The sequence below is a fragment of the Microbacterium foliorum genome, assembly GCF_003367705.1.
Lineage (GTDB): Bacteria > Actinomycetota > Actinomycetes > Actinomycetales > Microbacteriaceae > Microbacterium > Microbacterium foliorum.
In genome coordinates this window covers 2551775-2607618 of sequence record NZ_CP031425.1, presented here as the reverse complement: position 1 = coordinate 2607618, position 55844 = coordinate 2551775, and the positions used below count along the sequence as shown (strand labels likewise).

Below are 55844 nucleotides of genomic sequence, written 5' to 3'. Positions count from 1 at the left end.
GCGGCTGCCGCCGCGGGGGACTACTTGCCGACCTTGAGCATGTAGCCGAAGCCGCGCTTGGTCTGGATGACCGACTCCTCGGTGTGCGGGTCGATCTTGCGGCGGAGGTACGAGATGTAGCTCTCCACGATGCCCGCATCGCCGTTGAAGTCGTACTCCCAGACGTGGTCGAGGATCTGCGCCTTCGACAGCACGCGGTTCGGGTTCAGCATGAGGTAGCGGAGCAGTTTGAACTCCGTCGGGCTGAGCTCGATCGACTCCTTGCCGACATGCACGTCGTGCGTGTCCTGATCCATCGACAGCTCTCCGGCGCGGATGATCGACTCCTCGTCGGCCTGCATCGTGCGGCGGAGGATCGCCTGCGCGCGTGCGACGATCTCGTCGAGGCTGAACGGCTTGGTGACGTAGTCGTCTCCACCGGCGTTGAGACCCTCGATCTTGTCGTCCGTGCCGTCCTTGGCGGTGAGGAACAGGATGGGCGCGGTGAAGCCGGCGCCGCGCAGGCGCTTCGTCACGCTGAACCCGTTCATGTCGGGGAGCATGACGTCGAGGATGATCAGGTCGGGCTCCTCCTCCAGCACGGCGGAGATGGTGGCGGCGCCGTTGGCGACCGTCTTCACCTGGAACCCGGCGAAGCTGAGACCTGTGGAGAGCAGGTCGCGGATGTTGGGCTCGTCGTCGACGACCAGGATGCGCGCATCAGTCATGACCCCATTATGGTGACTTCCGCCATGCGGATGCTGACTATCCGTCGGAGCGGCGCTTTCGCCCACCGCGTACCCGGGTGCCCCGAGGGGCATCGCGGGGTCATGCGGCGATGGCGTCCGCATCCATGATCGTGTAGCTGTACCCCTGCTCGGCGAGGAACCGCTGCCGGTTCTGCGCGTAGTCCTGGTCGATCGTGTCGCGGGCCACGAGCGTGTAGAAGCTCGCGGTGTGCCCGGACTGCTTCGGGCGCAGCAGGCGGCCGAGTCGCTGCGCCTCCTCCTGCCGGGACCCGAAGGACCCCGACACCTGGATGGCGACGGATGCCTCGGGCAGATCGATCGAGAAGTTCGCGACCTTCGACACGACCAGCAGCGAGATCTCGCCCTCGCGGAAGGCGCGGTAGAGCTCCTCGCGCTCGTCGACGGGGGTGGCTCCGGTGATCTGCGGGGCGTCCAGCGCCTGGGAAAGGGAGTCGAGCTGGTCCAGATACTGGCCGATCACCAGGATCCGCTCCCCGTCGTGCTTCGCGATGAGCTCGCGCACGGCATCGATCTTCGCCGGCGCCGAGGCGGCGAGTCGGTAGCGCTCGTCGTCGGTCGCCGCCGCGTACTCGAGCCGGTCGTCCGGGGGCAGATCTACGCGCACCTCGTAGCAGGCGGCCGGCGAGATGAACCCCTGCGCCTCGATCTGCTTCCACGGAGCGTCGAAGCGCTTGGGCCCGATCAGGCTGAAGACGTCGCCCTCTCTGCCGTCCTCGCGCACGAGCGTGGCGGTCAGGCCGATGCGTCGACGCGCCTGAAGATCGGCGGTCAGCTTGAACACCGGTGCGGGGAGCAGGTGCACCTCGTCGTACACGATGAGTCCCCAGTCCAGTGCGTCCAGAAGCGCGAGATGCGCGTACTCGCCCTTCCTCTTCGCCGTGAGGATCTGGTAGGTGGCGATCGTCACCGGCTTGACCTCCTTGGCCTGGCCGGAGTACTCGCCGATCTCCTCGGGCGTGAGGCTGGTGCGCTTGAGCAGCTCGTCGCGCCACTGGCGCGCCGAGACCGTGTTGGTGACGAGGATGAGAGTGGTCGTCTTCGTGGCGGCCATCGCCCCCGCGCCGACGATCGTCTTCCCCGCGCCGCAGGGCAGCACCACGACGCCGGAGCCGTCCTTCGAGAACGCGTCGACCGCATCCTGCTGGTACGGACGGATCGCCCAGCCGTCTTCTGCGAGCTCGATCTCATGCGGGGTTCCGGGGGTGTATCCGGCGAGGTCCTCGGCGGGCCAGCCGATCTTGAGCAGCTCCTGCTTGATCTGGCCGCGTGCCCACGCGTCGACCACGAAGGTGTCGGGAGCGGGGTGCCCGATCAGCAGCGGCTGGATGCGCTTGTTGTTCGCGACCTGGGCGAGCACCGCGGGGTCGGAGGAGCGCAGGATGAGCACGCCCTCGTCGTCGCGCTCGATGACGAGTCGGCCGTACCGGCCCACGGTCTCTCGCAGGTCGACGGCCACGGACGGCGGCACCGGGAACCGCGACCAGCGGTCGAGAGTCGCGAGCATGTCTTCTGCGGTGTGGCCGGCGGCACGCGCGTTCCAGAGTCCGAGGCGGGTGATCCGGTACGTGTGGATGTGCTCGGGGGCGCGCTCGAGCTCGGCGAAGATCGCCAGCTCATGACGAGCGCTCTCGGCATCCGAGTGGGCGACTTCGAGCAGCACGGTGCGATCGCTCTGGACGATCAGGGGGCCATCAGACATAGCTGTCCAGTTTACTGCTCGATGATGGTGGCGGCGCGGATGCTGGAGACCGGAAGGGTGCGCTCGACGTCCGCTGCACGATCCCTCCCGCGCAGCCGGCCACCGCCCAGTCCCGTCGCCTCGAGCACGAGATCCCGCGTCGAGCCGTCCGGCATGCCGACGCTCACCCGCAGCACCGCGCGTGCGCGCACCGCCGCATCGAGTTCGCGGTCGAGCCAGGCCGCATCGGCATCGGCCCCCTCGTGCGACCGGAGGGCCTGAAGGAGCGGCCCGTAGTCGGCCGCCGTCGGGACCGGCGTCGACGGCGCCGGGTGGCGCTCGCCCATGATCGCCGTGCCCTCCTCATCGACGAGGGTCGCGGGGTAGCGGGCATCGGTCAGCGCCCAGTAGACGGTGTCGCGCCCGACCCGGGTGACGAGCGATGCGTCCTCGCGCGTCAGTGCGAGTGCCCGGAGACCCTGGTCGACCGACATGGCCTCGATCAGGTGCGGATCGCTGCTGTCGATGCGCGTCCTCCCGGTGTCGGGATCGAGCGATACCCGCACCAGGCCGTGTCTCTGCGCCGTCTGGGTCACGAGGTAGCGGAGCGGCTGCGGGATCCCTGTGAGCGAGAGCGACTCGAGGAACTCGAGGATCGACTGCTCCGTCTCACCGAGCACGAGAGCGTGGGCGATCGACTCCGGGGTGAACCGGTACGTCGAGGCCTGGGCCGCCGACTCCCTCGTGGCCACGGTGCGCAGCCGCACGTCCAGCGCGGGCGCGAGCGGGCCGGGGGAGATGGCGCTCAGATCGTTCTGGAGGAAGATGCGGTCGACCTCGGCGGGCAGCAACGCGGTGAGCGGGCCGGCGTCGACATCGCCCCCGTTCCGCAGCGTCGCGGCCCAGGCGGTCTCGCTGCCGTCGTCGGTGAGCAGACCGAGGAGGCGGGCGCGTTCGAGGAGCGCGCTGCTGCGTTCCGACCAGGCAGGGTCCCAGGGGTGCGCCAGCGGCCACGAGGCTGCGGGCGACCAGCCTCCGTGTTCGGTGCGCACGCCGCGAGGCAGCGAGTCGCGGAATCCGCCCACGAGGGTGCTCCAGCGTTCGCCGACCGAGGAGCGCAGCCATGTCTCGGCGTCTGCCGTGGTCCGCAGCTGTCGGTCGACCTGGACGACGAGCGATGCATCGGTCACGATCGCGATGAGGGCGTCCATCGACTCGGGCGCCATGCCCGCCTCAGCCAGCATCCGCTTCTCGCCGGCGCTGATGTTGCCCCCGGCGAGCAGAGCGAACGGCCTGTCACGAGCCAGCAGCAGGATGTCGGCGAGCGCCGACACCGTCGTGAACGCGCGCTCGGCGGCATGGGCGGTGGCGGCCTCGTCGGCGGCTCGGGGCTCGACCGCGTCGACGGCCTCCGGTACAGCACGCTCGGCCACGGCCGCCGCGACCGGAGGGAAGGGCGAACCGTCCTGCCGGAGCAGCGCCAGCGCGCGCAGCGTGTCGGCCGACGGCCCGCTCACTCGCGTGTCGTCGGATGTCGCTGCCGTGAGCAGAGCCGTGGCTTCCGCGTGCGTCAGCGCCGGAAGGATGCGGTTCACGGAGGCCGTGTCGAGGAGGGCCTCTGCGGCGTCGAAGTAGTCGTGCCATCCGGCATCGGGCCGCACGCGTCGCGCGGAGAAGAGGGTGGCGAGCTCCGCATCGCTCGCCGCGGACAGCCATTCGGCCAGCGGGCGTGCGTGCGTGCTCATGCCGGAGTCCTCAGCGCCGCGACGTCGCGCGGCCCTTGCGGACGAAGCTCATGATGAGCAGCGCGATGATCATCAGGAAGGCCGCGGGAAGGCCCCAGTAGGGGATCGCGGCCACGAACGGCCAGGCCCCCGCGCCGAAGTCCTGCTGCTGCATCCCGACGGCGGTGCCGATGATGATCGCGAAGAAGCAGATGATCGAGGCCGCCGCGAGTCCGAGCGCCGTGAACGCGAGAATGCGATCCACGGTGCGAACGGGAGGCTCGGGGTCGGGACTCTGGGTGCTCATCCCTCTGAGCCTAGTCGCTGTGCGACCGCGCGGTTCCGCGCCGTGACCTACGGATTCCGTGCCGGACGACCGGTAGGCTGGTGGTGGTCGCATCCGTGCGTCCGATCCCAGCTCCACACCGACTCAGCGAGGTTTCTCCCATGCCCACCGGCAAGGTCAGGTTCTACGACGAAGACAAGGGTTTCGGCTTCATCGCCGCCGATGACGGCCAGGACGTCTTCCTGCACGCCTCGGCCATGCCGGCCGGTGCCGCGGTCAAGGCGGGGACGCGTGTCGAGTTCGGCGTCGCCGACGGCAAGCGCGGACTGCAGGCGCTGTCCGTGCGGGTGCTGGAAGCGCCCCCGAGCCTCGCCAAGGCCAAGCGCAAGCCGGCCGACGACATGGCGATCATCGTCGAGGATCTCGTGAAGCTCCTCGACGGGATGGGCGGCGACCTGCGTCGCGGCCGTTACCCCTCGTCCACCCACGGCCGCAAGATCGCGGCCGTCCTGCGCAAGGTAGCCGATGACCTCGAAGCCTGAGCCCGACCGGCGTCTTCTCGGCGCCCACGATCTCGCCCTGTCCGCCTTGCACGAGATCACCCCTGCGTCGACCGTGGGTCCGGCCGCTGACTATCGGGCCGAAGACGATGGCTCGGTGTCGCTGCGCTTCGAGAACCGACTGCCCGGCTACCCGGGCTGGTACTGGACTGTCACGGTGGCCCGGGTGGAGGATGCCGAGCCGACGGTGCTCGAGCTCGAGCTGCTGCCGGGCGACGGCGCGCTGCTCGCTCCCGAGTGGGTGCCGTGGGCCGAGCGTCTCGCCGACTACCGTGCGCATCAGGTCGAGCTCGCGGCGCAGGCGGCCGCGGCCGAGGAGGGCGATGCCTCCGCCTCCGCCGACGACGACGCCTCCGACGACGAACTCGACGACGATGACGAACTCGAAGACGACGAGCTCGAAGACGACGAGCTCGACGACGATGACGACGAGGATGACGAGGACGACGACGACGACCTCGACGAGGACGATCTCGCGGCGGTGCCGCGCGAGCTGCATGCGGGTGATCTCGACGGGGTCGACATCGACGAACTCGACGACTCCGCCGCAGACGACGAATCCGACGACTCCGACGACGAGTCCGACGATGACGAGTCCGAAGATGATGATCTCGACACCGATGATCTCGAGTCCGACGAGGGCGCCTCAGACGACGAGGAGTGACCTCAGGGAATGAGAAAGGGCCGCGTGCGAACGCGGCCCTTTCTCATGTGCCGGAGTCAGGCTCATCTCCCCGGCGTCAGACTCGCCCTGGGGTCAGGCATCCTGCTGCGCGAGGACGTGGTCGAGCGAGCGGGTGAGCTGACGGACATCCTCGGGCTCGATCGAGACGAAGGTGGCGACCCGCAGCTGGTTGCGGCCGAGCTTGCGGTAGGGCTCGGTGTCGACGATCCCGTTGGCGCGCAGCGTCTTGGCGACGGCGGCGGCGTCGACGCTGTCGTCGAAGTCGATCGTCACGACGACGGGAGAGCGGTGCGCGGCCTCCGCCACGAACGGCGTCGCGACCGCGGACGATGCGGCCCAGTCGTAGAGGATGCCGGAGGACTCGGCCGTGCGGGCGCCGGCCCAGGCGAGTCCGCCGTTCGACAGGATCCAGCTCAGCTGGCTGTCGAGCAGGTGCAGGGTCGTCAGAGCGGGCGTGTTCAGCGTCTGGTTGAGGCGGGAGTTGTCGAGCGCGTTCTTCAGGCTGAGGAACTCGGGGATGTAGCGATCCGAGGCGGCGATGCGCTCGATGCGCTCGATCGCTGCGGGCGAGACCGCGGCGAACCACAGTCCGCCGTCGGAACCCAGGTTCTTCTGCGGGGCGAAGTAGTAGACATCCGCCTGCGTGAGGTCGAAGTCGATGCCCCCGGCGGCGCTGGTCGCGTCGATGACCGTCAGCGCTCCGTCGGCGACGACGCGGTCGATCGGGGCCGCGACGCCGGTCGAGGTCTCGTTGTGCGGCCACGCGTAGACGTCGACGCCGTCGACGATCTCTGCGGCCGTGCGCGAGCCCGGCTCGGCCTTGCGCACGTCAGGAGCCGCGAGCCACGGTGCGGCGGCGGCCGCCGCGAACTTTCCGCCGAACTCGCCGAACACCAGGTTCTGGCTGCGGTGCTCGATCAGGCCGAAGGCCGCGGCGTCCCAGAACGCCGTCGATCCGCCGTTTCCGACGATGATCTCGTAGCCGTCGGGAAGAGCGAAGAGCGCGGCGAGGTGCTCGCGGACGCTGCCGACGAGATTCTTCACGGGCGCCTGGCGGTGCGAGGTGCCGAGCAGCGTCGGCCCCGCGGCGAGCAGCGCCTCGAGCTGCTCGGTGCGCACCTTCGAGGGGCCGCATCCGAAGCGGCCGTCAGCGGGCAGGAGGTCTCGGGGAATCTCGATCGCCATGCGTCGATTCTAGGGTGTGCACGCGGCACCGCCTCGCCGCGTGACGCCCCGATGTCCCCCCGGGAATGTAGGCTTGCCTAAGAAGACCCGGAGGGCCACATGACGGACTTGATCGACACCACGGAGATGTACCTCCGCACCATCCTCGAACTCGAGGAGGAGAACATCGTGCCGCTGCGCGCACGCATCTCCGAGCGGCTCGGGCACTCGGGGCCGACCGTCTCGCAGACGGTGGGACGCATGGAGCGCGACGGGCTCGTCGTGGTCTCGGAGGATCGCAGGCTCGAGCTCACCGACGCCGGACGCCGCAAGGCGGTCGACGTCATGCGCAAGCACCGGCTGGCCGAGCGGCTGCTTTCCGATGTCATCGGGCTCGACTGGGCCTACGTGCACGAAGAGGCCTGCCGCTGGGAGCACGTCATGAGCGAACAGGTCGAGCGCCGGCTCGTCGAGCTTCTCGGGCACCCCACCGAATCGCCGTACGGCAACCCGATCCCCGGTCTCGACCAGCTGGGCGACACCCCCGCCCGCACATTCGACGAGGGCGTCATCGGACTCGTGCAGAAGCTGAACGCCGCAGGCGCGCCGATCGAGGGCACCGTGCGACGTCTCGCCGAGCCTGCACAGGTCGACCCCGAACTGCTCGAGCAGCTCCGCGACGCGGGTGTCATGCCCGGCGCCAAGGGCGACTATCGCTTCAACGAGGGCTACGTGCTCATCCAGATGGAGGGCAAGGACGACGGCCTCGAGCTCCCCGTCGAGCTCGCCTCGCACATCTTCCTCGTCGGCGAGCCGCTCTGATCCCTGTCCTTCCGGTGTCGGATCCGCAGCATTCCGCCGCCCCGGTGATTGCCAGCTTCACGGGGTGACAGGATCGTTATCTTCCGGTAACCTCGGACGAGTCGTCGAAGAAGCCCGCTGACGACACCCGAGAGGATCCGCCTTCCAGGCTCGTCGACCTCTCGGTCAGACCGCACAAAGTACCCGAGATACGTTCGTGCCACGAGAGCAGAGTGCCGACGAGCCAGCGCCCATGGGCGTGCAGGCGCAGGAGGATTTAGTTTTGGCCACAGACATCGAATCGCCCGCGAAGACAACCGAAGATCGAGCAGTCGCCCGCCGCACCGGCGGTCGGGTGGACGCACGCAAGGTCGTGAAGCCCCTGCGGTCGATCGCGATCTTCGGGGCAGTGGGTGCTCTCGTCGCCGCCGTGGCGCTCCCCGCGTACGCCGCCTCCAAGCCGATCGATGCCTCGGCGACGGTCCAGCAGATGGCCGCGGTCGATGCGCAGTCCCTGGTCGTCGCCTCGGATGCCACCGCGTCGTCGCTCGGACGGGGAACCTTCACGGCAACCACCCCTGACGAGATCGAGAAGAAGAAGGCGGAGGAGGCCGCAGCCGCACGGGCCGCAGCCGCCGCCTCGACCGCGTCGACGTCGGGCTCCGGAAACTACGACATCGGGAACTACTCCCTCGTGTCACCCGGCTCCGGCGAGGTGCGCTACCCGCTTCCGCAGGGGTCCTACAACGTGAGCCGCACCGTCGGCGGCGCCCACCAGGGCGCGGACATGCTGGCTCCTGCGGGCACCCCGATCTATGCGGCCGCCGCCGGAGTCGTGCGTGCCTCGGCCGAGAGCATCGGCGGCTACGGTGTGGCCGTCATGCTCGACAGCGTCGTGGGCGGCCAGCGCGTGCAGACCACCTACGGGCACATGACCTACGGCTCGCGCCAGGTGCAGGCCGGCGAGACCGTCGTCGCCGGGCAGCTGATCGGATTCGTCGGAAGCACCGGGCGATCCACCGCGAACCACCTGCACTTCGAGGTGTGGGTCAACGGCGGTCTCATGGAGCCCATCGCCTGGCTCGGCGCGAACGCCGGCTGACCCCGGTCGTCTCGCCCTTCCGCGCGTCGTCACGGACACGCCTCTGAGCGTTCACCCCGGGTTCGACCCCGGTGTCCGCGGGATGGGTTAGCCTGAACCCGTTGTCGCATAGGCGGGAGAGGCAGATGGAGCGAATACCGAGCATCCGAACCATGGATGCCCTCGGTCGTCACGTCCTCCTGCATCGTCCGCAGGGACGTCACGGTCTTACTGTGTGCGAAAGGCGCTGTCTGTAGACAGCGCCTTTTCTCATCCCTGCGAACGCTTCCGCCCTGCGCGGCTTCGTGTGAGTCGAGAGTGCCGGGAAGCCGTCCCGGCGGATCGAGAGGATGACGATGCGCACACTGGTACTGAACGCAGGATACGAACCGCTCGCGATCGTGTCGTTCAAGAGAGCCCTGGTCCTGGTCATGAACGACAAGGCCACCGTGATCGAACGCGTGGAGGGCGACCCGGTCTGGGGCAGCCACGGCGTCTACGATCGTCCGGCGGTCATCATCCTCTCCCGGTACGTGCGCATCCCGTCCAGCAGGCGCGTGCCCGTCACCCGCCGCGGTGTGCTCCGTCGGGACAACCACCGCTGCGGCTACTGCGGCAAAGCGGCGTCGACGATCGATCACGTGATGCCCCGGTCCCGTGGGGGCGCCGACTCCTGGGAGAACCTCGTCGCCTGCTGTCTCCGATGCAACAACATCAAGAGCGACCGCACCCCGCAGGAGATGCGGTGGGAGCTGCGCTTCGCTCCCCGGCCTCCCCACGGCTCCGCCTGGACCGTCCGCGGCACCGAGCGAGGCGACCCCCGATGGGAGCCGTATCTGGCTCTGGCCGCCTGAGCGCGGGCGGGGGTTCCTCTAGAATGGAATCCTCGCCCCCGTAGCTCAGCAGGATAGAGCAGCCCTCTCCTAAAGGGCAGGTCGCTGGTTCGAATCCAGTCGAGGGCACCCTTCTCGCTCACTGCTCGCGCGTCCGCTCAGGGATGCGGCTCTCATCACCGCGTCGACGTTCGCGTCCAGAACCGACGCAGCCCGCCCTGCGGTCCAGCGGGTGCCGTGGGCATCGTGATACTCGAGCAGCGTGAGAGCATCCGCCGTGCTTCCCGCTCCGAGGCTCGTCTGATGAAGCGAGAGGACCTCGAGGGTGATGCCTGAGTCGACGAGAGCGGACACGAGGCTCTCGACGGGCCCGGCGCCGACCCCTCGATGGGTGCGCTCTGCCGAGTCCGACCGCAGAGTGACGTGCACCGGGGAGCCATCCAGCCGATAGTTCGTCAGCGTCGGCACATCGCTCGCAGGTGCAGACAGGTAGGTGTGCGCGAACAGGGCCCACAGGTCCGTCGCCGTCAGCTCATCGCCGACACTGTCGGCATGCGCCTGAACCGTCTTCGCGAACTCGATCTGGAGTCGCCGTGGCAGCTCGATCCCGAACTCCTTCTCGAGCAGATAGGCGATACCGCCCTTCCCCGATTGCGAGTTGACCCGGATGACAGCGTCGTAGCTGCGACCGAGGTCGGCGGGGTCGATCGGCAGGTAGGGGACGAGCCACCGCTGTTCGCGAGCATCCGCGCCTGAGGCACCGGCGCGGGAGCGACGCTCGGCGAGTCCCTTCCGGATCGCATCCTGATGGGTGCCGCTGAACGCGGTGTGCACGAGGTCGCCGACGTAGGGATGCCGTGGATGCACCTCGATGCCGTTGCAGTGCTCGACGGTGCGTCGGATCTCGTCGATGTCCGAGAAGTCGATCATCGGATCCACTCCCTGCGCGTGAAGATTGAGAGCGAGGGTCGCGAGGTCGACGTTGCCGGTGCGCTCGCCGTTGCCGAAGACGCATCCTTCCACACGCTCCGCCCCCGCGAGCACCGCGAGCTCGGCACAGGCCACCCCGGTGCCGCGGTCGTTGTGAGGGTGGACGGAGAGGATCACCCCTTCTCTCCTGGCGAGGTTGCGGTGTATGTACTCGATCTGGTCCGCGTACACGTTCGGCGTCGCGACTTCGACGGTCGCGGGCAGGTTCAGGATCACCGGGCGCTCGGGTGTCGCATCCCAGAGCGTGGTCATGGCGTCGGACAGGTCGAGCACGTAGTCGGGTTCCGTGAGGTTGAAGACCTCGGGCGAGAACTGGAAGCGCACATCGGGGAGTCCGTCGGTGAGATCGAGCACATCCTGCCCCGCTCTCAGGATCAGGTCCTTCAGCTCGGTGCGGGTGCGACCGAGGACGGTGTCCCGCCAGGTGGGGGCGGTCGCGGTGTAGAGGTGGATGACGACCGGATTGCGGATGCCGCGCACGGACTCCACCGTGCGTTCGATCAGGTCGCGACGCGCAGCGGTGAAGACGACGATCGTCACGTCGTCCGGAGCGAGGTCCGATGAGGCGAGGAGCCTGACGAAGTCGTAGTCCGTCTGCGAGGCGGGGGGATAGCCGACCTCGATCTCCTTGTAGCCCATCGTGACGAGAAGCTCGAAGAAGCGTCGTTTGCGCACAGGATCCATGGGCTCGGCGAGTGCCTGGTTGCCGTCGCGGAGGTCGACCGGCACCCACAGCGGCGCGGCTGTCAGCTGCGCGGTGGGCCACTCGCGGTCGACCAGCGGCACGGCGACGCGGTCGAACACCGAGGCGTAACGATGCGACGGCATCTGGGACCGGCGTTGGCGGTTCCATGACGGTGATGAGTCCGGCACCGGGCCGGCGGGGGTGGAGAGGGTGGGGAACAGCATGGACATCGGGGACTCCTGGTGCGTGGGGTGTGATGACCGGCGGCGCCATGCACCCCACGACGGGGAGCCGGTCGGCTATGTCCCGTCGTGGCGCAGAAGGAGAAGGTCGAGCGTCATGCGCTCACCGTAGCAACTCCTCAGACAAGTTGACAAGTTAAGATGGACGGATGATCCGGATCGAACGCACGCCTCTTGCCGACCAGGCGTCGGACATCCTGATGACGCGCATACACTCGGGGGAGTGGCAGCTCGGGCAGAAGCTCCCGGGAGAGACCACGCTCGCCGCGCAGCTGGGCGTCGGACGTTCGACGATCCGCGAGGCCATCCGTCAGCTGGCAGGACGGGGGATGCTGTCGACGCGCCAGGGGTCGGGAGTGTTCGTCACCGCGCTCGAGGTGCCCGAGGACTGGGATGCCGTGCTCCGCCGCGCCGACATCGTCGCGGTCATCGAGGCGCGCACGGCGATCGAGGCGGAGGCTGCCGCGCTCGCGGCGTCGCGCCGCACCGCATCCGATCTCCGACTCATCCGTCGAGCGCTCGTCGGTCGCCGGGCCCACCCCGCGGGGGTCGAGGCGCATGTCGATGCCGACACCGCGTTCCATCGCAGCATCGTCGCGGCCGCCCACAACCCGATCCTGCTCGAGCTGTTCGACGGCTTCACCCCGCGTATGCGGCAGGCGATGATCGAGATGCTCCGGCTGCGGGCGGATGACGGTGGCCGGGCCGATGACGACCGCCACACCCTGCTCGCCGATGCCGTCGCAGCGCGAGACTCGGCACGCGCGGCCGCCGAGAGCCGCACCCATCTCGCCGACCTCGCGAAGACGCTCGGCTGACGGCCGTCATCGGATTCAGTCGCGACCGCTGCGCCACAGCTTCGACGGCCACCAGATCACTCGACCGAGGTCGTACGCCAGCGCCGGCACCAGCAGCGAGCGCACCACGAACGTGTCGAGCAGCACGCCGAACGCGACGATGAACGCGAGCTGCGCGAGGAACAGGATCGGGATCACCGACAGCGCCGCGAAGGTCGCGGCGAGCACGAGCCCCGCCGAGGTGATCACCCCGCCCGTGATCGAGAGCCCGCGCAGCACGCCCTCGCGTGTACCGTGGGCGAGCGACTCCTCCCGCACCCTGGTCATGAGGAAGATGTTGTAGTCGATTCCCAGGGCGACGAGGAACACGAAACCGTAGAGCGGAACGGCGGGATCCGCCCCGGGGAAGTCGAACAGGCCGTTGAAGACCAGCGCCGACACCCCCATCGCCGTGCCGAAGGAGAGCACCGTGGTGATGATGAGCAGCACCGGGGCGAGGACCGACCGCAGCAGAAGCATCAGGATGAACATGATCACCACGAGGATGACGGGGATGATCAGGTTGCGGTCGTGGATCGACGCGTCGTTCGTGTCCACCGCCGTCGCGGTGACTCCGCCCACCAGCGCATCCAGATCGTTCAGCGAAGTGCGCAGTTCCCGCACCGTCGCGGCGGCGGCGTCGGAGTCCGCGGCGTCGGTCAGGGTACCCTGCAGCAGCACGTCACCCGCGACGACCGTCGGCTCCGGCGCGGCCGTTCCGGGAGGTCCGACGGCCTGCAGGCCGTCGGAGGTGACGGAGGCCGAACCGCTCGGGGAGTCGGATGCCGTCACGGTCACGCCGTCGATGCCGTCGTCGGCCAGGAGCACGTCGGCGGCATCCTGAAGATCCTCCTCGGCGACGACGACGTACACCGGGCTGCCGGAGCCGCCGGGGAAGTGCTCGCCGAGAGCGACCTGTCCGTCTCGGGCCTCGGAAGTCCCCAGCACGAGGTCGGACTGCGGTACACCGCTCGCGTTGAGCTGCAGGACTCCGGCGGCACCGGCGACGAGCACGAGGGTGGTCGCGATCCAGATCAGGCGGGGGCGCCTGGTGATCATGTGCGCGAGTCGCGCCCACAGCCCGGTGGTGCGCATGCCGTGCTCTTCGGCGACGACCTCGGGCTCGAACTTCGGACGCCGAGGCCAGAACACCGCTCGGCCGAACAGCAGCAGCAGCGCCGGCAGCAGGGTGAGCGCGGCGAGCATCGCGAACACGATGCCGATCGCGGCCACCGGACCGAGGGTGCTGTTGGATTTGAGGTCGCTGAGCAGCAGGCACAGGAGTCCCGCGATCACCGTTCCGCCGGAGGCGGCGATCGGTTCCACCGAGCCCTTCCAGGCCGCCAGCACGGCGGCTCCCTTGTCGTGCATCACACGCAGCTCCTCGCGGAACCTGGCGACGAACAGCAGGGCGTAGTCCGTCGCTGCGCCGATCACGAGGATGAACAGGATGCCCTGGGTCTGCCCGCTGAGCAGCAGGACCTCGAACTTGGCCAGCCACCACACCACCAGGAGCGCCACACAGAGCGCGAAGAGGCTCGTGGAGAGCACGACGAGCGGCAGCAGGAACGAGCGGTAGACCAGCACGAGGATGATCAGCACGGCGAGCAGTGCCACGCCGAGCAGCAGCCCGTCGATGCCGGCGAACCCGGCGACGAGGTCGGCGCTGAAGCCGGCGGGTCCCGTGACGTACACGGTCACCCCGGCCGGTGCGGCCTCGCGGAGCTGAGCGCCGAGCGCGTCGACCGCGTCTGCGAGCTCCGCGTCGCCCTCGATGGGGATGAAGGCCTGCACGGCACGCCCATCGTCAGACGTGAGCGCAGGCGACACGTCCGCGCTCACGCCCTCGGTCGAGGGCGCGTCGGCGACGGCATCCGAGATCGTCTGCAGGTCGGACTCCGACAGCTCGCCGTCACCCACGAAGACGGCGATCGCGGGGATGGCGTCGCTGTCGGTGAACTCGCCCAGCAGTTTCTGCACCTGGGTCGCGTCGGCGGATTCGGGCAGATAGCTCGTCTGATCGTTGGAGGAGACCTCGTCGACCTTGCCGAACAGCGGCCCGCCGAGTCCCGCCCCCACCAACCAGACCAGGATCAGGGCGACGGGGAGGAGGACGCGAACCCAGGAATGCCGCCGCGAGCGCTCTCGGATCGGCGGGATCGGCGCATTCTCTGGGTTCGTCATCGGATTCCTCTCGAAGAGTGTGCGGCGGAGTCGCTGCGGGTGCGGGTGCGGGTGCGGGTGCGGGAGCGGAGTGTCGGGAGCGGCGGTGCTCAGGACACCCAGGCGAGGATGAGGATCATCGTCGCGAGGAACCCGGCGAAGTAGTTGAGGGTGATGAAGCGGCGCCAGGCGCGGTTCGTGCCGGGTGAGCTCTCATCGGTGACCGTCCACCACGGCGCGGCGTTCACGATGTAGGGCACGGCGAGAAGAGCGCCGAGCGGGCCGGGCCATGCGGTGAACAGCATCGCGATGCCGGCGAGCGTCCACAGGGCGAGCGACAGACGGACGGTCGCGCGGGCACCGATGACCGTGGCGATCGAGCCGATGCCGCCCTCGCGGTCGGGGCCGATGTCCTGCACGGCGCCGAACGCGTGCGCGGCCATCCCCCAGAGGAAGAAGGCGACCAGTACGAGCGCGACCGTCGACGTGATCATCGCGTCGGCCAGGGTCAGCCCCACGATCGCCGGGGTGACGAAGTGCAGGCTGGAGGTCGTGGAGTCGAGGAACGGCCGCTCCTTGAAGCGCAGCCCGCGGGCCGAGTAGGCGATGACGGCGAAGACGCTCACCGCCAGCCAGACCCAGGAGGCGGGGTTTCCGACGATCACCAGGTAGGCGAGGAAGGGGATGTTCGTGATCGCCGCCGACCACAGGGTGGCGCGGTGGATGCGCGGTGCGAGCAGAGCGCCCTCGATACCGCCCTTGCGCGGATTCGCCAGGTCGGAGGCGTAGTCGAACACGTCGTTGATGCCGTACATGGCGAGGTTGTACGGCACCAGGAAGTACAGCGTGCCGATGATCAGCGTCAGGTCGACCTCGCGTGTGCTCAGGAGGTAGGCCGCGGCGAAGGGGAAGGCGGTGTTGATCCAGCTGACGGGACGGGACGACAGGATGATCTGGGCGATGTCGCGTCGCAGGGAGCCGCGCGGGGGAGAGGTCACGAGCTCGCCTCCGCATCGCGACGGCTGCGCCGGGCTCGCAGCGCGGCCCACAGCGTCGGGAGCAGGATGGCGCCGGCGACGGGATACGCGAAGTCCTCCAGCGGCGCGAGACCGATGTGCACGCCGAGCAGATGCGCGGGCGAGTAGTGGAACAGCCCGGTCGCGATCATCAGCGTGTCGAACACCGCGGTGAGGATGACGAGGGCCGCGAGCGTCAGGGCGATCGCCCCGATATGCGCGCGCCGCCGGCCCGCGATCAGCGAGAGCACGATCGCCGCGACCACGGCGACGCCCACGAACCAGGCCGAGAGCTCGAGATAGGTCACGGGTGCACCTCCCTTCGCGCCCGGGCGCGGGCCGACAGCAGTCGCACCGCGCCCGTGTAGACGACCATGGTGCACACCACGAGGAAGAGCAGGAACACCGGCTCCTCGATCGGCAGTTCCGGTGCGAGCACGATGCCGGTCGCGACGACCGCGTCGCCGCGGAAGAAGATGCCCCCGGCGATGCCGGCGATGTCCCAGATCAGGAAGAAGGCGAGACCGAGGACGGTGACGAGCGACGCCGAGACGGCATCCCGCCAGAAGAAGAGCCGGAAGCGGCGATCGAGAAGCAGCATGCAGCCGAGGACGAGGAGCAGGACCGCGAGGTAGACGAACCCCATCACGACGCGCTCGCCGCCGGATCGGCCGCCGCGGGAACATCGAGGGGTCCGCTGGAGTGGTCTCCGCGAATGCGCTTGAGCACGATCTCGGCGCTGATCAGGCACATCGGCACGCCCACGCCGGGTGCTGTGGTGGCTCCGGCGTAGTACAGGCCGGCGACGCGGCGCGATGCGTTCTGCGCGCGGAACATCGCACTCTGCGACAGGATGTGCGCGGGGCCGAGCATCCCGCCGCGCCACGAGTTGTAGTCCTCGAGGAAGTCGGCGGGTCCCTTGGTCTCGCGCACGACGATGCGATCGCGCAGGTCGGGGATCCCGGCCCAGGCGGCGATCTGGTCGATCGCCGCATCCGCCGTGCGCTCGATCAGCGCGGAGCCCGCACCGTCGGATCCGCCGCCGCCCAGTGCGGTGTCGGCGGGGATCGGCACCAGCACGAAGAGGTTCTCGTGTCCCTCCGGGGCCACCGAGTCATCGGTCGCGCTGGGGCGGCATACGTAGATGGACGCAGGGGCGGGGATCGTCGGATCGTCGCCGAAGATCGCGTCGAAGTTGGCGTCCCAGTCGTCGGTGAAGAACAGCGAATGATGCGGGAGGTCGGGAAGCGAGCCGCGCACGCCGAGCATGACGAGCACCGCGCCAGGGCCGCTCGTGCGCCGTTGCCACCACGAGTCGGGGTAGGTCCGCAGATGGGCGGGCAGCAGCGCCGTCTCGGTGTGATGCAGGTCGGCGCCCGAGACCACGATGTCCGCCTCGACCGCGTGCGCGACGCCGTCGGAGTCGCGCCATTCGAGGCCCGTGGCCGTGGGGATCCCGGAACGGATGCCGGTCGTGATGGCTGTGACATCGGCATCTCGCACGATCCGGACCCCTGCGGATTCCGCGACGGCGGCGATCCGCTCGACGACCCGCCAGAAGCCGCCCTGCGGATAGCTCACGCCCTCGTCGAGGTCGAGCGCGCTCATCAGGTGGTACATCGCGGGCGCCGTGCGGGGGTCCGTGCCGAGGAACACCGCGGGATAGCCGAGCAGCTGCCGGATCACCGGATCGCGGAACCGACGAGCGGCGAACGACTGCAGGCGGGTGCCCAGCAGCGTGAAGAGACGCGGGAGCGCGCGGAGCATCTCGGGAGTCATCAGTCCGCGCAGCCGCGTGAACGGGTTGTAGAGGAAGTAGCGCTCGGCCATCACCCTGGCCTCGTGCGCGGAGTCGAGGTAGGCATCGAGCGCCTTCGCCGCACCCGGCTCGCGAGACTCGAACAGGCGTGACACCTCGTCGCGCCCCGCGGGAACGGTGACGGACGGAGAGGGGGAGCCCTCTGCCGAAGGCTCGCGGAAGACGCGGTAGCCGGGATCGAGCAGCGTGAGATCCAGCTGCGCCTCGGTGCTGGTGCCCATCATCGCGAAGAAGTGGTCGAACACCTCGGGCATCAGATACCACGAGGGGCCGGAGTCGAAACGGAAGCCGTCGCGCTCGATCGTGCCCGCACGACCGCCCACCCGACCGTTCTTCTCGTAGACGGTCACCTCGTGCCCGTCGCGGGCGAGCAGTCCCGCGACCGCCAGGCCGGCGACTCCCGCGCCGATGACGGCGACGCGGCTCATCGGTCCCGCTCCAGCGACGTCACGAGCACGGCGCGGGCCGTGAGCAGCGCCTTGATCGGATCGGGCACTCGGACCCGCTTCTCGTAGAGGACCGCGGACGGGGTCTTCGCGATCCTCGTCGTCAGGGCATCGAAGAGCGCGAGCGCGCTGCGGACCGCGGCACGCGCGTCCTTCGGCAGGAGCGGGATGGAGCGCCGCGCGTCGGTGAGCTGCATGCGGATGGTGCGCACCCACTCGTCGCGGTCGGCGTCGGTGACCCGTTCGGATCCGCCGAGGTACCCGCGCTGGAGCCTGTCGGTGTCGTCGGCGAGGTCTCGCAGGAAGTTCACGTTCTGGAAGGCGGCGCCGAGCTGGCGTGCCCCGTGGGTCAGGGTCTCGCGCTCATGGGCGGTGCGGCGCTCGCCGCGGAGGAACACCTGCAGGCACATGAGGCCCACGACCTCGGCCGAGCCGTAGACGTATCGGGCATGCGCGGCGGCGTCGTACGGGGTGAAGTCCGCCTCGGCGGCGATGTCGGCGCCCATCGAGTCGAAGAACGGCTGCGTGAGGTCCTCGCCGATCCCGCACTCCCGTGCTGTCCTGGCGAAGGCGTGCAGCACGAGGTCGGTGCTGTAGCCGGCCCGCATCGCACGGTGCGTCTCGGCGACGTACGACGCCAGCGCCTCGCTCTGCGCCGCGGCATCGAGTCCGGCCTGGGCGGCGACGCCGTCGACGACCTCGTCGGCGATGCGCACCATCGCGTAGATGTTGCGCACGTGCTGACGGTGCCGCTCTCCGAGCAGGCGTGTCGCGAGGCCGAACGACGTGGAGTACGTGCGGATCACCTCGGTCGATGCGGTGTCGGCGGCACGGCTGAATCGGCCGAGGCTCTCGTCGGGAGAGCCGTCGCGAGTCGGTGTCATACCTGTCGTCCTTCGAGGCGGGAGGCGGAGACGAGGATCGCCCGTGCCGCGTCCGAGGTGATCTGTCCGGCGCGCTCGGCCTCGCTGAGCAGCGCGTACACGCCGTCCAGCTGCTCGCCGATGAGTCCGACCACGAAGCGCTCCGCACCGCAGCCCCGCAGCAGGTCGCGCATGGCGGTGGCCTCATGCAGGGTCAGGTCGACCGCTCCGAATCGCGGTGAGATCTGCGGCCACGCATCGGTCGCCCTCGCGAAGGCGATGATCGCGGTCTCCTTGCCCTCGCGCAGATCCGAGAAGGCGTCCTTGCCGTGGGCCCGATGATCGCCGAACACGCACAGCAGATCGTCCTGCAGCTGGTAGGCGAGGCCCAGGCGGCGTCCGACATCCTCGAGCGTCTGTTCTGCCGCGACGGAGGAGCCTGCGAGCAGCGCGGCAGCCCGCAGAGGCAGCGAGAACGAGTAGGTGGCCGTCTTGTAGACGCTCATGGCCAGGACCGTGTCGACGTCCGAGGGGATGATGCCGTGGCTCAGGGCGACGTCGGTGTGCTCGCCGGCCACGGTCTCGAGGATGGTCTGCTCCACCAGATCCAGGAGGCGGGTGCGGGCATGCGAGGGGACATCGGCCCTGGCGAAGCCCAGGATGGCCGCCGACAGCAGCAGGTCTCCCATCAGGATCGCGCTCGATCGGGCCCAGTGCAGCGAGTCCTCCTCGGTCGCGCCGGGGATTCCCGCAGCGAGCGCCCCGATGAGGTTGGGCCGCTTGCGCCGGGTGAGGTCTCCGTCGATGACATCGTCATGAAGGAGGAAGGCGTAGTGCAGCAGCTCGATGTGCGCCGCGATGTCCACCGCCGCGAGGTCCGGCTCGTCGCCCGTGTCGGGGGTGAGTGCGCGGTGGATGTCGAGGAGGAGCCGCGGACGCACGAGCTTGCCGCCCAGGGCGTGATCGGCGGTCGCGCGCCACAGGTCGGCGAATTCACTGCCGTACGCCTCCGCATTGTCGCAGTGGAAGGCGAACCGCTGGCGCAGCACCTCTTCGAGGCGGGTGCTCATGTCTTCCCGTGTCGCCACCGACGGCATGATCAGACGACTCCGAGCTCGCGAAGGCGGGGGAGCTGTTCGGTGAGCCAGGGGCTGAAGGCGAAGGGCGCTCCGCTGACCGACCGGGCGAAAACGGCGGGGTCGACCCACGCCCATTCCGCGACCTCGTCGGGATCGGGGGAGAGGGGGCCGTCGGCGATCGCGACGTGCACGGGGCAGATCTCGTTCTCGACGATGCCGCTCGCGTCCACAGCCCGGTAGCGGTAGTCCGGCAGAGCCAGCGAGATATCGGTGATCCGGAGTCCGAGCTCGTCGAGTGCTCGCCGCTGGACGGCATCCGTCATGTCCTCGTCGGGGCGCGGGTGTCCGCAGAAGCTGTTGGTCCAGACGCCGGGCCAGGTGCGCTTCGCCAGTGCTCGGCGGGTGACGAGCAGGCGTCCCTCGCGGTCGAGCACGTAGCACGAGAAGGCCAGATGCAGGGGGGTGTCGGTGGTGTGCACGGCGTCTTTCGCGAGTGCTCCGATCGCGACTCCGTCAGGGGAAAGGAGGGTGACCTCATCCATCGGGGGAACCTCCTCGATTTCGCTAGCTTAGCTAATAATCAACATAACATGAATCCAATCGTGTGTAGCATGATGTCATGCGCAACGGACCCGACGCCAGTCCCCGCGGGGGCGGCGCGTCGGATGCGCTCGTGTCACGCGAAGAGGAGCCCGTCGAGAGGTTGTCGCACGCGGCGCTCTACGACGTGGATTCGAGTGATCCCCGCAGCACCCTCGTCGATCGCTCGGGCGTCGACCCCGAAGATCTGCGTCAGATCGCGCAGGTCATGGGCGCCCTGGGCGAACTCAGAGATGCGGAGCAGAAGCTGTCTCTCGCGTCGCGGCGCTATATGCGTCTCAACGACACGGACATGAGGGCTCTGCACTACCTGATCGTGTCGGAGAACCGGGGTGCGACCGCGACGCCCGGTGCGATCGCGACGCACCTGGGAATCTCGACCGCCTCGACCACGAAGCTGCTGGATCGGCTGGAGAAGGGCGGACACATCCGCCGGGCCCCGCATCCGACCGACCGACGCGCGCTGGCGATCTCGATCACGCCGGAGACCCGCCAGGCGGCCATGGAGACCGTGGGGAAGCAGCAGGCCAAGCGGTTCTACTCGGCCGCCAGGCTGACGCCGGAGGAGCGGGACGTGGTCATCCGCTTCCTCTCGGACATGGCGCAGGAGATCGCGATCCGGGATGAGCCGTGGGCCCAGGCCGGAGTCGCGACCTCCGAGTGAGTCAGTGCGCGGCGTTGTACGCCTCGACGACGGGATTGGGGATGCGTCCCCGCTCCGACAGCGTGTAGCCGTTGTCATTCGCCCAGGCCCTGATCGCAGCGACCTCAGGATTGCGTCCCTGACGCTTTCTCGGTGCAGCGGAACGCGTCGCGCTCGAGGACCCGGCCCTGCGCCCTGCCGAGATATAGGGCTCCAGCGCCGCACGCAATTCCTCGGCGTGCGCGGTATTGAGGTCGATCTCGTACGAGGTGCCATTCAGCGAGAAATGCACGGTCTCGCCTTCGCCCACCTCCAGGACCGCCCCATCGATGTCATCGACCAACTGGTGCACAATTCTTCTAGCCATGTGATGACATTACCGCGGTGTCAGCAATCGACGCGCATTATTCGTGACCCGGGTCGATCAATTTCAGTCCGACGATGCATCCGACCAATCCCAGCAGAAGCAGGATGCGGGGCCAGGAGATATCGCTGTCCCCGGTCGCCATCGCCCACACGACCGTGAGGGTGGCGCCGATTCCCACCCACACGGCGTAGGCGGTGCCGGTGGATATCTCGCGCATCGCGAAGGCGAGACCGACCATCGAGAGAAGCAGTCCGCCGACGAAGATGACGCTCGGCCAGAGTTTGGTGAGTCCTTCGGACTTACCGAGAGCGGTCGCCCATACGGCCTCGAGGACTCCGGAGACGATCAGCACGATCCACGACATGAGTGGTCCTTTCGGACCAGTCTTTGCGCTCACCGGGTACTGGTCTGCCTCGTCCGGGGTCGGTGATCGCCGACCGTCGTCCAGGCTAGCCGCGCGCGCTGGGCAGGGGCTGTGCACCCGGCGCCTGCGTCATCGGGAGCCTCGGTCAGGGGAGCAGGCCCGCCCGACGCGCCTTCGTGACCGCGGCGTGCCGGGTCGAGGCGTCCAGCTTCGACATCGCCGTGCCGAGGTAGGCCTTCACGGTGCCCTCGCGCAGTCCCAACTGAGAGGCGATCTCGCCGTTGGTCGCACCGAGGGCCGCGCAGGCGAGGACATCCGTCTCCCGGCGGGAGAGGTGCACGATCGGGATGGGGCCGGTCGTCGCTGTCGCGGCATCACCCGAGAGGGTCACCAGCCGGCGCTCCACCTGGGCGATGCGCGCACGCAGATCCACGTCGTCGACCGACGCGGCGATGCTGCGGAGCTCTGCGAAGCTCTCCCGCAGCTCTTCGCGCTGGCGCGCCGGCACCGAGCCCGATGTCGGGCCCGCGGCTCGCAGGCGTCGCTCCACCTCGTCTCGGATGCGCAGTTCCTCCGCGACCGAATGGGCGACCTGCATCGCGGGGGCCGTGGTCACGCCCCCCACCGGCGTCCGGTCCCACGACCCGGCGTAGAGCACTCCGCGCGGACGACCGTCGACGATGATCGGCAGCGCGAGCAGGGTGCGCAGCCCCTCGCCGAGCACGAAGACGTCGTAGTCGTGCGTGATCTGCTGAGACGAGCCGTAGTCGTTCGTCATGCGCGGACGCAGCTCCATCATCGCGCGCCCGCCCAGGCCGCGCTCGGGCTTGACGCGCAGACCGTCGAGGCTGCGCGTGCGGTTGCCGACGATGCTCGTGACGCTGACGACCCCGTCGTCGATCAGGCCGCCGAACGTCACGGGAAACCGGGTGCGCTGGGCGAGTTCGCGCACTGCACGGGCGACGAGGTCGGTCTCCGACTCGCTCGTGGTCGATGTGCTCACGACTACCTACTTTCGGGGGTGACGGCGCTGTTCCCCGTTTCGTAGCGTCGACCCTATCATTCGCCCGGCAGGCGAGGGCGAGCCGTAGACCATGTGGCAAGGAGGCCCCATGACCGACCATCCGACGGCGGATTCCGCAGGTGCGATCGATTACATCGCGATCGAAGAATCCCCCCGATTCCGTGAATTGAAGAAGACCCAGCGGTCGTTCATCTTCCCGCTCGCGGCATTCTTCCTGATCTGGTATTTCGTCTATGTCCTGCTCGCCGCATTCGCGATCGACTTCATGTCGCAGCGGGTGTGGGGCGATATCACCGTCGGCCTGCTGATGGGGCTCGGCCAGTTCGTCACCACATTCGCGATCACGATGGGCTATGTGGCATTCGCGAACAGAAAACTCGATCCGATAGCGACGGAGATCCGCGAAGGGCTCGAGAAGGCGCAGGGCGACGCATGAACGCGGTGCATGCGGCGACCGCCGCCCCGACCGTCGAGAGCAACCCGATCCTGAACATCTCGATCTTCGCGGCCTTCGTGGCGGTGACGCTGTTCATCGTCATCCGCGCGAGCCGCAACAACAAGACGGCGGCCGACTACTACGCAGCAGGACGCTCGTTCACCGGCCCCCAGAACGGTTTCGCCATCGCCGGCGACTACCTGTCGGCGGCATCGTTCCTCGGCATCTGCGGGGCGATCGCGATCAACGGGTACGACGGATTCCTGTATTCCATCGGCTTCCTGGTCGCCTGGCTCGTCGCGCTGCTGCTGGTGGCCGAGCTGATGCGGAACACCGGCAAGTTCACGATGGCCGACGTGCTGTCGTTCCGGCTCAAGCAGAAGCCGGTGCGCATGGCGGCCGCGATCACGACGCTCGCGGTGTGCTTCTTCTATCTGCTGGCGCAGATGGCAGGGGCCGGGGGGCTGGTCTCGCTGCTGCTCGGCATCGACGGTCGGGTGGGGCAGTCGATCGTGATCGCCGTGGTCGGCGTGCTGATGATCGTGTACGTGCTCATCGGCGGAATGAAGGGCACGACCTGGGTGCAGATCGTCAAGGCGTTCCTGCTCATCGGCGGTGCCATCGCCATGACCATCTGGGTGCTGGCCATCAACGGGTTCAACCTCAACACGCTTCTCGAAGCCGCCGTGGCCAACTCCGACAAGGGCGAGGCGATCCTCGGACCGGGGCTCCAGTACGGCGCGAACCCCTGGGACTTCCTGTCTCTGGGTATGGCGCTGGTGCTGGGAACCGCGGGTCTGCCGCACGTGCTGATGCGGTTCTACACGGTGCCCACCGCGAAGGAGGCGCGGCGATCGGTGGTCTGGGCCATCTGGCTGATCGGCGGGTTCTACCTGCTGACGCTGGTGCTCGGCTACGGCGCCGGCGCCCTGGTCGGCGCCGATGTGATCGCGGCCGCTCCGGGCGGGCCGAACTCCGCGGCCCCGCTGCTCGCGCTCTACCTCGGCGGCCCTGTGCTCCTCGGGTTCATCTCGGCGGTCGCGTTCGCCACGATCCTCGCGGTGGTCGCCGGGCTCACGATCACGGCCGCCGCGTCCTTCGCGCACGACATCTACGCGAACGTGATCCAGAAGGGCAAGAAGGACGCGGCGGGCGCCCCGGTCACGGCTGATCCGAATGCCGAGGTGCGGGTGGCCCGTCGGACGGTCGTCGTGATCGGCATCCTCGCCATCGTCGGCGGGATCGGCGCGCAGGGACAGAACATCGCGTTCCTCGTGGCGCTGGCGTTCGCGGTGGCGGCCTCGGCCAACCTTCCCACGATCCTGTACTCGCTCTTCTGGCGTCGTTTCAACACCCGCGGTGCGGTGTGGAGCATGTACGGCGGACTGGCGGCCGCGATCATCCTGATCGTGCTGTCCCCGGTCTTCTCCGGCTCGCCCACGTCGATGATCCCGGGTATCGACATCGTGCTGTGGCCCATGAACAACCCGGGCATCGTGTCGATCCCGCTCGGGTTCTTCCTCGGCTGGCTCGGCACGATCACGAGCCGCACGAAGGAATCGCCGCAGCTCGCCGCCGAGATGGAGGTGCGCTCGCTCACCGGGTTCGGTGCGGAGAAGGCGGTCGATCACTGACCGCTGCGAGCCCGCCGTCGCGCGGGTGAGCGGAACGTGGACCCCGACGGCCTACACGTCGGGGTCCACGTCGTCGTCACCGCGCCGTCTCGAGATCCAGCAGGAAGCGCTTGCGCTCGGGATGGGTGCCGTAGTGCCCCGGCGAGCCGTCGGAGCGGACGACCCTGTGCACGGGGACGATGATCGAGAACGGGGTGTTGCGGCAGGCGGTGCCCACCGCCCGTGCCGCCCCGGGGTGACCCGCGAGCGCCGCCACCTCGCCGTAGCTCATCGTCTCGCCCCACTCGATCGTCGTGATGGTCTGCAGTGCCGCCCGCGCGAAGCCGTCGGCCAGCCGCCAGTCCCAGGTGAGCAGCTCGTCGAAGCGCACGGCGACTCCGTCGAAGTAGTCGTCGAGCAGGGCGGAGAGCTCGTCGGCGGCACCCGGCGCCGGTTCCGGCACGGCGCCCAGGCGATGCGAGACGTTCTCGAGAAGCCAGGGCACGGAGGGGTCTTCGGATTCCGAGAGGTCGAACCGGACGATGCCGTCGTCGGAGAACACCGCGAGCGCATCCCCGAAGGGGGTGGGGGCGAAGTCGTAGCGGAAGGTCATGCGTCCATACTGACGCCCCGGCCCTCGCGCCCGCGGCCGGATCACGGGAGCCGGGGATCCGCTGTCGTGCATGCGGCCCGGTGCAGGAGGAGTCCGGGGCCGCGCCGGTGCGTGACCACGGCGGAAATACGGTGAAACCCGCCAGGGATACAGCCTCACGAGCGTGTCGCGCTTAGGGTGTGAGGTGTGTGGCGACGTGAAGGCAAGGCTGTGGATGACGCAGCGATCGATGCCTCGGTGACCCTGGGCGCGCCCCTCGGCTCGGCATCCGTCTCGGGGATCGCGCACGCGGCGGAAGCCGCACGGACGCGACTGCGTGCAGAGGCCGCCGATCTGGGCGGCTCCTCACCTCTGGTGAACTTCCGCGACACGGTCGAGTCGAGCATCGACATCTCCAAGGCGCACCCGGGCAGCCTGCCGCAGTTCATCACGGGACGATCGACGCTGCTCTCCAATCTGTTCCGCGACGAGGTCGGTCTGCGCACGGCCAGGCTCGCAGCCGAGCGGATCACCGCCAAGAACACCGAGCTGCGCACGGTCCGCGGGATCGAAGCGGTGCACCTCGCGGTCGGAGTCGCGGGCTGGCGCATCGGGGGCGCGGATTTCGCCGCTCCCGTCCTTCTGCGTCCCCTGGCGATCCGCCGCCACCACTCCGACTTCGAGCTCAAGCTGCAGGGGGCGTTTGAGGTCAACCCCGAGCTCGTCCGCATCGCGCGGGAGCACTTCGGCATCACGATCGATGCCGCCGCCCTCGCGTCGCTCGCCTACGACGGCGGGATCTTCAAACCGCAGCCGGTGATCGACAGCCTCCGAGCCACGACCCGCTCCATCGACACCTTCACCGTGCTGCCCCGACTCGTCGTCTCGACCTTCGCCGATGTCGGCGGCGCGATGTCACGCGACGGGGGCAGCCTCGACCACATCGTGCTCAACGCGCTCGCCGGCCATGTCGGCGACCGAGAGCAGGTCTCGGCTCGCAGGCCGGAGCCGCACCACACGGGACCGGATGACCGCGCGCCGGCATCCGACAACCTGCTGCTCGACGCGGATGCCGAGCAGGAGGCCGTCCTCGCCAGGATCGCCGCCGGTCACTCGCTGACCGTCGCCACGCTTCCCGGCACCGGCGGAACCCAGACCGTGATCAACGCGCTCGGTGAGCTCGTGCGAGGCGGCAAGCGCGTGCTCGTGGTCTCCGCACGGCGATCGACCCTCGACGGCGTGCGTCATCGCCTCGCCGGCATCGGCCTCGACAGTCTCGCGGTGTCGCCGGCGAGCGTCCGCCGAGACCTCGTGCGGGCGATCGGCCGAAACGAGAAGGCCACGGCGCCGAAGGTGAGCGACGTCGACGACGCGCTCGTGCGGCTGCGAACGGTCCTGCGCGACTATCGTCATGCACTGACCGCGCCCGTGGCGGGCACCGGTTCGTCGGTGCTCGACGCCACGCGGCACCTGACCAAGCTCGCCTCTCTTCCGACACCGCCCTCGACGACCGCGCGCCTGAGCACCGAGACGCTGCGCACACTGGCCGACGATCGCTCTGCGGCGGCATCCGCCCTGGCGCAGGCCGCACGTCTCGGAGAGTTCCGCTTCGGCCCCGACGACTCCCCGTGGTACGGCGTGACCTTCTCCAGCACGGAGGCCGCGCGATCGGCTCATCAGCTCGCCGGTCGCCTGCACGCCGACAGCGTGCCGGCGCTGCTGGAGCGCGGATACGCGCTCATCTCGCAGACCCACATGCGCCCCTTCTCGACGATCGACGAGCTGGGGGAGTACCTGCGACTGCTGCAGGGGATCCGCGACTCCCTCGATCGGTTCAGCCCGACCGTGTTCGAGCGGCCGCTGGGCGAGCTCATCCAGGCCCACGGCTCCCGGCGTGATGCCCCCAACATGTCCGGGGCGAACCGCCGCAGGCTCCGTCGCCTCGCCAAGGAGTACGTGCGTCCAGGGGTGCACGTGACCGAGATGCACGAGTCCCTGCTGCGCATCCAGGCGCAGCGCACCCAGTGGCAGCGCTGTGTCGAGGCGGGCGTCGCTCCGGAGGTCCCGCTCGGACTCGCCGATGTGCACTCCGCATGGCAGCGGGTCACGGCCGAGCTCGCCGAGCTCGACGTGGCTCTCGGACGCCGCGAGCCGCTGGCGACCCTGCCGGTCGCGCGTCTGGTGCGCACCCTCGCAGGTCTCGCTGCGAAGTCCGACGTGTTCGACAACCTCGTCGAGCGGGCGCAGCTGCGCGACCGTCTCGCCGACCTCGGGCTCGAGCCGCTGCTGGCCGAGCTCTCGGTGCGACATGTCGCCGAGGCGCGGGTGGGTGACGAGCTCGAGTTCGCGTGGTGGCAGACCCTGCTCGAGCGGGCGCTGCAGGACGACCGCGCGCTCCTCGGCGCCAACACGGCCGTCGTCGACAGACTCGAGCGCGACTTCCGTCTCGTCGACGAGGCGCACGCCGCCATGGCGGGTCCGCTGCTGGCCTGGCAGCTGGCGAACCAGTGGAAGATCGCCATCGTCGACGAGCCTCAGGAATCGCAGAATCTGCGTCGGGCCCTGAAGCAGCCCGCGACGACGACAGCCGAGATCGTGAGCTCCGCGCCGACCCTGGTCGACGTGCTCGCGCCGGTCTGGATCTCTTCCCCCTACCTGGTTCCGCAGATCCCGGACTCCGTCGATTTCGACGCCGTGCTGCTCGTCGACGCCGCCGCGATCAACCTCGCCGAGGCCGCACCGGCGATCCGCAGGGCTCGCCAGGTGGTCGCGTTCGGCGACCCGGTCACCCAGCTCCCGACCCCGTTCCACGTCGCGGTCGATCCGGGCGACGAGTGGGAGCACGAGGTTCCCTTCGACTCGGTGTCGGCTTTCGAGCGGCTGTCGGAGCTGCTGCCCGTCATGACCCTGACCCGCAGCTATCGCGCGGGTGGGGAAGACCTCGCCGAGCTCATCAACGACGCGTTCTACGGCGGAGAGATCGTCTCGCTGCCCTGGGCCGGGTCGTACCTCGGTCGCGGCAGCCTGACCGTGGACTACGTGGAGGGCGGCACGGGAGCACCCGACCCGATCTCCGGCGCGGTCGAGAGCCCCGAGGCCGAGGTGGCCCGCGTGGTCACCCTGGTCGTCGAGCATGCCGTGCACCGTCCGGATGAATCGCTCATGGTCGTCACGGCCAGCCGTCGGCACGCCGAGCGTGTGCGTGCGGCGGTCACGTCGGCGTTCGCCGGTCGCTCCGACGTCGCGGACTTCGTCGGTCGCGACACCGCCGAGCCGTTCTCCGTGCTCACTCTCGAGGAGTCGGTCGCCGAGAGCCGCGATCGGGTGATCTTCTCGCTCGGCTTCGGGCTCACCAAGCACGGCCGCGTGCTCAGCGACTTCGGCGACCTCTCCACTCCCGACGGCGAACGACTGCTCACCGTGGGTATGACGCGGGCCCGACGCTCCATGGTCATCGTCTCGTCGATCCGCCCGTCGGCATTCGACGACGGCCGACTCGAACACGGCGCCGCCACACTGATGTCGATCCTCGGCGGTCTCGCCGCGCGAGGCAGGGACGCCCGTCTCGAAGATCTCGCAGACCCGCTCACATTGGCGCTCGCGAGGGAGCTGCGCCGCCTGGGCGCCGCGGTCGACGTGGACTATCGCGGCCTGCTGCCGCTCGTGGCCCAGTACGGCGGCAAGGCCGTGGTCATCGAGCCCGATCCGGAGTCCCGCGGCGAGTCGCTGCGCGAGACCCTGCGCCTGCGCCCGCATGTCCTGCGCCGCCTCGGCTGGCACTACGTGCGCGTGCACGCCTTCGACCTCTACAGCGACCCGGTGACCGCCGCCGCACGCATCGGCGAGGTGCTGGGCATCTCGGCATCCGCCGCCAGAGCCGAGAACGACACCCAGCCGATCGATCTCATCGATCCGCAGCATGACTGACGATCACGAACCCGCTGCCGCACGCCAGCAGGTCGTGCGGGTGCCGGGATCCCGCCGCGCGAGGCTCACCCCCGTCGACGGCACCGACACCGATCCTGAGGGTTCCGCGGTCGGGGCGACTCAGTCCCCGGCATTCGTCGCACGCCGCGTCCGCACCGATGCGCAGCCGGCGGGACCGAACGACGATCGCCTGATGCAGGACGTCCCTCCGCACTATTGACCGTGCACGGCCCGCTCTCCCGCCACGCACTCCGGTCGTGACGCACCTGTCCTGCGGGAGTACGACGAAGCGCACGGCCCTGACGGACCGTGCGCTTCGTCGATGCGGCGAGTCTCAGCCGCGCGGGTTGCGAGCGAGCAGGTCGCGGATCTCGACGAGCAGCTCGGCCTCGGTGGCCGCGGCCGGCTCCTCCTGCGGCTCTTCGGCCGGGGTGCCCTTGCGCGCCTCGACGTGCGCCTTGAACGTGTTCATCGGCAGCACGAAGACGAAGTACACCACGAGGGCGACCGAGAGGAAGCTGATGATCGCCGAGATCAGGTCGCCGATCGGGAAGGTGACCGTGTCGCCGTAGATGCTCGGCAGCTGCGGGCCGAACTGGCCCGTCGCGTCCGCCTTGAAGAAGAGGGAGACGAGCGGGGTGATGATGCTGTTGACCACGGCGGTGACGATCGCCGTGAATGCGGTGCCGATGACGACGGCGACGGCGAGGTCGATGACGTTGCCGCGCAGGATGAAGTCTTTGAAGCCCTTGAGCATGATGTGCCCCTCAGTGATGGATGTCAGGAAGTGGTGGAGGTCAGGACGTGGTGGATGTCGTCGCGGGCGCCGGAGCGGAGCTCGACGTCGACTCGGACTTCGATGATGCCGGGGCGGACGACGAAGCACCAGACCCGGCTCGCGAGTCGGTCCGGTAGAAGCCGGATCCGTTGAACGTCACGCCGATCGACCCGTACTGCTTGCGCAGCTCTCCGCCGCACTCGGGGCAGACGGTGAGCGCGTCGTCGGAGAAGCTCTGCACGGCGTCGAAGGCGTGGCCACAGGAGCGGCAGGCATAGGCATAGGTCGGCATGGCGATCCTCGAGGGTCAGTGTCGCGGATGCGACAGGAGAAGGGTCTGCGTGGGGGTGACGACACCGGTGACCGGCTGATCGTGCACCTCTCGGGGCAGGAGATCGAGTACCTCGGAATCATAGATGACCGCGTAGACGGGCGGGCACCTCTCCATGGAGCCGATGGTCTTGTCGAAGTATCCGCGGCCCCACCCCATGCGCATGCCGCCGCGGTCCACGGCGGCTGCGGGGATGATCATCAGGTCGACATCGTTCACAGCGATGGGTCCGAGGACTTCGCCCGTCGGCTCCGGCAGACCGAAGAGCCCCTCGACCACATCGTCGTCCTCGGTGGCGACGGCCCAGTCCAGCAGGCCGTCCGCGCGGGTGATGGGAAGGAGCACGCGGATGCCGCGACGGACGGCGCCGGTGACGAACTCCCTGGTCCCCGGCTCGGTCGTCGAGGACAGGAAGCAGGAGATCGATCGCGCACCGAGCGTCTCGACGAGATTGTCCAGACGCTGCGCGATCGCCGATGCTGCGGTCTCGCGCTGTGCGTCGCTCAACAGCTGGCGTCGTTCGCGGAGCTCGGCGCGCAGCGCGCGCTTCTGGTGCTCGACGTCGGTGGACATGCCTCCGAGTCTACGGCGGCATCCCCGCTAGGCTGTCAGGATGGGTACACAGAAGATGAAGGCTGTCATTCCCGCCGCCGGACTGGGGACACGATTCCTTCCCGCGACGAAGGCGATGCCGAAGGAGATGCTGCCGGTCGTCGACAAGCCGGCCATCCAGTACGTCGTCGAAGAGGCCGCGAGCGCCGGCATCGACGACATCCTCGTGATCATCGGACGCAACAAGAACGCCATCTCCAACCACTTCGACTCGGTCCCCGAGCTCGAGGTGAAGCTCATGGAGAAGGGCGACACGGGCCGCCTCGCCAGGGTCGTGCAGTCGAGCGATCTCGCCGACATCCACTTCGTCCGTCAGGGCGAGCCGAAGGGCCTCGGTCACGCAGTGCTGCGTGCGCGCACCCATGTCGGCGACAGCTCGTTCGCCGTGCTCCTCGGTGACGACCTCATCGATGAGCGCGATCCGCTGCTCACCGCGATGATCGCCGAGCACGAGCGCACCGGTGCCGCGGTGATCGCCCTCATGGAGGTCGACCCCGCCAACATCCACATGTACGGCGCCGCCGCCGTCGAGCCTCTCGAAGGATCGGACGCCGTGCGCGTCACCGGTCTCGTCGAGAAGCCCGCACAGGAGGACGCCCCCTCGAACCTCGCGATCATCGGCCGCTACGTGCTGCCGGCGTCGATCTTCGAGGTGCTCGAGCGCACGGAGCCGGGCAAGGGCGGCGAGATCCAGCTGACGGATGCTCTGCAGGAGCTCGCCACGCGCCCCGACGGTCCCGGCGTCGTCGGAGTGACCTTCCGCGGTCGACGCTACGACACGGGCGATCGGGTCGACTACATCAAGGCGATCGTGCAGCTCGCCTCGGACCGCGAGGACCTCGGCCCCGAGCTGCGGCCGTGGCTCAAGGAGTTCGCGGAACGCCTCTAGGCGTCATCGCGGCGTGGGGAGCGCTCGGATGGATCAGGCGACGGGGATGCGACATGGTCCCATCGAGCTGCGCCTCGTGCGCCCTCGCGATGCCAGGACGCTTCAGCACGAGCTGCTGAGCAACAGATCCTGGCTGCAGCCGTGGGAGGCGACGGTGCCGTACGGTGCCGTCTCGTTCGACATGAGGCTCAGCATCCGCCGGCTCCTGCAGCAGTACCGCGACGGGTCCGGCTATCCGTTCGTCATGGAGTACGACGGCGAGATCGCCGGCCAACTCAACGTGTGGGGAGTGGCACGGGGATCCCTGTGCTCGGCGACGATCGGCTACTGGGTCAGCGAGCGCTTCGCGGGCAAGGGCATCACGCCCACCGCCGTCGCTCTCGCGACCGATGCCTGCTTCACCGAGTTCGCGCTGCACCGCATGGAGATCTGCATCCGTCCGGAGAACGCCGCGAGTCTGCGCATCGTCCAGAAGCTCGGCTTCCGGTATGAGGGACTGCGCCGCAAGTACATCCACATCGATGGGGACTGGCGGGATCACTACGCCTTCTCGCTGACCCGCGAAGATGTGCCGCAGGGAGTGCTGGCGCGATGGCTGAGCGGGGAGGTCCCTCCGGGCGCCGCGACCATCCCTCCCGCCGACCGGCTCGCGATCTGATCGCAGCCCCGTAACTCGTCGCGACACACGCCCCGGATGAGGGGTGTGAGCAACGATGTTCCCGTACCGTTGTCGACATGGACGGGCCGGTGCTGAGCGGGGGAGTGATAGTGCTCGTCGCTGTGCTCCTGTGGATGCTCTACCTGCTGCCCTCCTGGCGTGGACGTTTCCAGTACGACGCGGCGGAGCGCAATGCGGTTCGACTGAACCAGGCGCTTCGGGTGCTCGCGGAGACGAGCGAGACGCCCACCGAAGTCCGCCTCGAGCTCAACGCCCGCACGGCGCTGGCGCAGCAGAAGCTCGCGAAGCGACTGCAGTCCGAGAGAGAGGCCGGCGAACTCGCCCTGCTCCGCGAAGAGCTGGCCGCCACGAAGGCGGATCCCGCTGTGCGACAGGCTCGTGCCCGTCGACGCGTGCGGATGACCGCCACCTCTGCTCTGCTGCTCGGGCTCGCCCTGGCCGGACTCGGTGTCTGGCAGCTGCTGACCGTGCAGGCATCGCTGCTGATCTGGGTCGGTGCGGTATTGGTGACCGTGGCCGGAATCGCCCTGCAGCGCATGTCGTCGGTCGCGGCGCGTGCGGCACGGCGTTCGGTGCGGGTCGAGGAGAAGCCGGTGGAGCGGGTGGCGCCGGCGCTGCACGATCAGGGTCCGGCGACCTGGACACCACGCCCGCTGCCCGAACCTCTGGTCTCGGTGGCGGGGTCTCGCGCACAGGTGGCACGTGCCGAGATGGATGCGCAGGAGGGGCGTCGCTCTGCGGCCCGACTCGCCGAACTTCGCGCCCGCGCAGAGGAGATGGCACCGCCCACCCCCGTGCAGATGCCGGCGGCGGCGTCGCCCTTCGCCCGGATGGGGTACGTCGACGACGCGGAGATCGAAGCGCACGTCCGCGACCTCCTCGCCAAGCGCGCAGCCGGATGATGCGCGACGCGATCGGCGCGGCGGGCGTGATAGCGTAGAACACGTAAGGGCCTATGGCGCAGTTGGTAGCGCGCCTCGTTCGCATCGAGGAGGTCAGGGGTTCGAATCCCCTTAGGTCCACCACAGTCAGCAGTCGGAACACGGGATGCATCCCGAGGATCCGGACGACGCACCACGAAGAAAGCCACCGGTTCCCCGGTGGCTTTCTTCGTATGCTGCGCGCGACATCGTCCCCCGGTACAGGTGGCGTCGCACGCATCCCAGGCCGGACTCGATGCGGTCGTCGCTTCAGCAGCGGGCGGGTGCGACTCCCCACTCTCCGCGGGAATCCGGGCGACACGCCCGGCGGGCGCCCATGATTTGCCGGAACCCGGGATCCCGCGTAACTTATTACTTGTTCGCCCCACAGGGAAGCGGAGAGGCCGAGAGCCTTACCCCCCTCAAGCGGAGAACCACCTCCACTCGATCAGCTCCTCGGAGAAGATCGCAGACATACTTCTGTCTGACCTGGAGCGTCCACCTCGGACAAGCGGTCGATTTGACAGCGAGTCCGAAACGGATAAACTAGTGAAGTTGCCTCGGCGGCCTTGAGCCCCGAGCTGCAGATCTGGTTCTGATCATCACGGCGAGTCGATTTGACAGCCGGAATGACACAGATAAGATAGAGAAGTTGCCCTTCGGGCCTGGTTGTGATGACTGGGTCGTGGGAGCATCCGATCCTTGAGAACTCAACAGCGTGCACTTGTCAAATGCCAAATTATCCTCGTCTAGCTTCGGCTGGGTGAGAATTCCTTTGGATCAAAGACCAACTCCTTTCGGGGGGTTGGCATTCGGATGAAGTCAGCAATGAATTTGTCTCTTTGGTCAGCATCAAACTCGCTGCGTCACCGTTTTCCCGGTGGGGTATGCATTTCTTTTTTTACGGAGAGTTTGATCCTGGCTCAGGATGAACGCTGGCGGCGTGCTTAACACATGCAAGTCGAACGGTGAACACGGAGCTTGCTCTGTGGGATCAGTGGCGAACGGGTGAGTAACACGTGAGCAACCTGCCCCTGACTCTGGGATAAGCGCTGGAAACGGCGTCTAATACTGGATACGAGTAGCGGCCGCATGGTCAGTTACTGGAAAGATTTATTGGTTGGGGATGGGCTCGCGGCCTATCAGCTTGTTGGTGAGGTAATGGCTCACCAAGGCGTCGACGGGTAGCCGGCCTGAGAGGGTGACCGGCCACACTGGGACTGAGACACGGCCCAGACTCCTACGGGAGGCAGCAGTGGGGAATATTGCACAATGGGCGGAAGCCTGATGCAGCAACGCCGCGTGAGGGATGACGGCCTTCGGGTTGTAAACCTCTTTTAGCAGGGAAGAAGCGAAAGTGACGGTACCTGCAGAAAAAGCACCGGCTAACTACGTGCCAGCAGCCGCGGTAATACGTAGGGTGCAAGCGTTATCCGGAATTATTGGGCGTAAAGAGCTCGTAGGCGGTTTGTCGCGTCTGCTGTGAAATCCGGAGGCTCAACCTCCGGCCTGCAGTGGGTACGGGCAGACTAGAGTGCGGTAGGGGAGATTGGAATTCCTGGTGTAGCGGTGGAATGCGCAGATATCAGGAGGAACACCGATGGCGAAGGCAGATCTCTGGGCCGTTACTGACGCTGAGGAGCGAAAGGGTGGGGAGCAAACAGGCTTAGATACCCTGGTAGTCCACCCCGTAAACGTTGGGAACTAGTTGTGGGGTCCATTCCACGGATTCCGTGACGCAGCTAACGCATTAAGTTCCCCGCCTGGGGAGTACGGCCGCAAGGCTAAAACTCAAAGGAATTGACGGGGACCCGCACAAGCGGCGGAGCATGCGGATTAATTCGATGCAACGCGAAGAACCTTACCAAGGCTTGACATATACGAGAACGGGCCAGAAATGGTCAACTCTTTGGACACTCGTAAACAGGTGGTGCATGGTTGTCGTCAGCTCGTGTCGTGAGATGTTGGGTTAAGTCCCGCAACGAGCGCAACCCTCGTTCTATGTTGCCAGCACGTAATGGTGGGAACTCATGGGATACTGCCGGGGTCAACTCGGAGGAAGGTGGGGATGACGTCAAATCATCATGCCCCTTATGTCTTGGGCTTCACGCATGCTACAATGGCCGGTACAAAGGGCTGCAATACCGCGAGGTGGAGCGAATCCCAAAAAGCCGGTCCCAGTTCGGATTGAGGTCTGCAACTCGACCTCATGAAGTCGGAGTCGCTAGTAATCGCAGATCAGCAACGCTGCGGTGAATACGTTCCCGGGTCTTGTACACACCGCCCGTCAAGTCATGAAAGTCGGTAACACCTGAAGCCGGTGGCCTAACCCTTGTGGAGGGAGCCGTCGAAGGTGGGATCGGTAATTAGGACTAAGTCGTAACAAGGTAGCCGTACCGGAAGGTGCGGCTGGATCACCTCCTTTCTAAGGAGCATCTGACTCTTCGGAGTCCAGAACCCAGATCAGAGCGTTCGTCTCTGCTGGGAGCTCATGGGTGGAACATTTGACATGACATCAGCGCAGCTGAGTCTCGTGAGTACGCTGGCCTTCGGGTCGGTTGGAAAGTGGGGTTCTGTGAGCGGGGTGTCTGCACGCTGTTGGGTCCTGAGGGACCGGATGCGATCTTCGGATCGTTTTTCGTACCTCTGGGCCTCTTCTGGTTTCCCCTGTGGGGGTTGCTGGTAGGGGTACCGCCCGTACTTTGAGAACTACACAGTGGACGCGAGCATCTTGCAGCCGGCTTCGGTCGGTTGCACAAGATGATCTTAAAGATCATTAGTCAATTTCATGTGGATCCTTCGGGGTTCACGTCGATTCTGATTCAAACTCATGTGATTTCAAGTCTTTAAGAGCAAACGGTGGATGCCTTGGCATCTGGAGCCGAAGAAGGACGTAGCAATCTGCGATAAGCCTCGGGGAACTGATAAGCAAGTTTTGATCCGAGGGTGTCCGAATGGGGAAACCCCGCTGGGCGGCGTGCCGACCTAGTGACTCCCGCCTGAATATATAGGGCGGGTAGAGGGAACGTGGGGAAGTGAAACATCTCAGTACCCACAGGAAGAGAAAGCAACCGCGATTCCGTTAGTAGTGGCGAGCGAAACCGGAACAGGCTAAACCTAGCGTGTGTGATAGCCGGCAGGCGTTGCACGTTGGGGGTTGTGGGACTTTTCAGTCATCTCTGCCGAGATGGCGGCGTTACACGATGGTATAGACGAACGGTCTTGAAAGGCCGGTCATAGAGGGTGCCAACCCCGTAGTCGAAATGCCAACCGTGGCGCGAAGAGTATCCCAAGTAGCACGGGGCCCGTGAAATCCCGTGTGAATCTGTCAGGACCACCTGATAAGCCTAAATACTCCCAGATGACCGATAGCGGACAAGTACCGTGAGGGAAAGGTGAAAAGTACCCCGGGAGGGGAGTGAAATAGTACCTGAAACCGTTTGCTTACAAACCGTTGGAGCAGCCTTAGTAGCTGTGACAGCGTGCCTTTTGAAGAATGAGCCTGCGAGTTAGCGATATGTGGCGAGGTTAACCCGTGTGGGGTAGCCGTAGCGAAAGCGAGTCTGAATAGGGCGATTCAGTCGCATGTCCTAGACCCGAAGCGAAGTGATCTATCCATGGCCAGGTTGAAGCGACGGTAAGACGTCGTGGAGGACCGAACCCACTTAGGTTGAAAACTGAGGGGATGAGCTGTGGATAGGGGTGAAAGGCCAATCAAACTTCGTGATAGCTGGTTCTCTCCGAAATGCATTTAGGTGCAGCGTTGCGTGTTTCTTGCCGGAGGTAGAGCTACTGGATGGCCGATGGGCCCTACAAGGTTACTGACGTCAGCCAAACTCCGAATGCCGGTAAGTGAGAGCGCAGCAGTGAGACTGTGGGGGATAAGCTTCATAGTCGAGAGGGAAACAACCCAGACCACCAACTAAGGTCCCAAAGCGCGTGCTAAGTGGGAAAGGATGTGGAGTTGCCTTGACAACCAGGAGGTTGGCTTAGAAGCAGCCACCCTTGAAAGAGTGCGTAATAGCTCACTGGTCAAGTGATTCCGCGCCGACAATGTAACGGGGCTCAAGCACGCCACCGAAGTTGTGGCATTGACATTATTGGTAGGCCTTCGTGGTCCAGCCGTGTTGATGGGTAGGAGAGCGTCGTGTGGCCAGCGAAGCGGCGGTGTAAACCAGCCGTGGAGGCTACACGAGTGAGAATGCAGGCATGAGTAGCGAAAGACGTGTGAGAAACACGTCCTCCGAAAGACCAAGGGTTCCAGGGTCAAGCTAATCTTCCCTGGGTAAGTCGGGACCTAAGGCGAGGCCGACAGGCGTAGTCGATGGACAACGGGTTGATATTCCCGTACCGGCGAAGAACCGCCCAAGCTAATCCAGTAGTGCTAAGTGTCTGAATCCCAGTGACTGATCCCTTCGGGGTGACGCTCTGGGCCTAGCGCACGACCCCATTCTGGTGCGGTTAGCGTATTAACAGGTGTGACGCAGGAAGGTAGTCCAAGCCAGGCGATGGTTGTCCTGGTGCAAGTGCGTAGGCCGAACGGTAGGCAAATCCGCCGTTCACGTAGGCTGAGACACGATGCGGATAAAAAGTGGATGATCCTATGCTGCCAAGAAAAGCATCGACGCGAGGTTCTAGCCGCCCGTACCCCAAACCGACTCAGGTGGTCAGGTAGAGAATACCAAGGAGATCGAGAGAATCGTGGTTAAGGAACTCGGCAAAATGCCCCCGTAACTTCGGGAGAAGGGGGGCCATCCGCGTATAGGGACTTGCTTCCAAAAGCGTGTGGTGGCCGCAGAGACTAGTGGGTAGCGACTGTTTACTAAAAACACAGGTCCGTGCCAAGTCGCAAGACGATGTATACGGACTGACGCCTGCCCGGTGCTGGAAGGTTAAGAGGACCGGTTAGCCGCAAGGCGAAGCTGAGAATTTAAGCCCCAGTAAACGGCGGTGGTAACTATAACCATCCTAAGGTAGCGAAATTCCTTGTCGGGTAAGTTCCGACCTGCACGAATGGCGTAACGACTTCCCAACTGTCTCAACCGCGAACTCGGCGAAATTGCATTACGAGTAAAGATGCTCGTTACGCGCAGCAGGACGGAAAGACCCCGTGACCTTTACTACAGCTTGGTATTGGTGTTCGGTGTGGCTTGTGTAGGATAGGTGGGAGACTGTGAAGCATGGACGCTAGTTCGTGTGGAGTCATTGTTGAAATACCACTCTGGTCACTCTGGATATCTAACTTCGAACCGTAATCCGGTTCAGGGACAGTGCCTGGTGGGTAGTTTAACTGGGGCGGTTGCCTCCCAAAAAGTAACGGAGGCGCCCAAAGGTTCCCTCAACCTGGTTGGCAATCAGGTGTCGAGTGTAAGTGCACAAGGGAGCTTGACTGTGAGACTGACAGGTCGAGCAGGGACGAAAGTCGGGACTAGTGATCCGGCAGTGGCTTGTGGAAGCGCTGTCGCTCAACGGATAAAAGGTACCTCGGGGATAACAGGCTGATCTTGCCCAAGAGTCCATATCGACGGCATGGTTTGGCACCTCGATGTCGGCTCGTCGCATCCTGGGGCTGGAGTAGGTCCCAAGGGTTGGGCTGTTCGCCCATTAAAGCGGTACGCGAGCTGGGTTTAGAACGTCGTGAGACAGTTCGGTCCCTATCCGCTGCGCGCGTAGGAAATTTGAGAGGATCTGACCCTAGTACGAGAGGACCGGGTTGGACGAACCTCTGGTGTGTCAGTTGTTCCGCCAGGAGCACCGCTGATTAGCTACGTTCGGGATGGATAACCGCTGAAAGCATCTAAGCGGGAAGCCGGCCTCAAGATGAGATTTCCATACCTTCGGGTGAGAGGCTCCCAGCCAGACTACTGGGTTGATAGGCCAGATGTGGAAGTGCAGCAATGCATGCAGCTGACTGGTACTAATAAGCCGATGACTTGATAACACACCGTTTGTTGGTGCTACGCGTCCACTGAGTGGTTCTCGATGTACGGTCGAGAACCGCATGACAATGACTTTGTTATGTGTTTGATTGAAACATCTATAGTGTTTCGGCGGCCATAGCGTGAGGGAAACGCCCGGTTACATTCCGAACCCGGAAGCTAAGCCTCACAGCGCCGATGGTACTGCAGGGGGGACCCTGTGGGAGAGTAGGACACCGCCGGACTTCTTTTATACAGAAAAGCCACCCAATGTTGGGTGGCTTTTCTGCGTTAACGTGCGCGTCGCGGCGACGAGACCCCCGAGATTCACCTGGAGCCCGGGCGCTCAGCGGATGCGGTGCAGAGGCAGTCGCAGCGTCACCAGACTGCCGGCGCCTTCCGCCGAGCGGATGGAGACATCCCCGCCGTGCAGTCGCATCACGGTCGTCACCAACGACAGGCCGATGCCTGACCCGCTGACATCCCGCGCGTTCTGCGCGCGCGCGAGCTCGTCGAAGACGATGGGGAGCTCGGCCGCGGGGATTCCCCGGCCGGCATCCGCCACCTCGATCAGCGCCCACCCCTCGTGCTCGCGCAGTCGCACCTCGATGGGGCCGCGTGCGGAGTACTTCGCGGCGTTCGACAGGACGTTGTCGACGGCGAGCGAGATGAGATCGAGGTCGAGCGGGAGAGGAGGCACCGCCCACGGGACACGGGTCACTGACAGCGTCACCCGACCCCGCGCCGCAGGCTGCTGATCGACGAGCGCCTCGATGGCCTCGTTCAGCAGGTCCTCGAGCACGACCGTCTCGGTCTCGAGCGGTCTGCTCTCGAGCTCCGCGAGCTTACGCAGATCGCGGACGAGCGTGCTGAGCTTCGTTGCCTGCACGTCGACGGTCCGCCACGCATCGCTCTCGTCGCCCTCCTGCGCGGCGACAGCCGTCGCGCGGATCGCGGTCAGGGGGTTCTTCAGCTCATGGTCGAGCCGTGCCAGAAAGCGGCGGTGATCGGCGCGGGCCTGAGACGCGGCGGCCTGTGCAGCGGCGGCGTGCGACTCCGCGAGCCGGGCGGTCGCGCGCGCTCGGACGCGGCGCGCCAGAAGGGCAGACAAGGGGAGCACCGACACCGCGACTCCGACGATGGCCACCCCCGCCGGGAGCGCGAGGTCGATCGCCAGGATCCGCGGGTCTCCGGTGAGCAGCATGGTGCCGGCGACGGCCGCGCATGTGACGATCGGCACCGCCGTGAGGACGCCGAGGGTGACGTCGGTCGCCCGCTTCATGCTCCGCTCACCCTCGCGGTGAACTGGTAGCCCATGCTCTGCGCCGTCTCGATGAGGCGCGTCTCGGCATGATTGTCCCCGAGCGCGCGACGCAGTTCCGCGATGCGGTGGTCCACCGCGCGGCTCGAGGTCGCGAATTCGAATCCCCACAGCGTCGACAGCAGTCGCTCCCGGGAATGGACCTCCTGCGGGTGCAGCATCAGGTACTCCAGAAGCATGAACGCCTTCGGAGTCAGCGCCACCTCGTCGGCTCCGCGCCAGACTCGGCGAGCCGTGCGGTCGAGCAGCAGAATGCCCGCCTGCAATCGGACGGCCGTGCGCAACGACCCCGCTCCCTGGGCGGTCCGTCGCAGCACCGCTCTGATGCGAGAGATGAGCTCATGCGGATCGAAGGGCTTGTTCAGATAGTCATCCGCACCCTCGTCGAGCGCCGCACTGCGCTCCCAGGACTCGCCGACCTGGGTGAGCAGGATGATCGGCAGCCACAGCTGTCGCGCTCTGACCTGGCGCACGAACTCCCGGCCGTCGACATGTGGCATCAGCACGTCGCAGACGACGAGATCGGGGACGTCGCGTGTCACCTCGAGCAGGCCGATCCTGCCGTCCTCGGCCACACGGACATCGAAGCCGCTGCGACCGAGGAACGCGGCGAGGGCGTCGGTGATGGCCGCGTCGTCGTCGACCAGGAGGATCCGGGGGCGCTCGGCGATGTTCACCGCTCAGCCCTTCTTCAGCGTGTTGGCGGAGCCGCGGTCGTCGACCGTGGGGGTCACGCCCTCCCAGAAGATCGAGCTCGCGCTGCCCGTCACGGTGATCGCGTCCACCTCACGGACGTACACCACCGTGCCGCTGCCGGAGAGCGTCACCGTTCCCACGTCATCGGCGATCACCACACCTGCGTCGAGCTCGATCACGAGGTCGGCACACGGCCCCTCGACTCGGATCACCGCGCCGTCGGACGTGAGCGGATCGGTCGGGCACGGCATCGTCGTCGTGGCCGCGTCGCTCAATCTCGCCCGTTCGGCCTGCCCCGCGGCGCTCAGGCCCGAATCGGCGGAGGGACGCGAGCCGGAGGACTGCTCAGGTCCCGGCGACGTACCTGGCGACGTGTCCGGCGACGTATCGGGAGACGGGGCGTCGTCCGACGGGGAACCGGCCTCCGACGGCGATGACGCTGTCGCGGATGCGGGGGACGGCTGCGTCGGGTCGACGATGGCGACCGAGCATCCGCTCAGCACCACGACGAACAGCAATGCCGTCAGCGGGGCGGAGGTAGCAGTGGTGCGGCGCATGCACATATCCTCTCGTGCCTGACGGCGTTCATGATGTTCTGCGGAACAGAATGTCGGCGGGTCAGAGCGCTGCCGGGATGAAGATCTCCACCCGACGGTTCAGCTGACGCCCGGCGGGGTTGTCGACGCCGCCGACCTCGTTCGCGGCGACGGGGCGCGTCTCGCCGAACCCGTCGGCGCTCAGCGACGTCGTCACACCGCGCCCCTCGAGTGCGTCGACGACCGAATCGGCACGGTCTTCCGACAGCTTCTGATTCTCGGCATCCGTGCCGATCGCGTCGGTGTGACCGCTGACGTGCGCCTCGGACACGTCGAGAGTGGTGAACACGCGGGCTACCGCGTCGAGCGTCGCCGCAGCGTCCGGACGGATCTCGCTGCGATCGAAGTCGAACAGCACGCCGTCTTCGAAGGTCAGGGTCGTGCCGCACGACTCGAGCGGCGCGAGGGCGCCGAGGGGCGGGAACACCCCGAGCTTCGGCACCGGCGGCAGCGGTTCGGCATCGAGCAGCTGGCCGCCCACTCGCGCGGTGCCGTCGCCGAAGTTCTGGATGGTGATGTTGCCGTCGGTGTAGTTCCCGGATCCGTCGCCGAAGTTCTGGATGGTGGTCTCGCCGTCGGCGTAGTTCCCGGATCCGTCGCCGAAGTTCTGGATGGTGGTCTCGCCGTCGGTGTAGTTCCCCGATCCGTCGCCGAAGATCTGCACGGTCTTCGAGGCATCCGCGTAGTTGCCTGCGCCGTCGCCGAAGTTCTGGATCGTGACGGTGCCGTCGGTGTAGGTGCCCGCGCCGTCGCCGAAGTTCTGGATCGTCACGCCGTTGATCGTGGACGTGCCCGACCCGTCGCCGAAGTTCTGTACGGACCCGTCGGGCCCGGTGAAGGTCCCCGAGCCGTCACCGTAGAGATACGCCGTGCCGTTGCCCGAGATCACGGTGCCGTCGGCGTCGCAGTGAGCGGGCGTCGCGACGACGCCCGGGATGCCGGCGAGAGCCTCGTTGACCTCGATCGTGAAGGCCGACGCCGAGGAGTCGAGCAGCGACAGATCGGGGAGCACGAACAGGGGGACGGGCGGGAACTGCCCGACGTCGTACCCCGAGACGGTGAGCGCCGACGGGCCGGTGCTCGTGGGCGTCGGTGTGGATGCGGCGGGCGCGGCCGTCGACGGCGCCGGTGTGGCGGAGGGCTCCGCGGCGCATCCAGAGAGGATCAGGGCGGTCGCACTTGCGAGCGCAAGACCGAGGGTGAGGCCACGGCGGATGCGGTGCGGAGCGCGGGGGGTCGAGGTCATGCTTCGAGAGTAGTCAGCGGATGTCGCGGCCGTGTCGCGCCGATGTCGCAACTCTGCGACACGGAGAGGCTCTGCGACACCCTATGCCCCGCTGCTGCCCCTGTGCTCATCGGGTCAGACGCCCTTCGAGGACGGATGCCGTCTCGCGCACCGCCGCAGCCAGAACGCTCTCGTCGAGGTCTCCGCCCGCCCAGGTGACCGCGACGGCGGCGAGGGGCCATGCCGTGCGATCGCCCACGACGGCGCCCACGCTGCGGAGGCCGTCGGCGACCTCGCTGTCCTCCGTCGCGTATCCGCGTGCGCGCACGGTGCGCAGCAGCTCCCGGAGTGCGCGGGGCGTGCGCGGCCCGAGGCCCGTGCGGTCGGGGAAGGCGGCGGCGCTCGGGTACAGCGCACGCACCTGCTCGCGGGGGAGGGCGGCGAGCATGGCGCGGCCCGACGCCGTGAGGTGGGCGGGAAGACGCACGCCGACGTCGGTGACGAGGGCCTGACGACGCGGTGCCCTCTCTTCGACGATGTAGAGGACGTCGCCGCCGCTCATCACCGCGAGGTGCGCACTCTCGCCGAGACGGTCCGAGAGGGCGGCGACGAGAGGACGGCCGAGGCGCGCGAGCGGCTGCTGACGCGCGAAGCCGCCTGCGAGCTCGAACGCCGAGGTGCCCAGACACCAGCGCCTGTCCTCCTTCAGGTGCAGCACGAAGCCGTGCGCGGCGAGGGTGGTGAGCAGGTGGTAGACGGTCGAACGGGGGAGTGCGAGCTCCCGGGCGATCGCCGACGCGGCGACGGGGGCCGGGCGCCCGGCCAGATGGCGCAGGATGCGCAGGGTGTTGTCTGCGGCCGGCACCTGGGGCACGGCATCCGACTTGTCTGGGATCACAGACAAAGGATGCCATGAACGGGTGTCGCTCGCACCGGCGCCGGTGTGGAATCGAGATATGAGTGAACTGACCCCTGCACGAGACGGCGATGCGATCCTCGTCGGCGATGCCCCCCTCAGCCGCGCCGATGTCGTGTCGGTCGCCCGGCACGGTGCACCCGTCATCCTCAGCCCCGCCGCCCTGGGGCGGGTGGCCGACACCCGCGGTGTGATCGACGCGCTGGCCGCCGACCCGCATCCGCATTACGGCGTCTCGACCGGTTTCGGGGCGCTCGCGACCACGTTCATCGCTCCTGATCGGCGACTCCAGCTGCAGGCGAGCCTGATCCGCTCGCACGCCGCAGGCACGGGCGCCGAGGTGGAGCGCGAGGTCGTCCGCGGGCTGCAGCTGCTGCGCCTGCAGACGCTGGCCTCGGGACGCACCGGCGTGCGACCGGTGGTGGTCGAGACCTACGCGGCGCTTCTCAACGAGGGGATCACCCCCGTCGTGCGCGAGTACGGGTCGCTCGGATGCTCGGGCGATCTCGCGCCGCTCGCGCACATCGCCCTCGCGACGATGGGGGAGGGAGAGGTGCGCGACGCCGCAGGGGCGCTCGTCCCCGCGGCGGATGCGCTCGCCGCCGCCGGAATCGTTCCTCTCACGCTCGTGGAGAAGGAAGGGCTCGCACTGATCAACGGCACCGACGGCATGCTGGGAATGCTGGTGCTCGCGCTGCACGACCTCGAGACGCTGCTGCTGACCGCCGACATGGCGGCAGCGATGTCGGTGGAGTCGCAGCTGGGCACGGATGCGGTCTTCGCCGCCGACCTCATGGCGCTGCGTCCGCAGCACGGACAGGCGCACTCCGCCGCGAACCTGAGGTCGTTCCTCGGCGACTCGCCCCTCGTGCACAGCCACAAGGGGCCGGAGGACGGACGCGTGCAGGATGCCTACTCGCTGCGCTGCTCGCCGCAGGTGCACGGCACCGCCCGCGACACGGTGGGCTACGCCTCGACGATCGCCGACCGCGAGCTGTCCAGTGTGATCGACAATCCCGTGATCACCCTCGACGGTCGCATCGAGTCGAACGGGAACTTCCACGGCGCGCCCGTGGCCGCCGTGCTCGACTTCCTCGCCATCTCCGTCGCCGACGTCGCCTCGGTCTCGGAGCGGCGCACCGATCGCGCGCTCGATCCCGCCCGCAATCACGGGCTGCCACCCTTCCTCGCCGACGAGGTCGGCGTGGACTCCGGCCTGATGATCGCGCAGTACGCGGCGGCCGGCATCGTCTCCGAGCTGAAGCGGCTGGCGGTCCCGGCATCCGTGGACTCCATCCCGTCATCCGCCATGCAGGAGGATCACGTGTCGATGGGATGGGCGGCCGCCCGCAAGCTGCGCCGTGCCGTCGACGGCTTGGGCCGCGTGCTCGCGATCGAGATCCTCACCGGAGCGCGCGCGCTGGACCTCCGTGCCCCGTTGCAGGCCGGACCCGCGACCGGCGCCGTCCGCGATCTGGTGCGCACGGTCGCCGCAGGTCCCGGACCCGACCGATACCTCTCACCCGACATGGAGGCCGTGACCGCGCTCGTGCAGTCCGGTGCCATCGCCCGCATTGCGAAGGAGCACGCGAAATGAGCACGACCCACAGGAACATCCGCGCCGCGCGCGGCAACCAGCGCACCGCCAAGAGCTGGGGCGCCGAAGCCGCCAAGCGCATGCTCATGAACAACCTCGACCCCGAGGTCGCCGAGCATCCCGAGGACCTCGTCGTGTACGGCGGGACGGGAAAGGCCGCGCGCAGCTGGGAAGCGTACGACGCGATCGTCCGCACGCTCGACGAGCTGGAGCCGGATGAGACCCTGCTCGTGCAGTCCGGCAAGCCCGTCGGCGTCTTCCGCACGCACGAGTGGGCGCCCCGGGTGCTCATCGCGAATTCCAATCTCGTCGGGGACTGGGCGACGTGGCCCGAGTTCCGCAAGCTCGAAGAGCTCGGTCTCATCATGTACGGCCAGATGACCGCGGGGTCGTGGATCTACATCGGCACCCAGGGGATCCTGCAGGGGACCTACGAGACCTTCTCGGCGGTCGCCCGCTCCCTCGGCCGTGACTCGCTGAAGGGCACGTTGACCCTCACCGGCGGCGCCGGGGGCATGGGCGGCGCGCAGCCGCTCGCCGTCACCCTCAACGACGGCGTCGTGCTCATCGTCGACGTCGACGAGTCCCGGCTCGCGCGGCGTGTGGAGCACGGCTACCTCGACGAGTACACGACCGATCTCGACGCCGCGGTGGCGCGAGTGGTCGCCGCGAAGGACGCCGGGGAGGCGCTCTCCGTCGGTGTCGTCGGCAATGCGGCCGAGGTCTTCCCGGAGCTGCTGCGTCGCGGGGTGCCGATCGACATCGTCACCGATCAGACCAGCGCGCACGACCCGCTCGCCTACCTGCCGGTGGGCACCTCGGTCGCGGACTGGAAGGCTGAGGCCGAGCGCGATGCGGAGGAGTTCACCCGCCGCTCGCGCCAGTCGATGGCCCAGCACGTCGCGGCGATGGTCGCGTTCCAGGATGCGGGGGCCGCGGTGTTCGACTACGGCAACTCGATCCGCGCCGAGGCGCAGCTCGGCGGGTTCGACCGCGCGTTCGACTTCCCCGGTTTCGTGCCGGCCTACATCCGTCCGCAGTTCGAGGAGGGGCGCGGACCCTTCCGCTGGGCGGCGCTCTCGGGAGACCCCGAGGACATCTACAAGACCGACCGGGCCATCGCCGAGCTCTTCCCCGACGACACGGCCCTGCACCGGTGGCTCGAGAAGGCGGGCGAGAAGGTGCACTTCGAGGGCCTGCCCGCACGGATCTGCTGGCTCGGCTACAAGGAGCGCCACCTCGCCGGACTCAAGTTCAACGAGATGGTCGCCTCGGGGGAGCTCTCGGCGCCCATCGTGATCGGGCGCGATCATCTCGACTCCGGATCCGTCGCGTCGCCCTACCGCGAGACCGAGTCCATGAAGGACGGCTCCGATGCGATCGCCGACTGGCCGCTGCTGAACGCACTGCTCAACACCGCGTCCGGCGCCTCGTGGGTGTCGCTGCACCACGGCGGCGGCGTGGGGATCGGACGCTCGATCCACGCCGGCCAGGTGTCGGTGGCCGACGGGTCCGCGCTCGCCGCGGAGAAGCTGGAGCGGGTGCTGACCAACGACCCGGGAACCGGTGTCATGCGCCACGTCGACGCCGGATACGAGCACGCGCGCGACATCGCCCGCGAGCGCGGGCTGAAGGTGCCGATGCTGTGAGCACCTCGCTGCTCACGAACATCGGCGAGCTGACGACGAACGTCGCTGCGTCGGACGGCGACCGCCACGGCACCCTTCTCGGGGCGGCCGTGCTGATCGAGGATGGACGGATCTCGTGGGTCGGATCGGCGTCGGATGCTCCGGATGCTGACGAGATCGTCGATGCCGGTGGCTGCGCGGTCATCCCCGGCTTCGTCGACAGCCACAGCCACCTCGTGTTCGGGGGCGATCGGGCCGCCGAGTTCGAGGCGCGGATGGCGGGACAGAAGTATGCCGCGGGCGGCATCCGCTCCACCGTCGCCGCGACGAGAGCGGCGAGCGACGTCGAGCTCCGTGCCCGTCTGCGCGGCTTCGTCGACGAGCTTCTCGCGCAGGGAACGACGACCATCGAGATCAAGAGCGGCTACGGGCTGAGCGTCGCGGACGAGGAGCGTCTCGTCCGGCTCGCCGCCGAGGTCACCCCCGAGGTCACTTTTCTCGGAGCGCACGTGGTGCCCGCGGAGTACGCCGACCGCGCCGACGAGTACGTCGACCTGGTGACGGGGCCGATGCTCGACGCCTGCGCGCCGCACTCCAGATGGATCGACGTATTCTGCGAGACCGGGGCGTTCTCGGTCGCGCAGTCGCGGCGCGTGCTCGAGGCGGGCATCGCGAAGGGCCTCATGCCGAGAGTGCATGCGAGCCAGCTGGGGCCGGGCGACGGCGTGCGCCTCGCCGTCGAGCTCGGTGCGGCGTCGATCGATCACGGCACCTACCTGACCGACGACGACATCGCCGCGCTCGCCGCCTCCGACACCGTGCTCACGCTGCTGCCCGGCGTCGAGTTCTCGACCCGCCAGCCGTACCCGGACGCGCGTCGACTGATCGATGCGGGTGTCACCGTGGCCCTCGCGTGCGACACGAACCCGGGCTCGAGCTTCACTTCGTCGATGGCGTTCTGCATCGCGATCGCGGTGCGCGACATGGGCATGACACCTGCCGAGGCGGTATGGGCGGCGACCGCCGGGGGAGCGCGGGCCCTGCGTCGCGACGACGTCGGCGCGATCACGCCGGGCGCACGGGCAGACCTCGTGCTTCTGACGGCGCCCACGCGCATCCACCTGGCGTACCGACCCGGCGTCCCGCTGGTGGATCGGGTGTGGAAAGACGGTGCTGCGGTCTACGCGGCATCCGGAATCGCACGAGGAACGGATACCCATGGCTCTCTCGCACGATGACCTCTGGCCGCGCGCCGGATCCTGGCCTGTCTTCGCCGCCGGTGACGATGCGGATGCCGTGCTGATCGGCGTTCCGACCTGGCGAACCTCGCTGTCGCCGACCGGCGCGCACGCGACTCCTGCGGCGATCCGAGAGGCGCTGACCCGGTACAGCACGACGCTCATGGGGCCGCCCGTCGTCGATCTCGCCGGGGCGCTGCGAGTTCTCGACGCCGGCGATGTGGTCGAGCCCGACGGCGAGGCCGGGATCGCTGCGAGTGTTGCGCGCGTGCACGAGCTCGCGGAGTCCGCTCGTCTCGTGATCGCTCTCGGCGGCGACAACGCCCTGACCTATCCGGTGGCGCGGGGCGCACGGGCCAGCGGGTTGATCACGATCGACGCCCATTTCGACCTCCGTGACGGTGTGTCGAACGGGTCACCGGTGCGGCGCCTGATGGAGGACGCCCCGGACGGCGAGCGGATCGACCCGACGAGGATCGTGCAGATCGGGATCGCGGATTTCGCGAACTCCGCGGCCTACGCCGTACGAGCCGCCGAGTGGGGCATCCGCGTGATCACGCTCGACGAGGTGCGGCGCCGGGGCATCGACGATGTGGTCGCCGAGGCGACGAGCATCGCAGGAAGCGGCGCGGACGCCCGCATCCATCTCGATGTCGACGTCGACGCCGCCGATCGGGCCGCAGCGCCCGGGTGTCCGGCGAGCGTTCCCGGCGGGTTCGCCGCGTGGGAGCTGCGCGCGCTGGTCCGCTCGATCGTCGCGGATCGGCGCGTCGTCAGCGCCGACATCGCCGAGGTCGACGCGACCGCCGACACCGACGACATGCGCACGGTCAGACTCGCGGCCCTCTGCGTGCTCGAGATGCTCGCGGGCCTCGCCGCGCGCTGACGGCCTCTCAGTCGCGGAGCGCCCACGACGCTCGGCACGGCTCAGAAGAACAGCATGGCCTTGTACGCGATGATCGACGAGACCACGGCGAGAACGATGATGAGCCCCGTCGCAGCCAGCGGCACCACCCAGACCTTCGGGCGGCGGCGCAGCAGGATGATGAGCACCATGCTCGCGAGCTGGATGATCCCGGCCGCGATCATGAAACCTTGGAAGTTGTAGCCGAGGAGGTCCCCATCGCAGTTCGGCGCGCAAGCCGGGGTCGAGATCCCGAGGAATCCCACCCAGAACACCGCTGCCATCGCGGCGAGGAGTTGAACGCTCCACGCGACGAGGCTCGCCCAGTACTCGGGGGCCGGTCGAGGCCGGAGTCCGAGGCCGATGGCGGTTGCGATCCCGAGTGCCAGCAGGGCGATCAGCGCGGCCGCACCGAAGAGCGCGTTCATCTGTCGGTTCTCCCACGCGGCGTTCCAGGTCGTCGAGGCCGACGCAACCCCGGACCCGCGGTCGTCTCGACGGCGCTCGCGCGGATGGTCGACGCGGCGAGCAGCCCCGCAGCCGGGATGATGTTGAGGCTCAGCCCTGGCTGCAGAACGGCCGCGACGATCAGCAGAATCGTCGCCACGAGCCCCAGAATCCACGAGAGCGGTCCCGTCGGCACAAGGCTCAACAGGCCCAAGGCGATGCCGAGCACGCTGACGAGCGCTGCAGGGCCGACCGCCTCCAGCCAGTACTCGGCGCCCGTCATGGGTGCGTACTGATCCTGAACATTCGTCGCCGACCCGTACCAGGTCAGCCCGAGCACCCATGCGGCGGACACGGCTGCGAGAATCACGAGCGCCGGACGCGCCTGTCGAGAGGGGCGGACGAGCAGAGCGATGAGGCAACCGGAGAGCACGACGGTGAGCCACCCGATGGCGAGGATCCCTGCGATGCCGAGGTACCCGATCCCGTCGCTGCAGGTCCAGGTCCCCGCTCCCTCAGAGCCCGGGGGCTGCATCCCGCAGTTGTGGTGCAACTGGTCCTGCACGAGTTCCACGGCGGAGCCCGCGAGGACGAAGGCGATGATGCCGCTGGCCAGCACAGCGAGTCCTGCGACGACTTGCTGCCGAGTACCCCGACTCGCTCGCCGGCGATCTGGACGGGGGGATGCGACAGCGGCGGCCATAGATGAGGACCCTAGCAACTGCACCTGATGCGCGTGGCGCGGGGATCCTCGTGTTCGGGCCCGGTCTCAGAGGTCGGCAGCCTTCTCCAGCTATGCGAGTCTCTCGCCCGGGGTCCCCGTGAGCGTCACGATCGGCGGCGCATCACCGGCGCGTTCGAGCTCGTATGCGCGGGATGGAAGTCGGAGACCAGCGTGCTCTTGCCGCTCGCATGAGTGCCCGACACGACGATGTGCACGACTCAGACCCCGGGGATCAGCAGATGGGCGATCGTGAAGATCGCGAGGCCCGCGAGGGCGCCGACGAAGGTGCCGTTCAGGCGGATGTACTGCAGGTCGCGGCCGACCATGAGCTCGATCTTCTCGGTGGTCTCTACCGGGTCCCAGCGCTCGACGGTGTCGGTGATGATCGACGCGATGTCGTGGCGGTAGCGGTCGACGAGGAACACCGCGGCGTCCGACACCCAGGTGTCGACACGGTGCTGCAGCGCGGCATCCGTCGTCAGCCTGTCGCCGACCTCCTGCAGAGCCTGCGCCGCACGCACGCGCAGCCCGCTCTCGGGGTCGGCGAGAGCGGTGAGCAGTCCGTTCTTCGCGGTGTTCCAGGCCTCGGCGGCGAGGGCGCCGACTCGGGGACTGTCGAACAGCGACGACTTCGCGTTCTCGAGCTTCTCGCGCGTCGCCGGGTCGTTCTGGAGGCTGTCGGCGAGGCGCGCGAGGTACCCGTCGACGGCGATGCGCGCCGGATGCGTCGGGTCGGCCTGCACCGCGCGGACGAACTTGACCGCCTCGTTGTAGGCGGTGTCGTCGACGAATCGATGCGCGAGCTTCGGCACCCAGCCGGGCAGCCGACGGGAGATGAGTCCCGAGAACGACTCTGCGTTGGCGTCCAGCCACCGGGCGATGCTGTCGGCCGCGAGGTCGACGGCACCGTGGTGGGCATCGGCCTCGACGATCTTCGCGAGCCAGGCGCCGGCCGGCGGACCCCACTCGGGTGAGACCAGGTGCTCGCGGGCGAGGTCGGTGATGAGGTCGCGCACGTCGTCGTCGCTGAGCGCGTTGAGCACGGCCGTCGCGATGGTCGCGCCCTCGGCCGCCACCCGCTCGGCGTGGGCGGGGTCGCGCAGCCACTCGCCTCCGCGTTTCGCGATCTCGGTGCTGGCGAGCTTGGTGCGCACCACGCTGCCTTCGAGGAAGTTGGTCTCGACGAACTCGCCGAGCGTGCGTCCGATCTCGTCCTTGCGGCTGGGGATGATCGCGGTGTGCGGGATGGGCAGGCCGAGCGGACGGCGGAACAGCGCCGTCACCGCGAACCAGTCGGCGAGGGCACCGACCATGCCGCCCTCCGCGGCGGCCCGCACGTAGCCCAGCCACGGCTGTCGCTCCTGCAGCGCGAACGCGATCACGAACACGACCGCCATGAAGATCAGTGCGCCGAGGGCCACGGCCTTCATGCGGCGCAGGGCGCGCAGGCGTTCCTGATCGGCGGGAGAGAGGAGAGCCCTCGGTGTGCGCGGCATGACGTCATCCTTTCACGCGGGCAGTGGCGAGAGCCCGGGCTTGCAGAATCCGCGCTCCGTCATGCCGGACCTCGGGCGCTGTGTAGTACAATCACTACATTCCGAATCGAGGTGCATCGTGTTCACCATGACCGCTCGTGAGTTCAACCAGTCCGTGGCGCGGGCGCAGCGCGTCGCCGATGATCAGCCCGTGATGATCACAAAGCGCGGCGAGCCCGCGTACGTGCTGCTCTCGATCGACGAATACGACCGGCTCGCCCCGGCCCGGCCCCGGTCGATTCTCGAATTCCTCGCGATGCCGGCGGAAGACCTCGCAGGCGACGACGGCGAGTTCGATCGCATCATCGACGAGGTCGTCGCGGACAGGAAGAAGGACCTCGGTAGTCCTCCGATCGAGTTCTGACCGATGTACCTGATCGACACGAACACCTTCTCCGAGGCGAGGCGCGCAACAGGCCTCGGCGCCGCCGCCCGCGCCTGGATGGAGAGTGGCGTACCAGAGGCGATCCATATGAGCGCGATCACCGACTACGAGCTGGAGCTCGGTGTCCTCGCACTTCAGCGTCGCGATCCGCGTCAGGCGCTCGCGCTACGACGGTGGCTGGACGCGCTCCGCCTCGGGCTCGGCACCCGCATCCTTCCCGTCTCGTCGGAGATCGCACGTACGTGCGCCGCTCTCACCGTGCCGGATCGTCGTCCGTGGGCGGACGCGCTCATCGCCGCCACCGCTCTGCACCACGGACTGACGCTCGTCACCAGGAACGAGAAGGACTTCGACATCCCCGGCCTCGCTGTCGTCAATCCGTTCTCGGGCTGACGAGGGTCGGGGCCGAGTACCCTCGAAGCGTGATCGAAGACATCAAGAAGCGCGCGCTGCACCGCACCAGCATCCTCGAGGGGCAGATGCGCGGGGTCGCGCGGATGATCGAGAGCGAGGAGTACTGCATGGACATCATCACGCAGTCCCGCGCGATCCAGCGGTCCCTCGAATCCCTGAATCGGCTGCTGCTCGAGAATCACCTGCGCACGCACGTCACTCACATGTTCGAGGAGGGCGGGGAGGAGCGCGACAAGGCCGTCGCGGAACTGCTCAAGGCGTTCGACTTCGATCGCAAGTAGCGGCCTCCCCGGCCCCGCTCACGTGCGGCCGTCGAACACCTCGCCCTCCATGGCGTCGTAGCCTTCGGACTGCGGGCCGCCGTGCGAGCCGCGGAGGCGGCGATGCGCGATCACCTCGCCGGCTCCGAGTCGCTGCTGCGCGGGTTCCTGGTCTGACGCCGCGCCGTAAGCACTCGGATCAGCTGCGGGCGTGCTCGTCGGCGACCGACAGCGCCTCGTCGAGAACGGCGAGACCGCGCACGAGATCTTCTTCGCCGATCACGAGCGGCGGCGCCACATGCATGCGGTTGAAGTGGGTGAACGGCCAGACGCCGGCCTTCTTCGCCGCCGCGGCGAAGGCGCCCATGGGGGCGGCATCCGCTCCGCTCGCGTTGAACGGCACGAGCGGCTCGCGCGTCTCCTTGTCGCGCACCAGCTCCACCGCCCAGAACAGTCCGCGGCCGCGCACCTCGCCGACGCTCGGGTGGGTGTCGACCCAGCGGCGCAGGGTCGGCTCCACGATGCGCTCGCCGAGATCGCGCACGCGTTCGAGGATGCCGTCGCGGCGGAACACCTCGAACGTCGCGACGCCCGCGGCGCACGCGAGCGGATGGCCCGAGTAGGTCAGCCCGCCGGCGAAGGGCGTGGTGTCGAACGCCTGGGCGATGCGCTCCGAGATCACGACGCCGCCGAGCGGCACGTAGCCCGAGTTCACGCCCTTGGCGAAGGTGATCAGGTCGGGGCGCCCGTCGTACGCGTCGATCCCGAACCATTCGCCGAGCCGGCCGAAGCCGACCATGACCTCGTCGGCGATGTAGACGATGCCGTAGCGGTCGCACAGCTCGCGCACGCCCTGCAGGTACCCGGGCGGCGGCACGAGCACGCCGTTCGTGCCGACGACGGTCTCGATGATGATCGCGGCGATCGTGGCGGGTCCCTCGAGCTGGATCGTCTGCTCGAGGTGGGCGAGCGCCCGCTCGGACTCCTGCTCGGGCGTCTCGGCGTGGAACGGCGACCGATAGAGGTAGGGCCCGAAGAAGCGCACGGCCCCCGAGTCCGGCGTGCCGTTCGCCCAGCGACGGGGGTCGCCCGTCAGAGAGATCGCGGTCGCGGTGGACCCGTGATAGCTGCGGTACATCGAGAGCACCTTGTGGCGACCGGTCGACTGACGCGCCATGCGCACCGCGTACTCGTTGGCCTCGGCGCCGCCGTTCGTGAAGAACACCTTCTGGAATCCCTCGGGCGCGACCTCGACGATGAGCCGGGCGAGCTCGCCCCGCACGTCGTTGGCCATCGCGGGCTGGATCGTCGAGAGACGGCCGGCCTGCTGCTGGATCGCTGCGACCAGATCGGGATGCTGGTGCCCGAGGTTCAGGTTCACCAGCTGGCTCGAGAAGTCGAGGTAGGCGTTGCCGGCGTAGTCCCAGAACGTCGAGCCCTCGCCCGCCGCGACCGGCAGCGGATCGATCAGGCCCTGGGCGCTCCAGGAGTGGAACACGTGGCCGCGGTCATCCGCTCGCACCTGCGCCTCGGCCCCGGGGGCGGGGAGCGGGTGCGATGCGCCGTGGCGATCGGTGAAGGTCGTCATGTCGTGTGTCGCTCTCTGACTCAGTGGTTGCTCGGGAAGCCCAGGTCGATCTGCGAGGGCGTGTGGTCGGGCCAGCGGGTGGTGACCACCTTCGACCGAGTGTAGAAGTGCACCGACTCGGGGCCGTAGATGTGCGAGTCGCCGAACAGCGAGTCCTTCCAGCCGCCGAACGAGTACGCGCCGATCGGCACGGGGATCGGCACGTTGACGCCGACCATGCCGACCTCGATGTCGAACTCGTACTGGCGGGCGGTGCCGCCGTCGCGGGTGAAGATCGCGGTGCCGTTGCCGTACGCGTTGGAGTTCACGAGCTCGACCGCGTCGGCGTACGTCTCGACCCGCACCACCGAGAGCACCGGGCCGAAGATCTCGTCGTCGTACACCGCCATGCCGGGCGCGACGTGATCGATGAGGCTGACCCCGAGGAAGAATCCGTCGGAATCGAACTGCTTCGTCGTGCCGTCGACGACCACCGTCGCGCCCTCGGCCGCAGCGCCCGTCACATACGAGGCGACACGGTCGCGATGCTCTCGGGTGATGAGCGGACCCATCTCGCTCGCCGCATCCGTGCCGGCACCGATCGAGAGTCCGTCGATGCGCGACGCGATCGCGGCGACCAGGTCGTCGGCGATGTCGCCCACCGCGACGAGCACCGACACGGCCATGCACCGCTCGCCGGCCGAGCCGTACGCGGCCGAGACGGCGGCGTCCGCCGCGGCATCGATGTCGGCATCCGGCATCACGACCATGTGGTTCTTCGCACCGCCGAGTGCCTGGACGCGCTTGCCGGCATTCGCCGCGCGCTGGTAGATGGATCGGGCGATGGGCGTCGAGCCGACGAAGCTGATCGCGTTCACGCGCGGCGACTCGAGCAGCGCGTCGACGGCCTCCTTGTCGCCGTGCACGACGTTGAGCACGCCGTCGGGAAGACCGGCCTCCTGGAAGAGCTTCGCGATCCAGACCGACGCCGACGGGTC

The 55844-nt window shown here is 67.7% G+C and carries 52 protein-coding genes, 2 tRNA genes, 3 rRNA genes and 1 riboswitch (1 of these 58 cut by a window edge); of the genes, 26 read left to right on the top strand and 31 right to left on the bottom strand.

The annotated features are described in order from the left end of the window. Window positions 1-20: 20 nt before the first annotated feature. From DXT68_RS12310 to DXT68_RS12295, 4 genes are all read right to left on the bottom strand, one after another. The gene (locus DXT68_RS12310; protein ID WP_042539813.1) at window positions 21-707 is read right to left on the bottom strand and encodes a response regulator transcription factor; all 687 of its coding nucleotides are present in this window, start codon (window positions 705-707) and stop codon (window positions 21-23) included. 100 nt (window positions 708-807) lie between these two features. Beyond that, the gene (locus DXT68_RS12305) at window positions 808-2448 is read right to left on the bottom strand and encodes a DNA repair helicase XPB (RefSeq protein ID WP_045254337.1); all 1641 of its coding nucleotides are present in this window, start codon (window positions 2446-2448) and stop codon (window positions 808-810) included. Window positions 2449-2459: 11 nt separating this feature from the next. Then, on the bottom strand, window positions 2460-4172 hold the full coding sequence (locus DXT68_RS12300) for a helicase-associated domain-containing protein (protein WP_045254338.1): 1713 nt from the start codon (window positions 4170-4172) through the stop codon (window positions 2460-2462). A 10-nt stretch (window positions 4173-4182) separates the two neighbouring features. Further along, a complete protein-coding gene (locus DXT68_RS12295; protein WP_045254339.1) occupies window positions 4183-4458 on the bottom strand; it encodes a hypothetical protein in 276 nt (91 codons plus the stop codon). Window positions 4459-4598: 140 nt separating this feature from the next. Here DXT68_RS12295 and DXT68_RS12290 point away from each other — a divergent pair, with 140 nt between their 5' ends. Continuing rightward, window positions 4599-4979, top strand: a complete 381-nt coding sequence (locus DXT68_RS12290; protein WP_045254340.1) for a cold-shock protein — start codon at window positions 4599-4601, stop codon at window positions 4977-4979. Beyond that, complete coding sequence (locus tag DXT68_RS12285) at window positions 4963-5661, top strand: DUF3027 domain-containing protein (RefSeq protein WP_045254341.1); 699 nt, start codon at window positions 4963-4965, stop codon at window positions 5659-5661. The genes DXT68_RS12290 and DXT68_RS12285 overlap by 17 nt, the downstream gene beginning before the upstream one ends. Window positions 5662-5754: 93 nt before the next feature. Here DXT68_RS12285 and serC read toward each other — a convergent pair whose 3' ends face one another. Next, a complete protein-coding gene (gene serC / locus DXT68_RS12280; RefSeq protein WP_045254342.1) occupies window positions 5755-6867 on the bottom strand; it encodes a phosphoserine transaminase in 1113 nt (370 codons plus the stop codon). Window positions 6868-6966: 99 nt separating this feature from the next. On the opposite strand from serC, the gene DXT68_RS12275 reads away from it, so the two are divergent. The 4 genes from DXT68_RS12275 to DXT68_RS12260 all read left to right on the top strand — a co-directional run bounded on the left by DXT68_RS12275 (window position 6967) and on the right by DXT68_RS12260 (window position 9690). Beyond that, entirely contained in the window at window positions 6967-7668 is a 702-nt protein-coding gene (locus tag DXT68_RS12275) for an iron-dependent transcriptional repressor DtxR (protein ID WP_045254343.1), read from the top strand. A 232-nt stretch (window positions 7669-7900) separates the two neighbouring features. Beyond that, window positions 7901-8749 carry a M23 family metallopeptidase gene (locus DXT68_RS12270; protein WP_082068938.1) on the top strand — a complete coding sequence of 283 codons (849 nt, stop codon included), beginning with the start codon at window positions 7901-7903 and terminating at the stop codon, window positions 8747-8749. 335 nt (window positions 8750-9084) lie between these two features. Next, window positions 9085-9582 carry an HNH endonuclease gene (locus DXT68_RS12265; protein WP_045254360.1) on the top strand — a complete coding sequence of 166 codons (498 nt, stop codon included), beginning with the start codon at window positions 9085-9087 and terminating at the stop codon, window positions 9580-9582. Window positions 9583-9616: 34 nt separating this feature from the next. Beyond that, window positions 9617-9690 (top strand) — tRNA-Arg (locus DXT68_RS12260). Here the strand turns inward: DXT68_RS12260 and DXT68_RS12255 are convergent. Continuing rightward, the gene (locus DXT68_RS12255) at window positions 9652-11379 is read right to left on the bottom strand and encodes a 2-isopropylmalate synthase (protein WP_045254361.1); all 1728 of its coding nucleotides are present in this window, start codon (window positions 11377-11379) and stop codon (window positions 9652-9654) included. The genes DXT68_RS12260 and DXT68_RS12255 overlap by 39 nt on opposite strands. 248 nt (window positions 11380-11627) lie before the next feature. On the opposite strand from DXT68_RS12255, the gene DXT68_RS12250 reads away from it, so the two are divergent. After that, complete coding sequence (locus DXT68_RS12250; protein WP_045252608.1) at window positions 11628-12296, top strand: FadR/GntR family transcriptional regulator; 669 nt, start codon at window positions 11628-11630, stop codon at window positions 12294-12296. A 15-nt stretch (window positions 12297-12311) separates the two neighbouring features. On the opposite strand, the gene DXT68_RS12245 is transcribed toward DXT68_RS12250, so the two are convergent. The 8 genes from DXT68_RS12245 to idi form a co-directional block, all read right to left on the bottom strand. After that, the gene (locus tag DXT68_RS12245; protein WP_045252609.1) at window positions 12312-14498 is read right to left on the bottom strand and encodes an MMPL family transporter; all 2187 of its coding nucleotides are present in this window, start codon (window positions 14496-14498) and stop codon (window positions 12312-12314) included. 89 nt (window positions 14499-14587) lie between these two features. After that, a complete protein-coding gene (locus DXT68_RS12240; protein WP_045252610.1) occupies window positions 14588-15475 on the bottom strand; it encodes a prenyltransferase in 888 nt (295 codons plus the stop codon). Continuing rightward, entirely contained in the window at window positions 15472-15801 is a 330-nt protein-coding gene (locus tag DXT68_RS12235; RefSeq protein WP_045252611.1) for a lycopene cyclase domain-containing protein, read from the bottom strand. The genes DXT68_RS12240 and DXT68_RS12235 overlap by 4 nt, the downstream gene beginning before the upstream one ends. Then, window positions 15798-16139, bottom strand: a complete 342-nt coding sequence (locus tag DXT68_RS12230; RefSeq protein WP_045252612.1) for a lycopene cyclase domain-containing protein — start codon at window positions 16137-16139, stop codon at window positions 15798-15800. The genes DXT68_RS12235 and DXT68_RS12230 overlap by 4 nt, the downstream gene beginning before the upstream one ends. After that, a complete protein-coding gene (gene crtI / locus DXT68_RS12225) occupies window positions 16139-17740 on the bottom strand; it encodes a phytoene desaturase family protein (RefSeq protein ID WP_045252613.1) in 1602 nt (533 codons plus the stop codon). Before crtI ends, DXT68_RS12230 begins: the two co-directional genes overlap by 1 nt. Further along, entirely contained in the window at window positions 17737-18642 is a 906-nt protein-coding gene (locus tag DXT68_RS12220) for a phytoene/squalene synthase family protein (RefSeq protein WP_045252614.1), read from the bottom strand. Before DXT68_RS12220 ends, crtI begins: the two co-directional genes overlap by 4 nt. Beyond that, window positions 18639-19691 (bottom strand): polyprenyl synthetase family protein, encoded by a 1053-nt coding sequence (locus tag DXT68_RS12215; RefSeq protein ID WP_045252628.1) that lies wholly within the window; start codon window positions 19689-19691, stop codon window positions 18639-18641. Before DXT68_RS12215 ends, DXT68_RS12220 begins: the two co-directional genes overlap by 4 nt. 29 nt (window positions 19692-19720) lie before the next feature. Further along, window positions 19721-20242, bottom strand: a complete 522-nt coding sequence (idi, locus tag DXT68_RS12210; RefSeq protein ID WP_045252615.1) for an isopentenyl-diphosphate Delta-isomerase — start codon at window positions 20240-20242, stop codon at window positions 19721-19723. A 77-nt stretch (window positions 20243-20319) separates the two neighbouring features. Here idi and DXT68_RS12205 point away from each other — a divergent pair, with 77 nt between their 5' ends. Then, window positions 20320-20964: a MarR family winged helix-turn-helix transcriptional regulator gene (locus DXT68_RS12205; protein WP_082068761.1), complete on the top strand. Its 645-nt coding sequence runs from the start codon at window positions 20320-20322 to the stop codon at window positions 20962-20964. A 1-nt stretch (window position 20965) separates the two neighbouring features. Here DXT68_RS12205 and DXT68_RS12200 read toward each other — a convergent pair whose 3' ends face one another. The 3 genes from DXT68_RS12200 to DXT68_RS12190 all read right to left on the bottom strand — a co-directional run bounded on the left by DXT68_RS12200 (window position 20966) and on the right by DXT68_RS12190 (window position 22677). Next, on the bottom strand, window positions 20966-21310 hold the full coding sequence (locus DXT68_RS12200) for a histone-like nucleoid-structuring protein Lsr2 (RefSeq protein WP_045252616.1): 345 nt from the start codon (window positions 21308-21310) through the stop codon (window positions 20966-20968). A gap of 37 nt (window positions 21311-21347) precedes the next feature. Continuing rightward, entirely contained in the window at window positions 21348-21674 is a 327-nt protein-coding gene (locus DXT68_RS12195) for a DMT family transporter (protein ID WP_045252617.1), read from the bottom strand. Between the two features lie 11 nt (window positions 21675-21685). Further along, a riboswitch (guanidine-III (ykkC-III) riboswitch) is annotated at window positions 21686-21753 on the bottom strand. Window positions 21754-21819: 66 nt separating this feature from the next. Next, a complete protein-coding gene (locus DXT68_RS12190; protein ID WP_045252618.1) occupies window positions 21820-22677 on the bottom strand; it encodes a LuxR C-terminal-related transcriptional regulator in 858 nt (285 codons plus the stop codon). Window positions 22678-22786: 109 nt separating this feature from the next. Between DXT68_RS12190 and DXT68_RS12185 the strand changes: the two genes are divergently transcribed. Together DXT68_RS12185 and DXT68_RS12180 are read left to right on the top strand one after the other, a co-directional pair. Continuing rightward, a complete protein-coding gene (locus DXT68_RS12185; protein ID WP_045252619.1) occupies window positions 22787-23134 on the top strand; it encodes a DUF485 domain-containing protein in 348 nt (115 codons plus the stop codon). After that, window positions 23131-24768, top strand: coding sequence for a monocarboxylic acid transporter (locus DXT68_RS12180; protein WP_045252620.1), 1638 nt, complete (start codon window positions 23131-23133; stop codon window positions 24766-24768). Before DXT68_RS12185 ends, DXT68_RS12180 begins: the two co-directional genes overlap by 4 nt. Window positions 24769-24844: 76 nt before the next feature. On the opposite strand, the gene DXT68_RS12175 is transcribed toward DXT68_RS12180, so the two are convergent. Beyond that, window positions 24845-25360, bottom strand: coding sequence for a methylated-DNA--[protein]-cysteine S-methyltransferase (locus DXT68_RS12175; protein ID WP_045252621.1), 516 nt, complete (start codon window positions 25358-25360; stop codon window positions 24845-24847). Window positions 25361-25597: 237 nt separating this feature from the next. Between DXT68_RS12175 and DXT68_RS12170 the strand changes: the two genes are divergently transcribed. Together DXT68_RS12170 and DXT68_RS12165 are read left to right on the top strand one after the other, a co-directional pair. Continuing rightward, entirely contained in the window at window positions 25598-29266 is a 3669-nt protein-coding gene (locus DXT68_RS12170; protein ID WP_082068762.1) for an ATP-binding protein, read from the top strand. Next, entirely contained in the window at window positions 29259-29486 is a 228-nt protein-coding gene (locus DXT68_RS12165; RefSeq protein ID WP_045252622.1) for a hypothetical protein, read from the top strand. The genes DXT68_RS12170 and DXT68_RS12165 overlap by 8 nt, the downstream gene beginning before the upstream one ends. 114 nt (window positions 29487-29600) lie before the next feature. On the opposite strand, the gene mscL is transcribed toward DXT68_RS12165, so the two are convergent. The 3 genes from mscL to DXT68_RS12150 are packed head-to-tail and all read right to left on the bottom strand — an operon-like array spanning window position 29601 to window position 30948. After that, a complete protein-coding gene (gene mscL / locus DXT68_RS12160; RefSeq protein WP_045252623.1) occupies window positions 29601-30023 on the bottom strand; it encodes a large conductance mechanosensitive channel protein MscL in 423 nt (140 codons plus the stop codon). A gap of 40 nt (window positions 30024-30063) precedes the next feature. After that, window positions 30064-30336, bottom strand: a complete 273-nt coding sequence (locus DXT68_RS12155; protein ID WP_045252624.1) for an FmdB family zinc ribbon protein — start codon at window positions 30334-30336, stop codon at window positions 30064-30066. Between the two features lie 15 nt (window positions 30337-30351). Then, window positions 30352-30948, bottom strand: a complete 597-nt coding sequence (locus tag DXT68_RS12150) for a 5-formyltetrahydrofolate cyclo-ligase (protein WP_045252625.1) — start codon at window positions 30946-30948, stop codon at window positions 30352-30354. 40 nt (window positions 30949-30988) lie between these two features. On the opposite strand from DXT68_RS12150, the gene galU reads away from it, so the two are divergent. The 7 genes from galU (at window position 30989) to rrf (ending at window position 39638) form a co-directional block, all read left to right on the top strand. Next, window positions 30989-31876, top strand: a complete 888-nt coding sequence (gene galU, locus DXT68_RS12145; RefSeq protein WP_045252626.1) for a UTP--glucose-1-phosphate uridylyltransferase GalU — start codon at window positions 30989-30991, stop codon at window positions 31874-31876. 46 nt (window positions 31877-31922) lie between these two features. Next, a complete protein-coding gene (locus DXT68_RS12140; protein ID WP_045252631.1) occupies window positions 31923-32534 on the top strand; it encodes a GNAT family N-acetyltransferase in 612 nt (203 codons plus the stop codon). Between the two features lie 77 nt (window positions 32535-32611). After that, window positions 32612-33457 (top strand): hypothetical protein, encoded by an 846-nt coding sequence (locus DXT68_RS12135; protein ID WP_045252627.1) that lies wholly within the window; start codon window positions 32612-32614, stop codon window positions 33455-33457. A gap of 47 nt (window positions 33458-33504) precedes the next feature. Continuing rightward, window positions 33505-33580: transfer RNA gene (locus DXT68_RS12130), tRNA-Ala, on the top strand. A 795-nt stretch (window positions 33581-34375) separates the two neighbouring features. Beyond that, a 16S ribosomal RNA gene (locus tag DXT68_RS12125) occupies window positions 34376-35900 on the top strand. A 411-nt stretch (window positions 35901-36311) separates the two neighbouring features. Then, window positions 36312-39416, top strand: a 23S ribosomal RNA gene (locus DXT68_RS12120). 105 nt (window positions 39417-39521) lie between these two features. Beyond that, window positions 39522-39638 (top strand): 5S ribosomal RNA (gene rrf / locus DXT68_RS12115). The 16S, 23S and 5S rRNA genes sit together here, the layout of an rRNA operon. Before the next feature lie 101 nt (window positions 39639-39739). Here rrf and DXT68_RS12110 read toward each other — a convergent pair. The 5 genes from DXT68_RS12110 to DXT68_RS12090 all read right to left on the bottom strand — a co-directional run bounded on the left by DXT68_RS12110 (window position 39740) and on the right by DXT68_RS12090 (window position 44135). Beyond that, on the bottom strand, window positions 39740-40675 hold the full coding sequence (locus DXT68_RS12110; RefSeq protein ID WP_052677635.1) for a sensor histidine kinase: 936 nt from the start codon (window positions 40673-40675) through the stop codon (window positions 39740-39742). Next, on the bottom strand, window positions 40672-41391 hold the full coding sequence (locus tag DXT68_RS12105) for a response regulator transcription factor (protein ID WP_244268142.1): 720 nt from the start codon (window positions 41389-41391) through the stop codon (window positions 40672-40674). The genes DXT68_RS12110 and DXT68_RS12105 overlap by 4 nt, the downstream gene beginning before the upstream one ends. 3 nt (window positions 41392-41394) lie before the next feature. After that, complete coding sequence (locus DXT68_RS12100; protein WP_045253181.1) at window positions 41395-41967, bottom strand: DUF3060 domain-containing protein; 573 nt, start codon at window positions 41965-41967, stop codon at window positions 41395-41397. Window positions 41968-42028: 61 nt separating this feature from the next. Further along, window positions 42029-43252, bottom strand: coding sequence for an OmpA family protein (locus tag DXT68_RS12095; RefSeq protein ID WP_045253182.1), 1224 nt, complete (start codon window positions 43250-43252; stop codon window positions 42029-42031). A gap of 106 nt (window positions 43253-43358) precedes the next feature. Further along, window positions 43359-44135: an IclR family transcriptional regulator gene (locus tag DXT68_RS12090; RefSeq protein ID WP_174233210.1), complete on the bottom strand. Its 777-nt coding sequence runs from the start codon at window positions 44133-44135 to the stop codon at window positions 43359-43361. A 52-nt stretch (window positions 44136-44187) separates the two neighbouring features. On the opposite strand from DXT68_RS12090, the gene hutH reads away from it, so the two are divergent. From hutH to DXT68_RS12070, 4 genes are read left to right on the top strand one after another with little or no spacing between them, the layout of a single operon-like run. Next, window positions 44188-45744, top strand: a complete 1557-nt coding sequence (gene hutH, locus DXT68_RS12085; protein WP_045253183.1) for a histidine ammonia-lyase — start codon at window positions 44188-44190, stop codon at window positions 45742-45744. Beyond that, a complete protein-coding gene (hutU, locus tag DXT68_RS12080) occupies window positions 45741-47393 on the top strand; it encodes a urocanate hydratase (protein WP_045253184.1) in 1653 nt (550 codons plus the stop codon). Before hutH ends, hutU begins: the two co-directional genes overlap by 4 nt. After that, complete coding sequence (hutI, locus tag DXT68_RS12075; protein ID WP_045253185.1) at window positions 47390-48610, top strand: imidazolonepropionase; 1221 nt, start codon at window positions 47390-47392, stop codon at window positions 48608-48610. Before hutU ends, hutI begins: the two co-directional genes overlap by 4 nt. After that, the gene (locus DXT68_RS12070) at window positions 48591-49496 is read left to right on the top strand and encodes an arginase family protein (RefSeq protein ID WP_045253186.1); all 906 of its coding nucleotides are present in this window, start codon (window positions 48591-48593) and stop codon (window positions 49494-49496) included. The genes hutI and DXT68_RS12070 overlap by 20 nt, the downstream gene beginning before the upstream one ends. Window positions 49497-49537: 41 nt before the next feature. On the opposite strand, the gene DXT68_RS12065 is transcribed toward DXT68_RS12070, so the two are convergent. The 3 genes from DXT68_RS12065 to DXT68_RS12055 all read right to left on the bottom strand — a co-directional run bounded on the left by DXT68_RS12065 (window position 49538) and on the right by DXT68_RS12055 (window position 52181). Beyond that, window positions 49538-49942, bottom strand: a complete 405-nt coding sequence (locus DXT68_RS12065) for a hypothetical protein (protein WP_045253187.1) — start codon at window positions 49940-49942, stop codon at window positions 49538-49540. Then, window positions 49939-50580: a hypothetical protein gene (locus DXT68_RS12060; RefSeq protein WP_045253188.1), complete on the bottom strand. Its 642-nt coding sequence runs from the start codon at window positions 50578-50580 to the stop codon at window positions 49939-49941. The genes DXT68_RS12065 and DXT68_RS12060 overlap by 4 nt, the downstream gene beginning before the upstream one ends. 323 nt (window positions 50581-50903) lie before the next feature. Then, window positions 50904-52181, bottom strand: coding sequence for a DUF445 domain-containing protein (locus DXT68_RS12055; protein WP_045253189.1), 1278 nt, complete (start codon window positions 52179-52181; stop codon window positions 50904-50906). Between the two features lie 127 nt (window positions 52182-52308). Between DXT68_RS12055 and DXT68_RS12050 the strand changes: the two genes are divergently transcribed. Genes DXT68_RS12050 through DXT68_RS12040 form a run of 3 tightly spaced genes read left to right on the top strand, consistent with a single transcriptional unit; the run spans window position 52309 to window position 53300 of the window. Further along, window positions 52309-52584: a type II toxin-antitoxin system prevent-host-death family antitoxin gene (locus tag DXT68_RS12050; RefSeq protein WP_045253248.1), complete on the top strand. Its 276-nt coding sequence runs from the start codon at window positions 52309-52311 to the stop codon at window positions 52582-52584. A gap of 3 nt (window positions 52585-52587) precedes the next feature. Continuing rightward, on the top strand, window positions 52588-52998 hold the full coding sequence (locus tag DXT68_RS12045) for a type II toxin-antitoxin system VapC family toxin (protein ID WP_045253190.1): 411 nt from the start codon (window positions 52588-52590) through the stop codon (window positions 52996-52998). Window positions 52999-53027: 29 nt separating this feature from the next. After that, complete coding sequence (locus DXT68_RS12040) at window positions 53028-53300, top strand: metal-sensitive transcriptional regulator (protein ID WP_045253191.1); 273 nt, start codon at window positions 53028-53030, stop codon at window positions 53298-53300. A 178-nt stretch (window positions 53301-53478) separates the two neighbouring features. On the opposite strand, the gene DXT68_RS12035 is transcribed toward DXT68_RS12040, so the two are convergent. Further along, the gene (locus DXT68_RS12035; protein WP_045253192.1) at window positions 53479-54867 is read right to left on the bottom strand and encodes an aspartate aminotransferase family protein; all 1389 of its coding nucleotides are present in this window, start codon (window positions 54865-54867) and stop codon (window positions 53479-53481) included. A 20-nt stretch (window positions 54868-54887) separates the two neighbouring features. Further along, on the bottom strand, window positions 54888-55844 hold the 3' portion of the coding sequence (locus DXT68_RS12030; protein WP_045253193.1) for a CoA-acylating methylmalonate-semialdehyde dehydrogenase. 528 nt of this gene lie beyond the right edge of the window; only the last 957 of its 1485 coding nucleotides appear in the window; its start codon lies beyond the right edge, outside the window — the gene reads right to left on this strand; the stop codon is at window positions 54888-54890.

Coding starts and splice junctions, on each gene's coding strand:
- DXT68_RS12310 (WP_042539813.1), bottom strand. CDS start 707: ATGACTGATGCGCGCATCCTGGTCGTCGACGACGAGCCCAACATCCGC.
- DXT68_RS12305 (WP_045254337.1), bottom strand. CDS start 2,448: ATGTCTGATGGCCCCCTGATCGTCCAGAGCGATCGCACCGTGCTGCTC.
- DXT68_RS12300 (WP_045254338.1), bottom strand. CDS start 4,172: ATGAGCACGCACGCACGCCCGCTGGCCGAATGGCTGTCCGCGGCGAGC.
- DXT68_RS12295 (WP_045254339.1), bottom strand. CDS start 4,458: ATGAGCACCCAGAGTCCCGACCCCGAGCCTCCCGTTCGCACCGTGGAT.
- DXT68_RS12290 (WP_045254340.1), top strand. CDS start 4,599: ATGCCCACCGGCAAGGTCAGGTTCTACGACGAAGACAAGGGTTTCGGC.
- DXT68_RS12285 (WP_045254341.1), top strand. CDS start 4,963: ATGACCTCGAAGCCTGAGCCCGACCGGCGTCTTCTCGGCGCCCACGAT.
- serC (WP_045254342.1), bottom strand. CDS start 6,867: ATGGCGATCGAGATTCCCCGAGACCTCCTGCCCGCTGACGGCCGCTTC.
- DXT68_RS12275 (WP_045254343.1), top strand. CDS start 6,967: ATGACGGACTTGATCGACACCACGGAGATGTACCTCCGCACCATCCTC.
- DXT68_RS12270 (WP_082068938.1), top strand. CDS start 7,901: ATGGGCGTGCAGGCGCAGGAGGATTTAGTTTTGGCCACAGACATCGAA.
- DXT68_RS12265 (WP_045254360.1), top strand. CDS start 9,085: ATGCGCACACTGGTACTGAACGCAGGATACGAACCGCTCGCGATCGTG.
- DXT68_RS12255 (WP_045254361.1), bottom strand. CDS start 11,379: ATGCCGTCGCATCGTTACGCCTCGGTGTTCGACCGCGTCGCCGTGCCG.
- DXT68_RS12250 (WP_045252608.1), top strand. CDS start 11,628: ATGATCCGGATCGAACGCACGCCTCTTGCCGACCAGGCGTCGGACATC.
- DXT68_RS12245 (WP_045252609.1), bottom strand. CDS start 14,498: ATGACGAACCCAGAGAATGCGCCGATCCCGCCGATCCGAGAGCGCTCG.
- DXT68_RS12230 (WP_045252612.1), bottom strand. CDS start 16,139: ATGGGGTTCGTCTACCTCGCGGTCCTGCTCCTCGTCCTCGGCTGCATG.
- crtI (WP_045252613.1), bottom strand. CDS start 17,740: ATGAGCCGCGTCGCCGTCATCGGCGCGGGAGTCGCCGGCCTGGCGGTC.
- DXT68_RS12220 (WP_045252614.1), bottom strand. CDS start 18,642: ATGACACCGACTCGCGACGGCTCTCCCGACGAGAGCCTCGGCCGATTC.
- DXT68_RS12215 (WP_045252628.1), bottom strand. CDS start 19,691: ATGAGCACCCGCCTCGAAGAGGTGCTGCGCCAGCGGTTCGCCTTCCAC.
- idi (WP_045252615.1), bottom strand. CDS start 20,242: ATGGATGAGGTCACCCTCCTTTCCCCTGACGGAGTCGCGATCGGAGCA.
- DXT68_RS12205 (WP_082068761.1), top strand. CDS start 20,320: ATGCGCAACGGACCCGACGCCAGTCCCCGCGGGGGCGGCGCGTCGGAT.
- DXT68_RS12200 (WP_045252616.1), bottom strand. CDS start 21,310: ATGGCTAGAAGAATTGTGCACCAGTTGGTCGATGACATCGATGGGGCG.
- DXT68_RS12195 (WP_045252617.1), bottom strand. CDS start 21,674: ATGTCGTGGATCGTGCTGATCGTCTCCGGAGTCCTCGAGGCCGTATGG.
- DXT68_RS12185 (WP_045252619.1), top strand. CDS start 22,787: ATGACCGACCATCCGACGGCGGATTCCGCAGGTGCGATCGATTACATC.
- DXT68_RS12180 (WP_045252620.1), top strand. CDS start 23,131: ATGAACGCGGTGCATGCGGCGACCGCCGCCCCGACCGTCGAGAGCAAC.
- DXT68_RS12175 (WP_045252621.1), bottom strand. CDS start 25,360: ATGACCTTCCGCTACGACTTCGCCCCCACCCCCTTCGGGGATGCGCTC.
- DXT68_RS12165 (WP_045252622.1), top strand. CDS start 29,259: ATGACTGACGATCACGAACCCGCTGCCGCACGCCAGCAGGTCGTGCGG.
- mscL (WP_045252623.1), bottom strand. CDS start 30,023: ATGCTCAAGGGCTTCAAAGACTTCATCCTGCGCGGCAACGTCATCGAC.
- DXT68_RS12155 (WP_045252624.1), bottom strand. CDS start 30,336: ATGCCGACCTATGCCTATGCCTGCCGCTCCTGTGGCCACGCCTTCGAC.
- DXT68_RS12150 (WP_045252625.1), bottom strand. CDS start 30,948: ATGTCCACCGACGTCGAGCACCAGAAGCGCGCGCTGCGCGCCGAGCTC.
- galU (WP_045252626.1), top strand. CDS start 30,989: ATGGGTACACAGAAGATGAAGGCTGTCATTCCCGCCGCCGGACTGGGG.
- DXT68_RS12140 (WP_045252631.1), top strand. CDS start 31,923: ATGCGACATGGTCCCATCGAGCTGCGCCTCGTGCGCCCTCGCGATGCC.
- DXT68_RS12135 (WP_045252627.1), top strand. CDS start 32,612: ATGGACGGGCCGGTGCTGAGCGGGGGAGTGATAGTGCTCGTCGCTGTG.
- DXT68_RS12110 (WP_052677635.1), bottom strand. CDS start 40,675: ATGAAGCGGGCGACCGACGTCACCCTCGGCGTCCTCACGGCGGTGCCG.
- DXT68_RS12100 (WP_045253181.1), bottom strand. CDS start 41,967: ATGCGCCGCACCACTGCTACCTCCGCCCCGCTGACGGCATTGCTGTTC.
- DXT68_RS12095 (WP_045253182.1), bottom strand. CDS start 43,252: ATGACCTCGACCCCCCGCGCTCCGCACCGCATCCGCCGTGGCCTCACC.
- hutH (WP_045253183.1), top strand. CDS start 44,188: ATGAGTGAACTGACCCCTGCACGAGACGGCGATGCGATCCTCGTCGGC.
- hutU (WP_045253184.1), top strand. CDS start 45,741: ATGAGCACGACCCACAGGAACATCCGCGCCGCGCGCGGCAACCAGCGC.
- DXT68_RS12070 (WP_045253186.1), top strand. CDS start 48,591: ATGGCTCTCTCGCACGATGACCTCTGGCCGCGCGCCGGATCCTGGCCT.
- DXT68_RS12065 (WP_045253187.1), bottom strand. CDS start 49,942: ATGAACGCGCTCTTCGGTGCGGCCGCGCTGATCGCCCTGCTGGCACTC.
- DXT68_RS12055 (WP_045253189.1), bottom strand. CDS start 52,181: ATGCCGCGCACACCGAGGGCTCTCCTCTCTCCCGCCGATCAGGAACGC.
- DXT68_RS12050 (WP_045253248.1), top strand. CDS start 52,309: ATGACCGCTCGTGAGTTCAACCAGTCCGTGGCGCGGGCGCAGCGCGTC.
- DXT68_RS12045 (WP_045253190.1), top strand. CDS start 52,588: ATGTACCTGATCGACACGAACACCTTCTCCGAGGCGAGGCGCGCAACA.
- DXT68_RS12035 (WP_045253192.1), bottom strand. CDS start 54,867: ATGACGACCTTCACCGATCGCCACGGCGCATCGCACCCGCTCCCCGCC.